Origin of the sequence: Sphingomonas sp., from assembly GCF_035714405.1 — a bacterium.
In the GTDB taxonomy this organism is placed as follows: domain Bacteria; phylum Pseudomonadota; class Alphaproteobacteria; order Sphingomonadales; family Sphingomonadaceae; genus Sphingomonas.
This window is the reverse complement of the sequence record NZ_DASTMA010000021.1, coordinates 1-56276: the sequence shown is the minus strand read 5'-3', so window position 1 is coordinate 56276 and position 56276 is coordinate 1. Positions and strand designations below refer to the sequence as shown.

Genomic DNA, 56276 nt, shown 5'->3' with positions numbered 1-56276 from the left:
CTGGGCTCGTGGACCTTGGGCTCGTGGTTGTCGTGGTCGACCGATTCGAGCTCGGAGGTGTATTCCACCGCGAAGCCGTTGGGCGTGGTGAAGTAACTGAAGGTGTTGTTGCCTGCCGTGTGCCGGCCCGGCCCCCATTTGATGTCCGTGCCCATCTTCCGCAGCCGCGCGATGCCGCGCATCATGTCGTCGAGCGTCAGCATGTCATAGGCGACGTGGTTGAGGCATGGCGGTCCGGGCAGGAAGGCGATCCGGTGATGCCATTCGTTGCAGCGCAGGAAGCTCATCCCGTCGCCCAGCCAGTCCGACAGGCGGAAGCCCAGCACGTCGATGAAGAAGCTCGTCATCGCCTTGTGGTCAGGCGAGTGCATGACGATGTGGCTGATCTTCTGCGGCACACCGTCCCAGCGCAGCATCGGTCGCGACGTGCCGCGCTCGACATCGCTCGACACTTCGAACGGCAGGCCGTCGGCGGAGAAGAAGCGAAAGCCGTAGCCGCCGCCGAAGCCGGTCAGCGCCTGCGGCGGATGGACGATCCGGCAGCCGGCGGCGACGACCTTGTCGTGCAAAGTGTCGACATCGGCGCGGCTGTCGGTCGCCAGCGCCATGACGTCGATCCGCTTCTCGTCGGACCGCCGTAGCCGGACGACGTAACGCTCGTCGTTACCCTCGGCGGCGAAATAGGCCATGCCGTCCTGCGCGGCGACCTCCTTCAATCCCCATACGTCGCGGTAGAAGTCGCGCTCGGCGTCCAGGTCGGGACAGCCATAGCCGACATAGCGGATTTCGGTGACGCGGCTCATCATTGCCTCCTTGTTCAAATCGGCGCCGCGGTGACGGCGAACATGTCATGTGCGGCCTTGCCTTGCTCGACGCGTGGGCCCTGGCCGATTTGGCCCCGGCACAGCGCCAGGCTCTCGCGGACGATGTAGAGGCACCGATCGTAGCGACGGTCGCGAAAGGCCCGGAAACCGGCTTCCGGGGTCTCCGCGCGGGCGAGTTCCTCGGCGAGCACGATCGAATCCTCGATCGCCATCCCGGCGCCCTGGCCCAGGTGCGGGGTGGTGGCGTGGACGGCGTCGCCGAGCATCACGACCCGGCCCTTGTGCCAGGGTCCGTCGAGCAGCAGCCATTCCAGCGGCTTGTACACCACGGCGTCGTCGTCGGTGATCTGCTCGGCCAGCGCCGCGATCGCCGGCGGCATGCCGGCAAGCTTCGCGCGCATCGTGGCCGCGAGCCCATGGCGCGGATAGCGCGGATTGCCGGGCTCCGGCGTCGTCACGTACATGTACATGAGATCGGCCGACAACGGGATCAGCCCAACGCCGATCGGCCCTTCATAGACATGCATGCCGGCGAGGTCGGCCGGGCGGGCGAAGTTGTAGCGCCACACCGCCTGGCCGGTGAACGCGGGCTCGGGCGCCTCGGGGAAGACCATCCGCCGCGTCTGCGAGTAGAGGCCGTCGGCACCGACGACGATGTCGTAACGGCTCCTGCTGCCGTCGGAGAAGGCGACGTCGACGCCTTCGCCATCATCGTCCAGCGCGGTGGCGGTGGTCCCGAGCCTGACGGTGGCGCCGGCACCGATCGTGCGGTCGCCGAGCACCTTGTGCAACGCGCGCCGCCCGATTCCGACATTGGCCGGATAGCCTTCCACGAGCCCGGGTGCCTTGAGGGTGGCGACCGGCTCTCCGCTCGGCAGGAAGACGAAGATCTCGTCGAAGCCGAAGCCCGCGTCGAGATAGTCGTCGAGGAGGTCCAGCGCCTTCATCGCGCGGACGACATTGGACTGTTGGATGATGCCGACACCATAGACGGACCAGTCGGGATCGCGCTCGATAACGTCGACGACGGCGCCGCGGCCGCGCAGCGCGATCGCCGCGGTCAGACCGCCGATGCCGCCGCCGATCACCAGGATGCGGCAACCTTCAATCATTGATCGCCCCGTCCGCCATCGCTTCCTCTCGTCCGACCTATCAGCGGCCCTCGTTCTCCTGCGTTAGCGCAGCCCGACAATCTGTAAACGTGAATGAATTTATCACGTTCGATCATTTTGATTTATGGATCACGGTCTGTCGATGAAGCCGCTCGCGCAGCCAGGCGAGGCCGGGATCAGCGGCACGGGCAGGGTGGCATTGCATCATCTCGCGCATGACCGGGAAGTCGAACGGGATCTCGCGGATCGCAAGCGGATGGAGCGCCGCCATCACCAGCGCGAGCCGCTCGTGCATCAGCGCCAGCCGTTCCGTCTGCACCAACAGCCAGGGGACGACCGCGAAGGAAGACGCCCTCGCCGCGACGCGGAGCTGACGACCCTGCAAGCCGAGCTCGCGGTCGCCGAACGCCGGTGTGCGCTGATAGCCGATCGCGACCTGGACATGGTCCGCGCCCATGAACGCCGCTTCGTCCAGCGACCCCGCCAGCAGGGGATTGTCCTTCCAGCCGACGACGACATGCCGCTCGTCGAGCAGATGCTCGGCCGGCAGCTCGCGCGCGGTATAGCCTTCCGGCGCGATCAGCAGGTCGATCCCGCCCTGCTCCAGATGATGCGCGCTCTGGTCGTCGGTCAGCAGCAGCTCCAGCCGCACCGACGGCGCCTCGTGCGCCAGCTCGCGCGACAAGGGGGCAAGCACGGCAGTGGAGATATAGTCCGACGAGCAGAGCCGGAAGTTGCGCTGCGACGTCGCCGGATCGAAACGGGTCGAGGTGGCGATCAGGCCCTCCACCGCGCGCAGGCTTTCGTGCACCTGCGGCAACAGGCTTTCGGCAAAGGCGGTGGGCAGCATCCGCTTGCCGTGCGCGACCAGGATTTCGTCGCCGAAATACCGACGCAGCCGCTTCAGGGCGGAGCTGATCGCGGGCTGGCTGAGGTTGAGCTGCTCGGCGGTGCGCGACACGCTGCGCGTCGCCATCAGCGTTTCCAGGACGCCGAGCAGATTGAGGTCGAGGCCCTTGAACCGCATTGGCAGCAGGCTACCGGATCGGGTGGTGCAGGCCAATGGCGCTGAGGGCATGGTCGGTCACCGCCGCGCCGCCTATCATTCTGCGAAACCACGTTAGAGATGAGGATTCGCCATGGAAATCGACCGCAGGACGCTTCTCGCCGCCGCACCGCTGGCCGCGCTCGCCCACGGCGCCGAAGCGGCGACGCCGCTGCGCCGGATCGCGACGGAGGAAAGCTTCTCGATCCCGGAGATCGCTTCGGCGACGCAGCGCTTTCTGCAGACCGATCGCGGGCAGAAGGAGCCGGGCTTTGCCGCGCTGGTGGCGGGCTTCGGGCGGGAGCAGGGAATGCGTTGGGGCGGCCAGGCGCTCGACCTCGGCGCCGGTCGCATCGCGGCCATGGCCGCGGCGCGCATCGACACCCAGCTGTTGTTGCTGAGCGCGCCGGGGGTGCAGCTGTTCGAGGCAGGGCAGGCGCGCGAGCTGGCGGCGCTCGCCAATGAGCGCGCGGCGGCGCTGTGCCGCACCGATCCACGCCGCTTCGCCGCACTCGCCACGATCGCGCCGCAGGATCCGGCGGGCGCCGCGCGCGAGCTGGAGCGCGCGGTCCGTACGCTGGGGATGAAGGGCGCGCTGATCAATTCGCATACCCGGGGCGAATATCTGGACGAGCCCAAGTTCCGGCCGATCCTGGAAGCGGCCGAGGCGCTCGACGTGCCGATCTATATCCACCCGCGCGATCCCGCGCCGGGGATGCTCGAACCCTATATTCCGCAGGCGCTGCTCGGCCCGATCTGGGGCTTCGCGGCGGAAACCGGGCTGCACGCGCTGCGGCTGATCATGGGCGGGATCTTCGACCGTCACCCGCGTCTGCGCATCGTGCTGGGGCATCTGGGCGAAGGCCTGCCCTTCTTCATCGACCGGATCGACATCCGCTACGCCGTCGACGGCTCGCCCATGCGGGTCAAGCTGAAGGAGCGGCCCAGCACCTATCTGAAGCGCAACTTCGTGCTGACCACCAGCGGCATGAACTATGGCCCGTCCGTACGCCAGGCGATCGAGGTGATGGGCGCGCGCAACATCCTGTTCGCGGCCGACTGGCCCTATGAGGACGCCGTGGCGGCGGTCGCCGCGTTCGACGCCATCCGGCTTACCGCCGCCGAGCGCCGGATGCTGTACCAGACCAATGCCGAGCGGGTATTCCGGCTGACGGCTTAAATGGCAAGCACCCTCAATACGGCTCCCGCAACGCCTCGACCGCCTGGGCGCGCAACCGGGCGCTCGCGGCCGGGTCGGCATGCGCCTGTTGCAGGCGCAGCAGCTCGACGCTGGCGTTGACCACCATCGCCGCGCGATCGAAGCGGCGCTGCGTATAGGCGGCGAGCGCGACCGCCAGGTCCGGCGTGCGCGCGACTTCCTCGCCCAGCACCACGCCGTCCTCGATCGCCAGGCTGCCGCCGGACGCCAGGTGCGCGGTCGTCGCATGCGCGGCGTCGCCGATCAGGACGACGCGGCCCCGGTACCAGGGCGGCGGCAACAGATGCCAGTCATAGGGGCGCATCAGCACCTCCTCCTGCGCATCGAGGCGGCCCACCAGCGCCTGCATCAGCGGCGCGGCGTAGCGCGACAATTCGGCGCGGAGCAGCGCGCGCGTCTCGTCCGCGCCGACGAACCGCCGTGCCATGTCGACGCCGGTGGACAGATAGAGCAGGTTGCCCGGCAGCCGCGTCGTCATGACCATGCGGTTGTCAGCGGGCAGGACATAGGGTCCCGCCGGCCCCTCGGGCGCGTCGGGCAGCACCCAGCGGAAGCTCATATGGCCCGTGTAGGCGGGTGTCGGCGCGTCAGGGAAAAGCGACGCGCGCAGCTGCGAGCCGATGCCGTCGGCGCCGACCACCAGATCATAGGTCCCCATCGTGCCGTCGTCGAAGGTGACGGCCACCGCGTCACCGGTGTCGTCGAAGCCGGTCACCGCCCGACCGACGCGGATGACCGCGCCCGCGCCGCGCGCCGCCTGTTCCAGGATCGTCGTGAAGGCGGGGCGCAACAGGCTGATGGAGGCGGGCAGCCGCACGTCGTCGCGCGGCGGCGGCTCGGGGATCGGCAGCGGCGCGCCGGTGCGGCCGTCATGGACGCGGCTGAAGATCGACGCGGTGCCCTCGATCACATAGCCGATCGCGGCGCAGGCTTCGAGTACGCCGAGCGTCTCCAGCGCCTCGACCGCGCGATTGGTGATCGCGATCACCGCGCCCTCGACGCGGCCGCTCGCCTCGACGACGGTCACGTCATGCCCGGCGCGCGCGAGCATGGTCGCGGCACTCAGCCCGGCCATGCCGCCGCCGACGATCAGGACGCGCATCGGCTCAGGCGGTCTTGAACGCGCCAAAGGTGGGGACGCGCCCGCCCGTCTCCTCCGCCACGACGCGATTGCGCTGGCGGCCGAGGAAGGTGATGCTGCTGTCGATGACGTCGCCCGGCTCCAGGAACTGCCCGAACAGCGCGCCGTTGCCCGGCGGCGAGCCGGTGATCAGTTGATCGCCCGGCAGCAGCCGCACACGTTCCGACGCATAGGACAGCAGCTGTTCCACCGAGAAGATCATGTCGCTGATCGGCCAGTCCTGCTTGGTCTCGCCGTTGACCGCGAGATGGATGCGGACCTCGTCCAGCTTCACGAACTGCTTGGGGACGATGAACGGACCCGCCGGCTTGAAGCTCGGCTGGTGCTTGGAAATCCAGTCGAAGCCCCAGCGCACGTCGATGCGGCGGAACTCGTCCACCGTGCCGATGTCGTTGACCATGACATAGCCGGCGACCAGGTCGTTCGCGTCCTCCGGCCGGACATAGCGGTCGCCGCGCGCGACGATCGCGCCGAACTCCAGCTCCCAGTCGAGTTGCGCCCCGATCAAGGGCTTCACCAGATCGGCGTCGGCGCCGACCAGCGAAGAATGCAGGCCGGTCCAGAAGTACGGGATGCCGTTCAGCGCGCGATCCTTCACCTCCTCCAGGTTGCGCGCGAAGAACGCCTCGTCGCTCTCGCCCGGATGCCGATTGTGCTGGTTGAACTTGTTGTGGGTCATCATCTCGGCGACGTGCTGCCGATAGTTTGCGCCCGCGCAGAGAAGGTTGGGATGGGCGAGCGGCGGCAACGCCTCCAGCTCCGCGAACCGGTACGGCGCAGTCCCGCCGCGCGCCGCGACGTCCGCCATCGCGTCGAGGGCGCGGTCCCAGTCGTCCAGAATGGCATGAGTGTCGCGGTACCGGTCCGACAGGTCGAACACCGCGCCGTCCGGCATGACAAGCCCGGGAAACGACGCGCCGCCACGGCTGCGATAGGTGCCGAAGCCGAAGCTGCCCGTCGCCAGGCCGGTCTCGGGCGCGAATTCGGTCATCATGGTCTCCATCAGGCGAAATAGCGGTCGGGCGGGTCCGAGCTCCACATGTCCATCTGCACGTCCTTCAGATTGTGGATGCGGGTATCGCGCGACGCGTTGAGCAGGTCGGTGTCGGAGAAGGTCTCGAACCGCCAGCCGTCGGGATCGCGCCAGACGTCGAAGATGTGGCTGCCGTGCGGATGCCGGCCGACGCCCCACACCGCCTCGTGCTCGCGCGATTTGAGCCAGCGGTGCGCCATGAACTGCGCCTCGTAATCCTGCACCTCGAAGGAGATATGGTGGCAGTCGGGCTGCTCACGCTGCATCAGCGCCACCGTGTGATGATCGACCCACTCGTCGCCATGGTCGAGGCGGAAGAAGCCGACCACCTTGTGCTCCGGATCGTGGGGCACGTGATAGATGTCGCTGCCGACCAGCCCGAGCACGCGCCCGTACCATTCCGCGCTTTCGGCGAAGCTGCGGACGAACAGGCCGGTATGGCCGAGCCGATAGAGCATCGGCGGGCCGAAGCCGCGCTGGTGCTGCTGATCGCCGTGGCGGACGCGCAGCGCGGGCGAATTGTGACGGAGGTCTGGAACGCCCTCGGCCGGCTCCACCGTGGCGATGCCGTGGACCAGCGCGACCTCGAAGCCGTTGGGATCGGTCAGCACCACCTCCTCGCCGCCGCCCGGCGTGTCGAGGCGGCGGCGCGGCGTGGCGCCGTGTTGCGCCACCGCCTCGTCGAGGTCGTCCGCGCTCGCCGTCTCCAGCGCCAGCCCGACGAAGCGCGGCCGCTCCGCCAGTGTCGCGGCATAGCTGAACGCGTCGCCGCCGCCGGTCTTCATCAACAGCCGCGCCTCGTCGCGCAGCACCGTGGTCAGGCCGAAGTCCTTGGCGAAGGCCTCGGTCCGGTCGAAGTCGGTGACCTCGAAGCGGACGTGGTGGATTGCTGCGATCTTCATGACACCCTCTCTTCCGATCCTATGCTCTGCCGCCGGCGACGTGCAGCCCGAGCAAGGCTGCCGCGTTCAGCCCGAGGATCTTGGCGCGGTCGTTTTCGTCGAGCCCCTGGTGGAAACCCACCGGGTCGGGCTCCGCCATGTCGAAGGGATAATCGCTGCCCAGGCACAGCCGGTCGGCGCCGTGGGTGCGCACCAGGCTGTCGAGCTGATCGCGGTCGAACACCAAGGTGTCGAGCCACAGGCGGCGCAGATAGCTGGACGGCGGATGTTCACAGCCCGCGCGGCAATCCTCGCGCGCGCGCCAGCCATGATCCATCCGGCCCCAATAGCCGGGCAGATAGCCGCCGCCATGCGCGACGCAGATGCGCAAACCCGGGTGGCGATCGAGCACACCGCCGAAGATCAGGTGCCCGATCGCCAGCGTCGCCTCCAGCGGATTGCCGATCAGGTTGTTGAAGTAATGATCCCGCAGACGCCGGCCCTCGGTGAAGCCGAGCGGGTGGATGAAGACCAGGGTGCCGAGCTCTTCGGCCGCGGCCCAGAAGGGACGCAAGGTGGGGTCGTCGAGATCGCGGCCGTCGACATTGGCGTTGATCTCCACCCCGCGCAGATCGAGGTCGCGGACGCAGCGGCGCAGCTCGGCGACCGCCATCCCTGCGTTCTGCAGCGGCACGGTGCCCATTCCGACGAAGCGATCCGGCGCCTTGGCGACCTCGGCGGCAATGCCGTCGTTGATGACCCGCGCCGCGGATCGGGCCAGCTCCGCGTCGAGATGGTAATAGAATTGCCCTGGACTGGGCGACAGCGCCTGCACGTCGACGCCGAGCCGGTCCATGTCGGGCAGCCGCGCCTCCGCCGAGGCGAGGACGTCGGCGATGGCGGCGAACTGCCGCGCGTTGACGGCGTCGCTGGCGGGGCTGGAGAAGTCCGCGACCGCGGGCGGTGGCCCGGCATTCTCGCGGCCGACCACCGCGACCGCGGCGGCGACATGGAGATGCGCATGGATGTCGACCACCAGCTCGCGGCCGCGCGCGGCGACCTGGATCGGCCGGCTCGGGCTACATGGCTGAACGGTCATGCCAGCACTTCCCCGGCCAGGATCGGCGCACGCGCCGGTGGCGGCGGAGCATCGTTCGTCCCCGCGATGGCATCGACCCAGTCCTCCACCAACGCTGCCTCGCCACCCGCGTGGGCGGTCCCGAACACATAGCGGTCGGGCCGCAGCAGCACCGCATCGACCCCGCCGGCGTCGAACCAGGCGCCGAGCCCACCGTCTTGGTCGATCAGCCCACCGTCCCCGATCGTCACTATCCGGCCTTCGAGCGCGTCGAACCGCCACCGCGACGATTCCGGCAGCCGCATGACGCCGCGGGTGAGCAGGATCGCACCGGCACCGACCGCGTCGTCGAGCAGCATCGTCGTGCCGCCGGCGGTGCGCACGCGCGGCTGGACGAACCGCTCACCCGCGCGCGCATCGCCGATCCGGACACCGGCGGCCAGCGGCGTCACGAGCTCGGCGGCGGTGCGGCCGGCGCGATCGGCGCCTGCCGCGCGCAAGCCCCGGTCGCGCGCCGCCGCCGCGACGGGATCGCGCTCGCAGATATAGCGGCCGGCGGCGATCGCGGCCGCGATCACCGCGCGGACCTGCGGCTCGCGTTCGGCTTGGTAGCCGTCGAGCAGGGCGGTGCGGGCGCGGCCGTCGACCACCAGCGCCAGCTTCCAGGCGAGATTGGCGACGTCGCGGACGCCGTGGCACATGCCCTGGCCGAAGAAGGGCGGCGTCTGGTGCGCGGCGTCACCCGCCAGGAAGACGCGCCCCGCCTGCCAGCGATCGGCGACCAGCGCGTGGAAGCGATAGGTCGCAGCCCGGACGATGCGGTGCTCGAGGCCCGCCACCCATGGCGCGATCAGCGCGGCGGCGACGGCGGGATCGCGCATCTGCTCCTCGGTTTCGCCGGGTAGCAGCATGAATTCCCAACGACGATGATTGCCACGCCCCGGCACCACCGTCGCGGGACGGCGCGGATCGCAGACCATCACCGACAGCTGCTGCAGATCGGCGCCTAGCGGCAAGCCGGGGATCGGCGGGAAGCGCAGGGGCCCCGCGACTTCGGCGTCGACCACCAGCCAGGGCTCGTCGAAACCCAAGTCGTCGAGCGCGATGCCCAGCGCCTTGCGCGTGGCGCTCGATGCGCCGTCACAGGCGATCGCATAGGCCGCGGACACCTCCCGGTGACCGCCATCGCCTTCGACGGACAGGCGGACGCCGCCGTCATCCTGTTCGAGCGCCGTGACGGTGCCGGCGATCGTTTCGACCCGGGGGAAGCGCGTCAGGCCGTCGCGCAGCAGCGTTTCCAACTCCGGCTGGTAGAAGAAATAGTCGCTGGCCCAGCCATGCGGTCGCGGCGTGGCATCGCCGCCGGCATGGCCGAGGTAGCGGATGACATCGCCGTCCGCGCCGAGATGTACATGCCCCTGCGCCGCGCGCATGACGGCACCCATCGGCTCGGCCAGCCCGGCACCCTGCAGGACACGCATGATTTCATGGTCGAGATGCACGGCGCGCGGGAGCGGGTAAGGTGTCGCCCGCGCCTCGATCACTGCGGTCCTAAGGCCGAGCGCGCCGAGCAGATTGGCCGCCACGCCACCGACCGGCCCGCATCCGATAATCGCGACGTCGAACGACAATGCCCACCCCGTGCATAAGCGATCCTGATCGCCTACACCGGCGATGGGCGTTCCGCAATGCTCACCCCGGCGAGCGGAACCCCTCGATCACCGTGTCCAGCAGCGTGCGCAGGTCGAGCAGTCCGCGCGCGAGCGATGGGTGATCGGCCGCCAGCCAGCGGCGCACCTCCCAGGCATATAGCGCGAACACCGCCCGGCCTGCGACGTCGACCGGAATCGCGCGCAGCTCGCCGGTCTCGATGCCATGCGCGAACTGTTCCTGCACGGCGGCGATGAACAGGTCACGATGGCCGAGGAACTTCTGCGCTTCTGCGCCTTCGCTGAAGAAGTTGAGTTCGCGCAGCACCGCCCGCGACATGTCGCGCTCCCGACCGTAGAGTGCGTAATAGCCGCTGAACAAGGCCATCAGCCGATCGACGACGTTGGTCTCCATGTTCACCGCCCTCAGGCCGGCATCGAGCACGCTTTCCAACTTGGGATTGAAGGTCAGGAACAGCAGATCGCGCTTGTTCGCCGCGTAATCGAAGAGTGTCCCGAAGCCGACACCGGCGCCCGTCGCGATGTCGCGCATGGTGGTGCCGTCGAAACCCTTCTCCACGAACAGCCGATGCGCGGCATCGGTGATGCGCCGCAGCTTGTCCGCCTTGTTCTGCGCGCGGCGGCCGGGCTTCGCCGGCCGCGGCGACGGGATTCGCTCGCTCATCGCCCGTCTATAAGAGGCATGGATCGCGAGGGTCAAAGCCTCGCCGAGGTTGACCATCACCCAGTGTGTAGCTATTTCCGATCGTGACCGGATATTACATGGGCGGGTGATGCTGACGTTTGAAGCTGCGATCGGGGCCGTGCAGGCGGCGGTGGCGCATGGCCATGCCGCCGGGATGATGCCTCTATGTGCCGTCGTGCTCGACGCCGGCGGTCACGAGCTTGCGCTGGGCCGTGCGGACGGCGCAGGCTTTTACCGCGTCCCGATCGCGCGGACCAAGGCGGTGGCGTGTCTGGGAATGGGACTGGATGGGCGCGCCCTCGCCGAGCGCGCGGGCAAGGCGCCAGCCTTTTACGCGGCGCTCGCCAGCGTGACGCCCGGCGGCGTCGTACCGGTCGCCGGCGGCGTGCTGATCCGTGATGCGGGCGGGGTGGTGGTCGGCGCGATCGGCATCAGCGGCGATACCTCGGACAATGACGAAGCGGCGGCGCTGGCGGGACTTGCCGCGGCAGGACTGAATGCCGGACGCGCGACCGTATCCTCGGCAACTCGATAGGAAGAATCGGCCATGGCACTCGACATCGCGGCGGAAGCTACGGCTCGCCCGCACTTCGACTATGACGGCCAGTGGCCTGACACGCCCGTGTTCAAGGGCTATGCCGCGCCGGTCCGGATCGAAGGCGACGTCTATGACCTGGAAGTGGTGGGCACGATCCCGCCCGAGCTCGACGGCGCCTATATCCGCAACAGCGCGGACCACGCGTTCCCGCCACGCTTCGCCGGCGACCTGTTCCTCAACGGTGACGGCATGCTGCACAAGGTGCGTATCAAGGATGGCCGCGCCGACCTGTCGACCCGTTATGTCCAGACCGAGAAGCTGCGGCTGGAGCGCGCCGCGCGCAAGGCGCTGTTCGGCGCCTATCGCAACGCCTTCACCGACGACCCCAGCGTCGCGGGCAAGGACCGCTCGACCGCCAATACCTCGGTGATCTTCCACGCCGGCAAGCTGCTGGCGACCAAGGAAGCCGCGAAACCGATGCTGATCGATCCCGCCACCCTGGCGACGCTCGGCACCTACGACTACGACGGCAAGCTCCAGTCCGAAAGCTTCACCGCCCACGCCAAGATCGATCCCGCGACCGGCGAGATGGTCAGCTACGGCTATTTCACCAAGGGCGTCGCCGACAGGATCATCGAGCTCTACTATATCGACGCCAGCGGCGCGCTGACGCGGACGGAGTCGTTCGAGGCGCCCTATCCGTCGATGGTCCACGACTTCCTGCTGTCGCCCAACTACGCGATCTTCACGATCTGCCCGATGACCTGCGACTGGGACCGTGTGCAGGCGGGCGAGGCCTTTTTCCACTGGGACGACCGGCTGCCCACCATGGTTGGCGTGGTGCCGCGAGCACCGGGGGGGACGGGCAATGTGCGCTGGTTCAAGGCGCCCAAGCCGGTGATGGAGACCCACACCTTCAACGCCTGGGAAGACGGCGCCAAGCTCAACCTGGAGCACTTCATCACCCAGACCGGCTGGCTGTCGCAGTTCCCCGACATCAACGACCCGACCGCCAAGGAGCAGCCGCCCTTCGCGCAGCGCTGGACGATCGACCTGGAGGCCAATGAGGACGACGCGATCGTTCAGACCAGGATGTTCGACCACATCGGCGAGATGCCGATGATCGACCTTCGCTTCATGACGCAGCGGACGCGGCACTTCTGGTTCGGCACGTCCAACACCGCGCTGGGCCCGATGCTGCCGTTCGGCGCCAAGGGGCCGCCCTTCACCTGCATCGGCCATTTCGATGCGGAGACCGGCGCGCTCGACTTCTTCTATGCCGGACCGGACTCCTCGCCGGAGGAGCCGATCTTCGTGCCGCGCTCGCCCGACGCCGCCGAGGGCGACGGCTGGCTGATGACGGTGGTCGGCCGCCGGGCGGAGAACCGCACCGACTTCGTCATCCTGGATGCCCGGAACCTGTCGGCCGGCCCGATCGCGACGATCAAGTTTCCGTGCCGCGTCCATGAAGGCTTCCACGGCATCTGGATCCCCGGCGCGGCGCTCGGCTGAGCGTGGTTGCCTCAGCCGCGGCTCGGGCCTTGTCGAGCTTCGGTCGGCGATTGGCCGAGCATGCGCCGGAGTGTGCCGTCGCGGTCGATCAGCAGATGCTTGGCGACGCCGGCGAGATGCAGGCCGACCAGCCCCGCTATCGTCCAGCCGGTCCAGGCGTGGAGTGTGCCGATGGCGTCGTGCTGCGCCTTGAACAGGCCGGGAACCGGATTGGGGACGGTCGCGACGCCGAACCAACCGAACGGGAACCCGCCGCTCCAGATGTCCAGCGGCCCCGTGACCAGTTGACAGCCGATCAGCACCAAGAGCGCGGCATGGACGACCTGGGCCAGCCGGTTGAGGGCAGGTTGATCGGACAGCTTACGCGGCTGGCGCGCCGCGAAGTGCCAGGCGATACGGATCGCCAGCAGCAGCGCGATCGTGATCCCGATCGACGCGTGCAGCTTGACCAGCGGCAGATAGGCTTCGCGCCCCGGCGCCAGCGCCATCAGCGTGGCCGTGGTCAGCATCAGCAACACCGCCCCTGCGCCGCTCCAGTGCAGCGCGACCGAAATGGCGCCATACCGCTCGTCGCTGTTGCGCCACTGCATGTCGGGCCTTCTCCTCCGCTTCGAACGGAAACGTTTAAAGCCATCGCAAGCGCTTGCAAGCGATCATGATCGGTTATATGCCATGTCAATGATCGACGACCCTGCGACGATTAGCCTGCGCAGCATCGAGCTGGACGTTCCCGACCCGGTCGCGAGCGCCGGTTTCCTGGTGTCTCCGTGGGGCGCCACGGCCGCCGGTGCATCGGGCGACGCCCGCTTTGTGGGGGGAAGCGGGCCTTATCCCTATCTCGTCGGGCTGTACCCGGCGACCGCGCGCGCGGTCCGCAGCATCAGTTTCGTCGCGGGCGCCGACCGGATCGAGGCCATCGCTGGCCGCGCGGCCGATGCCGGTCTGACGGTCGAGCGCACGCCGGTGCGCGACCCTGGGGGCGGCGATGGGACGACGGTGGTGCTGCCGGAGGGCGAACGGTTCCGCTTCATCTCCGGGGCGGAAGGCGTCAGCCCAGGCGGCGGCGATGACGCGCCGGTCAAGCTTACCCACGTCGTCGTGAACGCTGCCGACGCGGAACGCTCGGCGGCGGTGTGCGAGGAGGTGCTGGGGTTCACCGTTTCCGATCGGACCCGCGGCATGGTGTTCGTGCGCTGCAACCGATCGCACCATTCGATCGCCTTTGCCCGCGCCGGCTACTCGTCGCTCAACCACATCGCCTTCGAGATGCGCGATGTCGATGCGGTGATGCGCGGGATCGGGCGGATGCGCGACGCCGATGCGGCGCCCAGCTGGGGGCCGGGGCGTCATGGTCCGGGCGCCAACGTCTTCGCCTATTTCGTGGCGCCGTTCGGGGCGGTGGTCGAATACTCGACCGCGGTGGAGCAGGTGGACGAGCATTACCGCACCGGTGCGCCCGAGGACTGGACCTGGCCACCGAACCGCATCGACCAGTGGGGCCTGTCGGACAAGGACGTGGCGGCGCTCACCGCCGCCGAGCGCCGGTTCCGCTTCGCGCCCGCGATGGCTGACGCGTGAGGCTCGCTTCGTTCCACCATGCGGGTCGGGAGCGTTACGGCGTGGTGCTCGACGACGATCGGGTCGCGCCTTGTGTCGGCGAGTGGCCGGATCTCGCCGCCGCGATCGCCGCCGGGGGGCTGGACCGGCTGCAGCTGGAGGAGTCCCTGCCGCTCGCGGAGGTGACGCTGCGCCCGGTGGTGCCGAACCCGGGCAAGGTGTTTTGCGTCGGGCATAATTACGAGGAGCATCGCCTCGAGACGGGCCGCGAGCGGGTCGGCCATCCTTCCATCTTCACCCGCTTCGCCGATACGCTGGTGGCGCATGGCGCGCCAATCGTCCGGCCGCGTGCGTCGGAGCAGCTCGACTACGAGGGCGAGGTCGCGATCGTGATTGGGCGCGGCGGACGCGCGATCGCCGAAGCCGACGCGATGAGCCACGTGGCGGGCTTCACGATCGCCAACGACGCATCGGTGCGCGACTGGCAGAAGCACACCGCGCAGTTTACCCCAGGCAAGAATTTCCCCGGCACGGGCGCGCTCGGCCCCTGGCTGGTCACCCCCGATGAGGTCGGCTCGCTCGACGCGATGGAACTGACGACGCTGGTCAACGGTCGGATCATGCAGCAGGCGACGCTCGCGCAGCTGATCTTCCCGCTCGCAACGGTGATCGCCTATATCTCCGCCTTCACGCCGCTCTCGCCGGGCGACGTGATCATGACCGGAACGCCTGGCGGGGTCGGGGCGCGCCGCGACCCGCCGCTTTGGCTCGCCGCCGGCGACCGGATCGAGATCAGCGTGTCGAGGCTCGGCACGCTCACCAACACCGTCGTTGACGAAGGTGACCCGGTTGGGGCCTGATGCGACTATAGCCTAGAAAACAAGAACGTTGAGGAGGGGATCAGATGACAAACAGGCACCGCGCGTGGCAGCGACTCTTGGTGGGCACGGCGGCGCTCGCGCTTCCGACGGGCGCGTGGGCGCAGTCCGCGACCGCCGTGACGCCCGAAACCGCAAGGCAGGACGCGACACCGGCCTCCGCGCAGGAGCCGGCCTCGGCCCAGGAAGTCGCCGGCACCGGCCTCGCCGACATCATCGTCACCGCGCAGCGTCAGTCCGAGGACGTGCAGCGCGCCGGTCTGGCGATCGAGGTCGTGTCGGCCGAGGAACTGACCCGGTCCGGCGTAATCACGGTGGCGACGCTCAACACCGCCGTGCCGGCGCTTGCGGTCACCCAGGCGGGCGGCGCCAGCAACAGCTTTTATGTCCGCGGCGTCGGCAACTTCACGGTCAACGCGGCCGCCGATCCGGCGATCGCGTTCAACTATGACAATGTCTATGTCGGCCGCGCGACCTCGACGACGCTGGCTTTCTACGACCTCGAGCGGATCGAGGTGCTGAAGGGTCCCCAGGGCATTCTCTATGGCCGCAACGCGACCGCCGGCGCGATCAACGTCGTGCCCGTCAAGCCGCGCTATGGCGAGGTGTCGGGGTTCGTCGGCGCCGGTTACGGGCGCTTCAACACCTTCGACGGGGAAGCCGCGATCAACCTGCCGATCGGCGCGGCGGCCGCGATCCGGCTGTCGGGCAAGGTGATCGACGGCGACGGCTATAGCGACGACGGCACCAACGATCAGAAGGGTTACGGTCTGCGCGCGCAGCTCATGGCCGACCTGTCCGACAACCTCACCGTGCGCATCGCCGGCGATTATTCACATCAGGGCGGCGTCGGTCCGGGCGCCTCGATCAACGGCGTGATCAACTACACGCCCGGCTCACCCGCGACGGCAACGTCGATCGCCAATTACACCTTTGTCCCCGCGGGCTTCGATCCGTTCAGCGGGTTTCACACGCCCCAGCAACGGGCCTATCAGGCGAAGCTGACCATCCCGGGCGCGTTCATCAATCCGGCGCCGTATCTCTACCCGTTCCTGAACAACGATTACTGGGGCGTACACGCCGAAGTGACATTGCAGACGGGCATCGGCGACTTCGTGTTCATCCCCGCCTATCGCGATTCGAAGCTCGACATCCGCTTCAACGGCCCCGGCTTCTATCAGGGCCGCCAGGACGAACACGACCGGCAGTTCAGCTCCGAGCTGCGCCTTCAGGGCAAGTCGCTCGGCCCCGTCGACTGGCTGATCGGCGGCTTCTATTATGACGAGGATATCAGCGCGAAGTACAATTTCGCGCAGTATCAGGTCACGCCCTACCAGCAGTACACCACCGGCACGACCTCGCTCGCGGGGTTCGGACGGTTGGTGTTCAACGTTAGCGAAGACTTCCGCCTGATCGGCGGTGCCCGCTACACGAGCGATCGGAAGTATTTCAACACGCTGGCGCAGACGGTGGTGCAGATCTGCACCCGTCCGCCGCCCCCGGCGGGACCGGGCTGTTTCGGCGGTCCGAGCCTGCCGGCCGCCCAAACCCTGGTGGAACTGCGCAGCTTGATCACCGTGCCGGCCGCGCCGGGTCCGCAGAACTCGGTCCCGTTCGGCAATTTCGGCAACCGCATCTTCTATACCGAGCTGGCGCTGAACCGGACGGTGACGACCAACCGGCTGACCTATCGCCTCGCCGCCGAGTACGACCTCGGCCCCCGGTCATTGCTTTATGCGAGCTATGAGACCGGCTATCGCGGCGGTGGGTTCAACAACACCATCGGCCGGGAGTCGTTCGAGCCCGAGTTCATCAAGGCCGCGACGGTCGGGGTGAAGAACCGCTTCCTCGACAACCGCGTCCAGCTGAACGTTGAGGCCTTCTACTGGCGTTACACCAACCAGCAGGTCTCGCATTTTGGGCTCGACGCGAACAACAACAGCTCGCTGTTCACAGAGAATATCGGCGCGTCCGACATCAAGGGCGTCGAGGTCGAGGGCCAGGCGCTGGTGACGCCCAACACGCTGCTGCGCGGATCGGTCCAATATCTCGACAATGTGCTCGACAGCTTCACCTTCGACGTGCCGCGGGTGCCGGGGCCGCCCGCGCCGGGCGTCACGCCGACGCTGCCGCAGGTCACCGGCTGTCCCTCGACGGAGACGACCAACGCCGCCGGTCGACCGATCTACCGGGTGTCGTGCGACGGCCGGCCGGGCTACAACGCCCCGCGCTGGTCGGTGAATGCGGGCGTGCAGCAAACCATTCCGCTCGGCTTGAACCAGCTCGTGCTGACCGGCGACATGTTCTACCGCTCCAACCGCGTCATCGGCTTCGATCAGCTGCCGCAGCAGAATTCCGGCGAGACCACCACCTTTGATCTCACCGCGACCTTCGGAACGGTCGATCCGGGCTGGTCGATCAGCGGCTATATCCGCAACCTGACCGACGAGGCGGTGCCGGTTCTCGCGCAGTATAACGGAAGCGTCGGCGGGATCGTGTCGACCAACTATGCGCCGCCTCGGACCTATGGCGTGCGCGCCTCCTATCGGTTCTAGGCAGCCCTCACCGCGCCGGCCGCCGCGGCTTGCACAGGTTGTGCGGGCGCGGCGGTGAGCGGCGCTACTGCCCAGCCGGCCGGCGAACGGGCGCGCGCGTCGCGCGTCGCGCCTTTCGTCGTCGCCGCCTGCATGTTCATGGAAAACCTCGACGCGACCGCGATCGTCACCGCCCTGCCGGCGATGGCGGCGGCGTTCGGCGTCGACGTCGCGACCATGGGGCTCGGCGTCAGCTGTTACCTGGTCGCGGCCGTCATCGCGCTGCCGCTGGCGCCGTGGCTCGCGGACCGGTGGGGGACGCGGCGCGTAATGGCCGGCGGTGTGCTCGGCTTCATCCTTGCCTCGATGCTCTGCGGCTTCAGCGACAGCCTGCCCGCCTTCGTCGCCGCCCGCATGGCACAGGGAGGAGCCGCGGCGCTGATGTCGCCGGTCGGGCGACTGAGCGTGCTGCGCGATACGCCGAAGAGCGGGCTTGTCCACGTCATCGCCATCCTTACGTGGCCGGCATTGATCGCGCCGATCCTAGGCCCGCCGGTGGGCGGCCTGCTGACCGAGGCGGCGTCGTGGCGGTGGATCTTCTTCCTCAACCTGCCGATCGGCGTGCTCGGCCTGTTCGCCGTGTGGCGCCACATTCCCGAGCAGACCGCTCCCCGCCGTCCGTTCGATTGGCTCGGCTTCGCGCTATACGCATGCGCGCTTTCGGCGGCGCTCGCCGGCCTGGAACTGATCGGCTCGGGACATCCGGCGGCAGGCGCGACGGCGCTCGCACTGGGGGTGGGCGTGGGACTGATCGCGCTTCGCCATCTCCGCAGCGCGAAGGCGCCGCTGGTCAACCTGTCGCCGATGGCGATCCGCAGCTTCTCGGTCAGTGCGTTCGGGGCGGGTACGCTCAGCCGCATCGCGATCGGCGCGACGCCGTTCCTGCTGCCGCTGATGTTCCAGCTCCGCTATGGCCTGTCGCCCAGCATCGCCGGGGCGCTGACGCTGGTGTATTTCGTCGGCAACCTCGCCACCAAGCTGTTCACCACCGCGCTGCTGCGACGCTTCGGCTTTCGTACCATCCTGGCGGCGAACGGCGCGTTGGTCGCCGTCACCGTCGCCGCCTGCGCGGCGGCGGCGTTTCAGCTGCCGCTGGTGGTCACCGCCGCTATCCTGTTCGTCGCCGGCGCGACCCGCTCGCTGCAATTCACCGCCCTCAACACGCTCACCTTCGCCGACGTGCCGCCGGCGCTGACCGGAGATGCGGGCACCCTCAGCACCTTGGCGCAGCAGATCGGGACCACGCTGGGCGTTGCCCTGGCGGCGACCCTGCTCGGTGCGGCGAGCACGCTGGGAGAAGGCGATTCCGCCGGGTCGGCCTTCGCGCTCACCTTCGCCTGCCTCGCGGTGATCGCCGCCGCCGCGGTGCCGCTCTACCTCCGCCTGCCGCGCGGCGTCGGCGCCGATACCAGTGGAGCAACGGCAGCCGAACCTGAAGGACGATCGCAATGATCCTGTGGGGCCATCCCTATTCGCGCGCGCACCGCGTGATGTGGATGCTGCGCGAGCTCGACCTGCGCTTCGAACATGTGCCGACCAACTTCATGAGCGGCGAAACGCGCGAGCCTGCGTTCCTGCGGGTCAACCCCAACGGCCGGGTGCCCGTGCTGGACGATGACGGCTTTGTCATCTTCGAGTCCTTGGCGATCAATCTGTATCTGTCGCGGAAGTACGGCGGCGACACCGCCGCGCGCGGGTTGGTCGAGGAAGCGCAAGCGGTACAATGGAGCCTGTGGGAAGCGGCGGAGATCGAGAAGCCGCTGCTGTTCGCCGCCGCCAACCTGTTCCTTTTCCCCGAAGATCAGCGCGATCCGGGCCTTGCCGCTATCGGGCTGAGCAAGCTCGAGCGGCCTTTCGGCGTGCTCGAAGCGCTGCTGACGGAGCGCCCCTATCTGCTCGGCGATCGGTTTACCGTCGCGGACCTGAACGTCGCGGGGCCGATGTCGCTGATCCCGCTCGCAGGCGTACCGATCGATCGCTACCCGCGGCTGTCCGACTGGCTGATGCGATGCCTGGAACGGCCGGCGGCGGACGACTGGAAGCCGATCCGCTTCACCATCCCGCGCCCGCCGACGCCCGAGAAGCTGCTCGCAATGTTCCTGTAGGCGGTCAGGCCGGCGACGCCGCGCGTCGCGTGCCCCGCGTCAGCATCATGGCTGCCGCCACCGCCGCGACGACGTTGAGGACGCCGAAGAACACGAAGGCGGACAACGTCCCGCTCAGCGCCGCGCCCGCTACCGTCATCGACAGCGGACTGAGGAACTGTCCGACGGAGAAGACCCCCTGCCACGCGCCGGTGCCGCGCCCGCGCACTTCGGGCGCCAGGTCGCGCAGGACGAAGGTGAGCAGGCTGGGCAGCAACAGGCCGCAGCCGAATTGCGCGACGAACATGCCGGCGGTCAGCGCGCCCGCGCCCGGAGACATGCCGACCGCGACATAGCCGATCCCGATCAGTCCGAAGGCGGTGAGCAGCAAGCGCGCGATCGGCCAATGGCAGATGAAGCGGAACAGCAGCGCACCCGCGAGCGTGCCCAGGCTCGCCACCCCAATCAGCATGCCGATCTTGGCCGGCTCCGTCAGACCCACGGCTGCGAGCGCGACGCCGCTCTGGATTTGCGCGACGTAGAAGGAGATCGACGCGAACAACGTTACGGCGAGCACCGACAGCATTGGCCGCACCGAGAACGGCGCGACCAGCCGGGTCTCCTCCCCATGGCGCACCGAAGGCTCCCAGGTGAAGACCAACACCAGCAACGCAAAGACCAGCGGCAGCGCATAGATCGCGAACGGCGCCCGCCAGCCAAAGGTGCCGAGGAAGCCGGTCAATCCGACGAACAGGATCGCCGATCCCGCGGTCAGCGCGGCCTGATAGCCAAGCCAGCGGTCGCGCTCGCGGCCGATAAAAAAATCGCCGATCAACGTCGTGCTCAGCGTTAGCGCGAAAGCCTCGGCGAAGCCCACGCCCACCCGGCTGACGAGGATCGCGGGCAGGGTGTCGAGCACCAGCGGGGCCATGCCGATCACCGCATAGATCACCAGCCCCCAGAGCAGCAGCTTGCGCCGCCCGAACCGGTCGCCCAACGCGCCGGCGATCGGCGAGCCGACAATCAGACACAACGACGGCAGCGTCAGGATCATCGGCACCAGCCATTCCTCGCCAGGCACGTCGCGAAAGGCGGCATGGAGCTGTGGCAGACCGGGCGCGAGCGCCGCGCTGGCCATCACCGCCAGGGTGGCGGGCAGCAGCAATACGAAGGCCTGCAACGGCCCGGCGACGCGGCCTGATGGATTGTTGGTCATGGCGTCCTCTCGTGATGCTTGATAAAACGATCATGATCGGAGTCAATCTGGCCCGCTTAGGACGAAGACCGGAGAGGCCGCATGTCGCATTCCGATACGGTAGTCGTGGTCGCGGCGGGCGCTGCCGGACTGTGCGCCGCGATCGCCGCGGCACAGGCCGGCGCGCGGGTTCAAGTCTTCGAAAAGGCCGCCACCACCGGCGGCACCGCCAACCGTGGCATGGGGCCGCTCGGGATCGAGAGCCGCCACACCCGCCAGCGCCAGCTCCGCCCGACCCGCGACGAGGCGTTCAAGGCGTTCATGAATTACACCCACTGGCGCGTCGATGCGGCGCTGGTCCGCGCCTATCTCAACCGCTCCGGGGATACGATCCACTGGCTGGAAACGCTGGGGGTCGAGTTCACCGAACCGGCATCCTATTTCGTCGAGGCTTATCCGACCTGGCATCTGGTCAAGCCGGAGGAGGGGCCGCCAGGGCCGGGCGGCGCGGCGACGATGATGCGCGTACTGACCCGAAAGGCGGAAGCGCTGGGTGTCGCGATCACGCTTGGGACGCCGGTGACGCGGCTCGTCAGGAACGGCGATGCGGTCACCGGCGTGGCGGTGGGTGGACCTGACCGCGAGCGGGAGGTTCCGGCCGGCGCGGTGATCGTCGCCACCGGCGGCTTCGGCGACAATCCTGCGATGATCGCCGAACAGTTCGGCTATCAATGGGGTCGCGACCTCTACAGCTTCCGCATCCCGGGCATTGCGGGGGACGGCCTGCGCATGGCGTGGGAAGCCGGCGCGCAGCCGACCGAGATGGGTCTGGAGCTGATCTATGGCATGCCCGATGGCATCAGCATCCCGCCGCCGCTCCATGAAGCCTGCCGTCAGCCGCATCTGATGGTCAATAAGGGCGGCGAGCGGTTCATGGACGAAGCGGTAATGGGCAACGTCACCTTCACCGCCAACGCGATCGCCCGGCAACAGGACCGCGCCGGCCATCTGGTGTTCGACAGCACCATCCTGGCCGGGATGGAAGACGATCTCGATTTTCGAAACCGCGTCTTCCCGGTCACCAGGATCGAACGCCCCGCCGAGCTGATCGCGGCGCTGCGGGCGCGCGACTATCCCCATTTCTTCGTCGCGGACACGCTGGAGGCGCTTGCGGACCGAGCAGGGATCGACCCAGCCGGGCTGGCAAGGACGGTCGCGGCCTACAACGCGGACTGCGCGCGCGGCTATGACCAGGCGTTCGCCAAGGACCGGCGTTACCTGCGCCCGCTGATGACCGGACCGTTCTACGCCGCCCGCCATTTCCCGAGCGCCTATGGGACGCTGGGCGGGATCAAGATCGACGCGCGCACCCGCGTGATCGACTGCGACTGGCGGGTCATCCCAGGCTTCTATGCGGCGGGCACGGATGCCTGCGCGATCCATGGTGACAGCTATGTCTTCATCCTGCCCGGCAACAGCATGGGGTTCGCGGTCAACACCGGCCGGATCGCGGGCGAGCAGGCCGCGGCCTATGTCGGGCGCACATGATCGCGGGTTTCATCTGGAGGATCTGGTGACAGTGATATTCAAGAATCGCTCTACTCTCGACAGCGCGTGGATCGTGGCATGAGCGTGGGATCGGGTGAGTTCGCGCGCGGCTGGCCGGTGCTGACGGCGGCGTTCCTGGGCGTCGCGATCGGTGTCAGCTCACTGTATTTCTATTCGCTGGGTGTGTTCATCAAGCCGATGGCGGCCGAGTTCGGCTGGACGCGCGGGCAGGCCTCGTTGGGCGCGCTGGTCGGCACCGCGGCGGCGGCGGCGGCGGCCATCCCCATCGGTCGCCTGGTGGACCGGTTCGGCGGCAAGCGCGTCGGGTTGATCTCGCTGGCCCTGCTCGCCTTGGGCTTCTTCGCGCTGGGAACCGCGACGGCTGGGCTGGCCAGCTTTCTGCTGCTGACGTTCATCGTTTCGCTGGTCACCGCCGGATCGAGCCCGATCGCGTTCACGCGGCTGGTGGTGACGGCATTCCTGCGTTTTCGCGGCATCGCGCTTGGGCTGGTGCTGGCCGGCACGGGAACGGGCGCGATCCTGATCCCGGCCCTGTTGACGCCGTATGTGGCCGAGCATGGCTGGCGCAGCGGCTTCATGGCGCTGGCGCTGGTGGTCGCCGCCCTGACCCCGATCGTGGCGCTGCTGTTCACCCGCTGCGCCGATGAGGTGCGTACCGCCCCGGCGGACGAAATGACGTTGGCGGAGCTGGCGCGGACGCCCGCCTTTCGCCTGTTGGCGGCGACCTTTTTCCTGGCGGCGGTCGCGGTGCTCGGCACCGTGGTGCAGTTCGTGCCGATGCTGAGCGACTGGGGGTTCTCGCCCGCCGGCGCCGGCGGCGTCGCATCGCTGATCGGGGTCGCGGCCATCGTCGGCCGTCTGGCGGCGGGGCTGCTGATCGACCGCTATCCCGCCGCGATCGTCACCGTGGCCCTGTTGCTGTGCGCCGCGGCCGGCCTGCTCATGCTCGGCCTGGGCGGGGTGACGTTCGCGGCGCCGGGCGCGATCGTCACCGGCCTGGCGATCGGCGCCGAGGTCGACCTGATCGCGTTCCTGGTCGCGCGGCACTTTCCGCCCCTGGCCTATGGCAAGGCGTATGGCGCGATCTACATGGCGTTCCTGATCGGCGGCGCGGCCGGGCCAGCGCTGTCGGGGTATCTGCGCGATCGGACGGGGGACTATCAGGCATCCCTGGTCATCGCCGCCATACTGCTTGCCTGCGCGGCGGCGGTGGCGTCGCGCCTGCGGAGGGTGCCGGCGTGGTCGGAAGGCGAGGGGGGCGGATCAGAGCGCCGCGGCGAAGCCGCGTCGTGACGTCGGACGGGTTCGGCGGCGCCGATCCGCCGGCCGTGCTTGCGCGTCCCGACGGCAACTTCGTTGCCGGCATGCGCGCTGCGCAGTGGTGCGGCCGAGAAGACTCGAACTTCCACGTCCTTTCGGACACAGCCACCTCAAGGCTGCGCGTCTACCAATTCCGCCACGGCCGCACGTCGCTTGCCCTCCGCGCGAAACGCGGACGGCGGGTAGGAGCGGCGCGTTAGCAAAGCACCCCGGTCGCCGCAACGTCTAACCGGCGCGTCAGGCGCCGGCTTCGCCGGCGAAGCTCAGCTCGAGCCGCTTGGAATTGGCGGGGACGTCGAGCTTGGCGGAGTTGAAGTCGACGCTGGCACCCGGCGACAGCGTGCGCTGCTGCGGGGTGATCGTCCAGCTGTAGACCAGCCGGCCCTGCGCGTCGCGCAACTCGGCGCGAATGTCGGGCACGCGCTGGCGCGACGACGACGGGTTGGTGACCTGGCCGGAAACGGCGAAAAGTTCCGACCCGTTCTGAAGCTCGCGGCGCTCGATCGGGTTGTCCTTGAGCCGGAGCGGGCTCTCGACCGGGCCGAGCCCCAGCTGTCCCATCAGATTGGGTGCGCCAAGCCAGGTGATCGCGGCGACGCCCGCCAGCATCAGCGCGCCCGCGCCGAGCGCCGCCGCCGTCCAGCGTCGCACGGGATTGCGACGCGAGCGCACCAGCGGCGGGGCCGGCTCGGGCCGCGCGGCAGGCTCGCTCCACGGCGGCGGCGGCGCGTCGACGACGCGTTCCTCGATCGGCGGCGGCGCGGCGGCCTCGACCGGCGGGGCCGGCGCCGGTGGCAGCTCGATCGGAGCGGGCGCCTGGAACCAGCAATGCTTGCAGCTGGCGCAGCGCACAGTGCGGCCGTCGACCCCGATCGCGCTGTCGGGCACCAGGTAGCGGGTGCTGCATTCAGGACATTGGAGGATCATCGCGTAAGCATCACCGAACCGCTAACCACGCGAATCTAAGCACGGCGCGCGCCGCGCTGGCAAGCTTGAACCGGGCCCATGCTTGAACCGGGCCCAAGCTTGAACAGGGAAGGGTGCCCGTGCCAAGGTTGCCGCGACATGGCGACGATCGTGCAGTTCGAGAATGTGGGACTGCGCTATGGCAGCGGCGCCGAGACGCTGGCCGACGTGTCCTTCTCGCTCAAGAGCGGCTCCTTTTATTTCCTGACCGGCGCGAGCGGCGCGGGCAAGACCTCGCTGCTCAAGCTGCTCTATCTGGCGCAGCGGCCGAGCCGGGGCATCATCCGGCTGTTCGGCGAGGATGCGGTGCTGTTGCCGCGCGCGCGGCTGCCGGGGTTCCGGCGGCGGATTGGGGTGGTGTTCCAGGACTTCCGGCTGGTGCCGCATTTGTCGGCGGCGGACAATGTCGCGCTGCCGCTGCGCGTCGCGGGTGTGCCCGAGGCGGACGTGCTGCAGCCGGTCAAGGAGATGCTCGCCTGGGTCGGGCTCGCCGAGCGCGCCAACGCCCGTCCCGAGACGCTGTCGGGCGGCGAGCAGCAGCGCGTCGCGATCGCGCGCGCGGTGATCGGCCGGCCGGAGATGCTGGTCGCCGACGAGCCGACCGGCAATGTCGATCCCGACATGGCGGAACGGCTGTTGCTGCTGATGGATTCGCTTAACAAGCTGGGCACGACGGTGGTGGTCGCGACCCACGATTTCCATCTGCTCAGCCGCATCCCCCACGCGGTGATGATGCGGCTCGACAAGGGGCGGCTGCTCGATCCCACCGGCGCGCTGCGTAACCCGCCGTCGCGGTACGACCAGTGACGAGACGGTCCGACGAGCGCCGTGTGCTCGACGAGGCGGGGGGCTTGCGCGCGATGACGGGGGTGATGGCGGTGATGCTGTTCCTGCTCGTGCTCGCGACCGCCGCAGGGCTGGCGACGAAGAACGCGCGCACCGCGCTCGACCGGCAGCTGGCGGGCCGGATGACGGTGCAGGTGGTGGACGGCGAGCCCGCCCGGCGCGACCAGGCGGCCGCGCGCGTCCTCACTGTGCTGCAAGGTCTGCCGGAGGTGGCGCGGGCAACGCCGGTGGACGCCAAGGAGCTGGAGCGGCTGTTGCGGCCCTGGCTGGGCAGCGACGGCGCGGACCGCGAGCTGCCGGTGCCGGCCCTGATCGACGTCGATCTCTCGGACCCCAGCGGAGCGGCGGCGGCGCGGGTGACCGCGGCGGCCCGGGCGACGAGCGCGGCGGCGCGGGTCGACCGGCAGGAGGCGTGGATGAGCCCGGTCGGCGACTTCATGCGCTCGCTGACCTGGCTGGCGGGGGGGCTCGCGCTGCTGATGGCGGGAGCAGCGGCGGCGGTGGTGGCGCTGGCGGCGCGCAGCGGGCTGGAGACGCACCGCGCAACGATCGAGGTCATGCACATGCTCGGCTCGACCGATCTGCAGGTGGCGCGGCTGTTCCAGCGCCGGATCGCGCTGGATGCGGCGCTGGGTGGCGGCGTTGGAACGCTGCTGGCGCTGGCGGTGGCATGGCTGATGGGGATGCAGGTGCGCGCGCTCGGCTCCGAATTGCTCGGTGGCGCGACGCTGACGACGGGCGACTGGGCGATGCTGGCGCTGGTGCCGGTGGCGTTCGTGGTGCTGGCGACACTCGCCGCGCGCTGGGCGGTCCTGAGCACGCTGAGGCGGACGCTGTGATCCGCCGCCTCCTGGCGGTGCTGGTGATCGCTTATGCGCTCGGCTTCGTGCTGTTCACGCTGACGCTGCCGCAGCCGCTGGAGGGCACGACCACCGACTCGGTGGTGGTGCCGACCGGCGGACCGGGGCGGATCGACCGCGGGTTGGAGTTGCTGCGGCGCAAGCAGGCCAAGCGGATGCTGGTGACCGGCGTCGGCGAGGGGGTGCGCAAGGTCGACCTCGCGCGCGAATACGCGACCGACCTGCGGCTGTTCGCCTGCTGCGTCGATCTCGGCCCCGATGCGGTGGATACCCGGTCGAACGCGGACGAGACGGCGGCGTGGCTCAGACGCAACAATTATCGCACCGTGCGGCTGGTGACGTCCGACTGGCATCTCGCGCGCGCCAAGATGGAACTGCTCGCGGCGACGGGCCCGCGGCTGGTGGTGCTGGGCGACGGGGTGCCGAGCGCGCCACGTTTCACGACGTTGTTCAACGAATACAACAAGCTGCTGCTGCGCCGCGTGGCGATCTCGGCGGGGCTATGAACTGGCTGCGCACGCTGCTGTTCCGGATCGTCTTCTATGGCGGCTCGGTGCCGATCATCCTGGCTGTGCCGGTGACGGCGCTGTTCGGGCGGCAGGCGATGATCGCGCATGCCACCCTGTGGTCGCGCTACCACCGCTGGTGCGCACGTCTGCTGCTCGGCATCACGGTGCGCATCGAGGGGCCGCGACCCACCGGCGCGGTGCTGTACGCGGCCAAGCACCAGTCCTTCTTCGAAGCGATCGACCTGCAGCAAGAGCTGGGCGGGCCGGCGATCATCCTCAAACGCGAGCTGACCCGCATCCCGCTCTGGGGCTGGGCGACAGGGGTCTACGGCGCGATCGCCGTCGACCGCGAGGCGTCGGCCGCGATGCTGCGGCGGATGCTGAAGGAGGGCGCCGCGTTGACAGCCGAAGGTCGGTCGATCCTGTTGTTCCCGGAAGGCACGCGGGTTCCGTCGGGGGAGCGGCCGCTGCTCAGGTCGGGGTTTGCTGGGCTGTACAAGACGCTGAAGCTGCCGGTGGTGCCGGTCGCGGTCGACAGCGGCCGGCTGTGGCCCAAGCGCGGGAGCAAGCGGCCGGGGGTCATCACCTATCGCTTCGGCGAACCGATCCCGCCCGGCCTGCCGCGCGAAGAGGCAGAGCGGCGGGTGTGGACGGCAATCAACGCGCTGGAACGCTAGGCCGGTTCGGACTGGATCAGGATCGCCCGCGGAGCGGCGTCGGAGGTCGCGATGAGCTCCTGCTGGTGATCGGCCGCCGATTCGTGTCGACGGCGACCGCGAAACGCATAAACGAGACCTCCGCCAAGCGCCGCCACCGCTCCCGCCTTGAGCGCGAAGCCACGCTTGTTGTGCCGCCATTCCGCGCGCGCGCCCATCTCCGCCGGCACGTTGGGCACCTTGCCTTGCGCGAGGTCCGCCACGACACCCTCGACGACGTTGATCCGGTCGGCGCCCATCAGCATCAGCCAGTGCAGCCAGTCGCTCTCGCTGCGCTTGAAGGCGACGCGCCGGATCATCCCCGATACCCCGCGCGGCGGCGTCGAGGTGCCCGTCACCGCGGGCCGCCGCGCATGCTCGATCGACTGCAGCACCTCGACGTCGGGCTCCTGCAATGCCGGGCGCTCCCAGCTCAACCCGCGCGTCTGGTCCTCGACATGGCGCATCGGATAGGTCGGGTCGTTCGCCGGGTCGGCGTCCACTCCCCAGCCGGGGATGGTGGCGGTATCGATCTTGGTCATCGCAAAATCCTCAAGCGCCGTGGGGCAGCAGCACCGGCTTGATGCAGCCGTCGAGCCTCGCCGAAAACATGTGATAGGCGTCGGCGATATCCTCCAGCGGCACGCGGTGGGTGATCATCGCCTTGGGGTTGATGTGGCCGGCCTTGATATGGTCGATCAGCCGCGGAAGGAGGCGCTTCACCGACGCCTGGTTGGCGCGGATCGTGATCCCCTTGTTGACGACGTTGCCGACCGGCACGATGTTGCCGGTCGGGCCATAGACCCCGACCACCGAGACGATGCCGCCCTTCTTCACCGAATTGATCGCCCAGTGCAGCGCGATCGCGTTGCCCGCCTCCCATTTCAGATAGACGCCGAACAGCCGCTGCAGCTTGTTGCCGGCCGCGTCGCCGCCGACCGCGTCGATGCAGACGTCGGCGCCCAGGCCGTCGGTCTGCTTCTTGATGAACACCGCCATGTCGTCGATCTCGCGGAAGTTGTAGACTTCCGCCGGGCCGAAGCTGCGCGCGAACTCCAGCCGATAGTCGATATAGTCGATCACGATCACGCGGCCGGCGCCGAACAGCCAGGCGGAGCGCGCCGCCATCAGCCCGACCGGGCCGGCGCCGAACACCACCACCGTGTCGCCGCGCCGGATGCCGCCCATCTCGGCAGCCTGATAGCCGGTCGGAACCACATCGGTCAGCAGCACCGCGTCATCGGGGTCGAGCCAGTCGGGGATCACCGTCGGCCCGACATCGGCATAGGGCACGCGCACATATTGCGCCTGGCCGCCGTCATAGCCGCCGGCGGTATGCGAATAGCCATAGATGCCGCCGACCGCCGTCGCCTGCGCGTTCGATTCATGGCAGTTGCCGAACAGCCCCTGCTGACAGAAATGGCATTTGCCGCAGGCGATGTTGAAGGGGACCAGCACATGGTCGCCCTTCTTCAGGTTGCGGACCTCGGGCCCGACCTCCTCGACGATGCCGCAGAATTCATGGCCGAAGGTCATGCCGATCCGCGTGTCGGGCACCATGCCGTGGTACAGATGCAGGTCCGACCCGCAGATGCACGAGCGCGTCACCTTGACGACCGCGTCCTCCGGATGCTCGATCACCGGCATCGGCTTTTCGTCGGCGCGGACGCGGTACGGTCCACGGTAGTTCATCGCCAGCATGACTGCTCCCTGCGCGGCGCCGACGTGCGGAACGCCCCTCATTTACGGGGTGAGGAAGGCGCGGCGCCGAAGTGTGGTTCCCCACCTTGCTCCAGATCAACGTAATTATGGGCGCGCGCGTCAGTCGTGAGCGCGCCCGAAATCCGCTGCGGCGTCGTCCTGCCCCTGGTCGACGATCGAGCGGCGCACGGCGCGGGTGCGGGTGAAATGGTCGAACAGCTGGTCGCCGTCGCCGATCCGGATTGCGCGCTGCAGCGCGGTCAGGTCTTCGGAAAAGCGTTGCAGCATTTCCAGCACCGCCTCGCGATTGGTCAGGAACACGTCGCGCCACATGGTCGGGTCGCTGGCGGCGATGCGGGTGAAGTCGCGAAAACCGCCGGCCGAGTATTTGATCACCTCGCTCTCGGTCACCTGCTCCAGGTCGCTGGCGGTGCCGACGATGGTATAGGCGATCAGGTGCGGCAGGTGGCTGGTGACGGCGAGCACCCGGTCGTGATGATCGGGCGTCATTGTCTCGACGTCGGCACCCAGCCGGCGCCAGAAGGCGGCGACGCGCCCGGTCGCGACGGCGGGCGTATCGGGCAGGGGCGTGAGGATGCACCAGCGGCGGTGAAAGAGCGTGGCGAAGCCGGCCTCCGGGCCGCTCTGCTCGGTGCCGGCGACGGGATGGGCGGGGACCAGCGCCGCGTCCGGCAGCGCCTCGCGCAAGGCGCGCGCGACCTCCGCCTTGCAGCTGCCGACATCGCTGACGATCGCGTCGGCGGGCAGGTCGGCGGCGAACTCGGCCGCCACTGCGCCGATCGCGCCGACCGGGACGCACAGGATGACGAGATCGGCGTCGATCACCGCCGCGCCGGGTGTGTCGCTGATGTCGTCGCACAGGTCTATGCGCCGCGCGGTGGCGCGGACCTCGTCATCGGCGTCGTGACCGGTGACACGAACGGTCGGCATCGCCGCGCGCACCGCGCGGGCAACCGAGGAGCCGATCAGCCCCAAACCGATGATGGTGACCCGCGCGAAGGGGAGCACGACGGCTACGCCGTCGCCCCGGGCCTGACCCGGGGTCCCGCTGCCTGCGCGGGAAGGAAGAAGAAGCCGAACCCCGGCTCGAGGCCGGGGCGACGGAGGGGGATGGTCACGCCGCTTCCACCAAAGCCCTCAGCGCCGCCGCGACCCCTTGGGTCTCCTCCGCCGTACCGATGGTGATTCGCAGGGCCTGCGGTAGTCCCTGACCGGGCAGCCAGCGGACGATGTAGCCGGCGTCCATCAGCCCCTTGTACGCAGCTTCCGCGGTCAGCGTCCCCTCGAACACGGCCAGCACGAAATTGGCCTGGCTCGGGATCGCGCGCAGGCCGGCATTGCCCAGCTTGCCGATCTCGCCGCTGAACCAGCGCCGCCACTGCGCATTGTGCGCGCGGGCATGCGCCACGAACGCGGTATCGCCGAGCGCGGCGACGGCGGCGTGCTGGCCGGCGATGGTCATGCTGAACGGCAGGCGGATGCGGTGCATCGCCTCGATCAGCGGCGCCGCCCCATAGCCCCAGCCGATGCGCTCGGCGGCGAGCCCATACATCTTGGAAAAGGTTCTGGTGACGAGGACGTTGGTTGCGGAGCGTGCGAGTTCCATGCCGCCATCGTCCTGGTCGCCCTCGATGTATTCGGCATAGGCGTGGTCGAGCACGAGCAGGATATCGGTACGCAGGCCGGCGTGAAGGCGAGCGATCTCTTCGCGCGACGCATAGGTGCCGGTGGGGTTGTTGGGATTGGCGACGAAAACGACGCGGGTGCGCTCCGTCACACAGGCCAGGATCGCGTCGACGTCAGTCGCATAGTCGAGATCGGGCGCGATGACCGGTGTCGCGCCGGTGCGCCGCGCCGCGATCTCGTACACCGCGAAGCCATAATGGACGAAGATCACCTCGTCGCCCGGACCGCTGAACGCACCCGCGGCGAGGTGCAGCACCTCGTCCGAGCCGTTGCCGTAGATGATCCGCGAAGGGTCGAGCCCATGCTTCGCAGCGAGCGCTTCGCGCACGATGGCGCCCGAGGCATCCGGGTAGCGTTCGAGGCTCGAGGCGGCCTTGATAAAGGCCGCGCGGGCGGCGGCTGGCGTGCCGAGCGGATTCTCGTTGGAGGACAGCTTCACCACCTTGCGGCCGTCGTCGGTGGTCGAGCGGCCGGGGATGTAAGGCGCGATGCCCATGATCCAGGGCTTGGGTGCGGGCGCGGAGGCGGGGGTGGACATGGGCGGGCGTGTAGCGGGGCTGGTTCGCCGCGTCACGCCGAACGGAAAGCCTGTCCTACAAAGCCGCTTTGTGTTTTGGGGGCGGGATGTATCGCCGCGCGCTGCCTCCTGGTCTCTCCGCCCGCGTCCGCTCTGTGGCCAAAAAGCACCCGCGAATAAGTGCGTATGCCGACAAGTTCGATAAGTTCGACGTGGGCCACGGATGACGGTCGAGGACGCGCGCTTCGGCCTCAAACGCTGCGTTACCCTGCCGGGGCCGCTCCCGCTCGACGGTGGGGGCACGCTGACGCCGGTCGAGGTCGCCTACGAGACCTATGGGACGCTGAACGCAGACGGGTCGAACGCGGTGCTGATCTGCCACGCGCTGACGATGGACCAGCACGTCGCCTCGCCGAGCCCACGCACCGGCAAGCCGGGTTGGTGGACGAGCATGGTAGGACCGGGGCGGCCGATCGACACCGACCGCTTCTGCGTCGTCTGCGTCAACGTGTTGGGCAGCTGCATGGGATCCTCGGGGCCCGCATCGGTGGATCCCGCCACCGGCGCGCCGCTCGGCATGGCGTTTCCGGTCATCACCATCCGCGACATGGTGCGCGCGCAGGCGTTGTTGCTCGATCATCTCGGCATCGCCAACCTCGCGGCGGTGATCGGCGGCTCGATGGGGGGCATGCAGGCGCTGTCCTGGGCGGCGACCTTTCCCGAACGGGTGCGGGCCTGCGTGGTGATCGCCTCGACCGCGCGTCACACCGCGCAGAACATCGCGTTTCACGAAGTCGGGCGGCAGGCGATCATGGCCGACCCACGCTGGAACGGGGGCGACTATTATCGCGGCGAGCCGCCCGCGGCGGGGCTGGCGGTGGCGCGCATGGCGGCGCACATCACCTATCTGTCCGAAGCCGGACTGACCGAGAAGTTCGGGCGGCGTTTGCAGGCGCGCGACGCCAAGACCTTCGGCTTCGACGCGGATTTCCAGGTCGAGAGCTATCTGCGCCACCAGGGGCTGAGCTTCGTCGACCGCTTCGACGCCAATTCCTACCTCTACATCACCCGGGCGATGGACTATTTCGACCTGGCTGAGGAGCATGGCGGCCGGCTGGCGGAGGCGTTCCGCGCGTCGCGAGCGCGGTTCTGCATCGTCAGCTTCGACACCGACTGGCTGTACCCGACACCCGAGTCGCGCGCCATCGTCCATGCCCTGAACGCGGCCGGCGCGCCGACCAGCTTCGTCGAGTTGTCGAGCCCCTATGGCCACGACGCCTTCCTGTTGCACTCCCCCGAGCTTGAACGCGTGGTGGGGGGCTTCCTGAGAGCGGGCGCATGATCGAGATTACGGACGATCCGTCGCGGTTGCAGTTCGACCGAATCCACGCGTGGCTTGCGTCGAGCTATTGGTCACCGGGCATCGCGCGCGCGACGGTCCAACGCGCGGCGGCGGGGTCGCACTGCCTGGGCGCGTACGATCCGGACGGGTCGCAGGTCGGCTATGCGCGGATGATTACCGACGCAGCGACCTTCGCCTGGCTTGCGGACGTGTGGGTAGACGAAACGCGGCGCGGGCATGGGTTGGGGCGACGGATGGTGCGCTGGTTCCTCGATCGTCCTGACTACGCCGGCTTGCGACGGATCGCGCTGGTCACGGCTGATGCGCACGGCGTTTATGCGGCACTGGGCTTTCACCCGCTGCTGCGGCCGGAGCGCTATATGGAGCGGCTGGCACCGGGGTTTGCGGCTGAGCTCCGCGTCGCGCCATGAGCCTGCGGCCCGATCTCGCGCTGATCGCCGCACATGTCGCACCCGGGAGCCGTGTGCTCGATGTCGGCTGCGGCGACGGGGCATTGATGGCGGCGTTGCGCGACGAGAAGGGTGTCGACGCGCGGGGGCTGGAGATCGACGCGGGCAACGTCGCGGCAGCGGTGGGACGGGGGCTGTCGGTGGTGCAGGGCGATGCCGATGTGGACCTCGCGGAGTATCCTGACGGCAGCTTCGACTATGCGATCCTCAGCCAGACGCTGCAGACCGCGCGCGCGCCGGACCAGGTGTTGGGCGAACTGCTGCGGATCGGGCGACAGGTGTTCGTCAGTTTCCCAAATTTTGCGCATTGGCGGGTACGCGCGTCGCTGCTGTGGGGCGGCCGGATGCCGGTGACGCGGCTGCTGCCGGAGCGTTGGTACGACACGCCGAACATCCACCATCTGACGATCGACGATTTCAGGGCTTTCGTGCGCGATCAGGGGCTTACCGTCGAGCGAAGCTGGTTCTTGTCTGGTGACCGACGACGGGGCTCAGGTGCGGCTAACCTGCTCGCCGAACACGCGATTTTTCTGCTGCGTCGTTAACATAAGTGGAACCACGCGGACGCATCGGCGTTGGCAGCGTATGATCGAGGTTAAACTATGAGCAGGACGGCACTGATCGTCGAGGACGAGATCTTCGTCGCGCTCGACCTGGAACGGATCCTGACCGACGCCGGCTACCATGTCGTCGGCATCGCCGCCGACCGGCGCGAAGCGCTGGAGGTGGCGGGTCAGTGCGCCTTTGCGTTCGTCGACGTCAACCTGCGCGACGGACTGACCGGCCCGTTGATCGCACAGCGGCTGGCGGCGGAGCATGGTGTGCGCGTCGTGTTCGTGACCGCCAATCCTTCGCAGATCGGCGAGGGCTCGCCGGCGCTCGGTTTCGTGCGCAAACCATTCAACGAGGCGGCAATCCTAAAGGCGGCTGCGATCGCGTCGAACGACGACACGCCGGTCCGGAACGGCGCGATGGCCGCGATCTAACGCCGCGCGAAAGCATCGGCGGGCACGGTGATGGTGAGTCGGAGACCTGCCGGATTCCAGTCCCGCTCGACGGTGCCGCCGAGCTGGCGCACCGCGCTGAGCTCCACCAACTGCGACCCGAAACCCGTGCTGGTGGGCGGCGTCACCGGCGGCCCGCCGGTCTCCGTCCACCCCAGGATGACGCGCTCGTCGGTCAGCCGCACATCGAGGACGACGCGCCCGGTGTCGCTCGACAGCGCGCCGTATTTGGCGGCGTTGGTAGCCAGCTCGTGAAACAGCAGCGCAAGCGGCGTGGCGGAGCGGTCGTCCACCGTCACCTCGTCCCCGGTGACGGTCACCCCGCCGCCGCCGTCGCGGGCATAGGGCGCGAACAGCTCGCCGAGCAGGCCGAGCAGGCTGTCCTGGCGCACCTTGGGCGCGGAGTTGCGGCTGTGCGGACGGACGAAGTCGTGGGCGCGGCCGAGTGCCGCGATGCGGTCGCGCAGATCGGCGGCGGCGGGGCGCAGCTCCGGCTTGCCGCGCGCCGCGAAGCCGATCAGCCCGGCGATAACGGAGAAGATGTTCTTGATCCGGTGGCTGAGCTCCTGCGCGATCACCTCACGCTCGTCGCCCGCGATCTTTTGTTCATGAACGTCGGTGCAGGTGCCGAACCAGCGCGTGATCCGGCCCGCCTCGTCGCGGATCGGCAGCGCCCGCCCGAGCACCCAGCGATATTCGCCGTCGCGGTGCCGCAGCCGATATTCGATCTGATACGGCTCGCCGGTGGCGAGCGACCGCGCCCACAGCGCCGAGGCGCGCTCCTGGTCCTCAGGGTGGAACACGCCGCGCCAGCTCTCGCCATCGGTGGAGCCCTCCGGCATGCCCGTGAACTCGTACCAGCGGGCGTTGTAATAGTCGTGATAGCCGTCGGGCAGCGTCGACCAGACCATCTGCGGCATGGTGTCGGCCAAGGTATGGAAGCGTGACTCCGACTCCCCCAGCGCGCGCCGCGCGTCGGTCTCCGCATGCCGCCAAGCGGCCGCGTCGCGGGTGTCGCGCAGCCGGGCGATGACGTTCTCCGCCAGGGTCTCCAACCCTTGAAGCTGGAGCGGCGATAGTCCGTCGGGGTGAGGTACCATGTCGATCACGCACAGCGAGCCGAGCGCCACGCCCTCGTCGGTGATCAGCGGCACACCTGCATAGAAGCGGACGTGCGGTGCCCCTGTCACCAGCGGATTGCCGGCAAAGCGCGGGTCGGCGGTCATGTCGGGCACCACCAGCGGTTCGGTGCCGAGAATGGTGTGCTCGCAGAACGAGATCGCGCGCGGCGTCCCGTCCATGTCGACGCCGGTGCGCGACAGGAAGCGCTGCTCCGTCTCCTCCAGCACCGTCACCAGCGCGACGGGCGTCCCGCACAGCGCAGCGGCGAAGTCGGTGATCCGGGTCAGTGCCGGCGAATAGCGCAGCCGCTCCAGATCATAGGCGGCCAGCACCGCCGCGCGCGTCGCGCCATCGACCGGTCCGCCGGGCTCCATGGTGTCGGGAACGATCTTGGCTACTCAGAAGGGAACGTCGTCGTCGAGATCGTCCGCGAAACCGCCACGGTTTGGCGCGCCGCCGCTACCCCCCCCGCCGAAGCCGCCGCCTGCGCCACGGCCGCCGCCGCCACGCGCGCCACCGCCAAAGTCCTCAGCCCCTCCGAAATCGTCACGGCCGCCGCCACCGCTGCCGCCCTGGCCGGGTGCGCCGTCGAGCATGGTCAGGACGCTGTTGAACCCCTGCAGCACGATCTCGGTCGAATAGCGGTCGGCGCCCGATTGATCCTGCCACTTACGCGTGGTCAGCGCGCCCTCGATATAGACCTTGGAGCCCTTGCGCAGATACTTCTCGGCGACGGTCGCGAGGCCCTCGTTGAAGACCTTGACCGTATGCCACTCGGTCTTCTCCTTGCGCTCGCCCGAGTTGCGGTCCTTCCACGATTCGGACGTGGCGATGCGCATCTCGACGACCTTGCCGCCGTTCTGGAAGGAGCGGCTTTCGGGATCCTTGCCCAGGTTGCCGACGAGAATGACCTTGTTGACGCTGCCTGCCATGGTTGCCCCGAGTTAGAGGCCGGCGAGTACCGCCAGCCAATAGGTGACGCCCGCCATTATGTAGGCGGCCGCAAAGAGATAGCCTAGCATGAAGAGCGGCCATTTCCAGCCGTTCGTCTCGCGCCGCGTCACCGCGATGGTAGAAATACATTGCGGGGCGAACACGAACCACATCAGGAAGGCGAGCGCGGTCGGCAGGCTCCAGCGTGCCTGAAGCTTCTGGGTGATCGTCTGCTGCCCCGCCGCCCCTTCCGCATCGTCCACGGCATAGACGGTGCCGATCGCCGCAACTGCGACCTCGCGCGCCGCCATTGCCGGAATTAGCGCTAGCGCGATGTCGCGGTTGAAGCCGATCGGCCGGACCAGCACCTCGATGCCGTTCGCCATGCGCCCGGCGATCGAATAGTCGACCGGCGACACCGGCGAGCCCGCGGGCGGTTTGGGAAAGGAGAGCAGCGCCCACAGCACGATCGTCGTGACCGCGATGATCGTGCCGGCGCGCTTCAGGAAGGTCCACGCGCGCTGCCACAGGCCGATGGCGAGATCGCGGAGCCGCGGCCACTGATAACGCGGCATTTCAAGCAGGAAGCCCGACGAGGAACCCTTGGCGACGGTGCGGCGCAGCACCAGCGCCGCCACGAACGCGCCGAGGACGCCGAGCACATAGAGCGAGAACAGCACCAGCCCCTGCAGGCCGATAAAGCCGGCGACCGTGCGGTTCGGAATGAAGGCGCCAATGATGATGGTATAGACCGGCAGCCGCGCCGAACAGGTCATCAGCGGCGCGATCAGGATGGTGGTGAGCCGGTCCTTCTCGTCCTCGATCGTGCGCGTCGCCATGATGCCTGGCACTGCGCAGGCGAAGCTCGACAACAGCGGGATGAACGCGCGCCCCGACAGGCCGACACGCGCCATCAGCCGGTCCATCAGGAACGCGGCGCGCACCATGTAGCCGGTCGCCTCCAGCACCAGGATGAAGGCGAAGAGGATCAGGATCTGGGGCAGGAAGACGATCACCGCGCCGACCCCGGCGATGACGCCGTCGGTGAGGAGCGACTGGAGAAAGCCGCCGGTGGTGACGCCGCGTACGCCGGCATCGGCGGTGGCGAGGACGCCTTCCAGGAATTCGATCGGCGCCTCCGACCAGGCGAACACCGCCTGGAACATGACGAACAGCAGCGCCAGCAGGATCAGCGGGCCGGCGACCGGGTGCAGCGCGACGGCGTCGAGCGTCTGCGTGGCGCGGCGCGCGGGCGTCTCGCCCACCGTCGCGGCGCCGGCGATGCGGCGCGCCTCGCGCTGCAGCTCGGTGATGTCGCGCACTGGTGTCGCGGCGCGGCCTGGAGCCGACAGCGTGGTGGTGAGCCGTTCGCGCAGGTCGTCAATGCCGCGACGGCGCACCGCGACGGTGGGAACGACCGGGACGCCGAGTTCCGCCTCCAGCTTCGCCGGATCGAGGCGCAGGCCATCCCGCTCGGCGAGGTCGATCATGTTGAGCGCGATCACCATCGGCCGGCCGAGCGCCAGCAACTGCAGCGCGAAGCGGAGGTGATTGTCGAGGTTGCCGGCGTCGACCACCATCAGGATCGCGTCCGGCGTGCGCTCGCCCTCCTGCCGGCCGAGCACGACATCGCGGGTGACGCGCTCGTCGGGCGATCCGGGGTCGAGACTGTAGGTGCCCGGCAGGTCGACCAGCTCGACCGGGCGACCATCGGCGAGCGCCCAGCGTCCGGAGTGGCGCTCGACGGTAACGCCGGGATAATTGCCGACCTTTTGCCGCGCGCCGGTGAGCGCGTTGAACAGCGCGCTCTTGCCGGCATTGGGGTTGCCGACCAGCGCGATCAGCGGCGGCGCGGTCCGCTCGGCGGGCGCGGGTGGCTCGGCGGCGAGAAGCTCAGCCATGCGGCACGAGCGGCTGGGAGGTCAGGCCGCGACCGGCGCGACGTGGATGTGGGCGGCGACCGCGCGGCGCAACGCCACAGTCATGCGTCCGATCCGGCAGGCGAGCGGACCGCCGCCGAGCGTGGCACGATGGAGCACCTCCACCTCAACGCCTTCGTCGAACCCGAGTTCGCGGAGGCGGCGCGCTTCAGGAACCGCAAGCTGCGACCAGTCGATCAGGTGCACCGCCGCCGTCTCGCGACGCGGCAACGTCTCGAGGCTGAGCGAACGGGTGATGCGGCCGGCCATCTCCATCTGCGAGTGATTATCAGTAACAGGAAGGAATGGAAAGGGCCAAGCCGCATGCAGGTAGCATTGCTACTTGCAAGACGGCGCTGGCCGGCCTCCGCCGCGGCAAAGCCGCGTCGGACGGGTCGGCTATGCCGCCCGCCGGCCGGGCTTGTCGGTCTCACACGATGCTTCGCTACGCGCGTGCCGTCAGCGCCTAAAACAGCCCGGGCGTCTCGCGTTGTGCTGCACTCGGCTGCGCCGGGGCAAGCAGTTCGCGGCGCGCGGAGGCGCCGACCGACTGGGCGCCGACCTCGTCGCCGCCCGCGATGCGGGTGCAGCTGACGCCGGCGATGAAGTTGAGCGCGGCGCGGACTGAGGCTTCCTGCGGATCGCCAAGCGGACGGCTGATGTCATCGGCGGCCTGGCAGCTCGACTCCATCAAGGGGGCGAGGCCATCATAATAGTCGCCCTGGCGCGCCGCGTTCTGCGTCTGGAACGCGACCACGCGCAGCCGGTCGTCGCAGGCTGCCGTGTCGAGCCCGATCTGGCCAACGGGTTTTCCAAAGGTATTGGTGCCAATCAGCGCCGCGTTGGCGCGCAGATAGGGAAGCTGCGCGCTGATCACGAGCTCGCTCGCGGACGCGCTGGCGCGGGTGCCGATAAAGGCGATCTTGGTCGGCGCGATCGATTCGGGCACGGTGCGGAAGAAGCGCGTCGAGTTCTCGCTCGACTTCTCCGGGCGGAACACGGTGTAGTCCACCACGTCCGATGTCGACCGCGCACGGCCGAGCAGGTCGCTCATCAGATCCGCGATCCGTACCAACCCGCCGCCATTGTAGCGGAAGTCGATGATGACGTTGGTGATGCCCGCCGAGCGGAACTGCGCAAAGGCTTGGCGTAGCGCCGGATCGGCAGAGTCGATCGAGAAGGTGCGCAGATTTACATAGCCGACCTGCCGTCCGGCATCGTTGATGATCTTCGCGCCGTATCGGGACGACACAGGCGTGAGGGAGAAATCTGCCTTGGTCACGGTAACGGTCCGGGTACCCGCGGCATCCTGGACCCGCAGCACCCGGGCAGTGCCAGGCGTGTTCGGCCCGAGCGCGTTGCTGACGCCGGCACTCCCGTCGGCAGCGATGATCGAAGAGACAGTGCGCAGATTGCCCTCGCTGGTGCCGATCGCCACGATCTCCGTGCCGCGATCGATCCCCTGCGCGAGCGCCGGTGCCCCCTCGAAGGCTTCGGTGATGAACAGTCGGTTGCTGGGATCGAAGGCCAGCCGCACACCGAACCCGGCCGTCGCGCCGGAGTTAGTGAACGCATTTTCTTCAGCGATCGAGGTTATGAAGGTGAAGAAGCGGTCGCGACGCTGGTTACGCGCGGTGGCGGTAAGGGCGTCCAGATAAGCCTGAACGGTCGTGTAAGGCGCCGGATCGAGGCTCGCCGGCAGGGTCTCCGGGAACAGGTACCATTCGCGCAGTTGGGCGAACACGCGGTCCTGCCGCTCCCGCAAGGTGCAGCCGACAGACGCGGTCGGCGTCGGAGAGGACGTGGCAGTTGGCGTCGGTGTGCTGCTGATGGGCGTACCGGAGCTGCCGTCGCCGCCACCGCAACCCGTCAGCATCGCGGCGATCGCGAGTGACGAAACCCAACGCTTACCCATCACAATCCACTCCGCTTCAAACACTTAGGTGCAATGTGCGCGCAACCGGCGGCGAAAACAAGGCGGACCGTCGCATCCGCGCAACCGGACGGTGCCGACACTCGTTGAGCCCGCGCACCTGAACCTGAAGGAAATCACGATGGGCCTGTTCTCCAAGGATATCGCGACGCTCAACGACCTGTACGTCCACACGCTGCAGGACGTCTATTATGCCGAGAACCAGATCACCAAGGCGTTGCCGACGATGATCGCCAAGGCGACCAATGCCCAGCTGAAGCAGGGCTTCGAGCTGCACCTGACCGAGACCGAAGGGCAGATCGAGCGGCTGAAGCGGGTGTTCTCGCTCGAAGGGCTGGAGCCCAAGGGCGTCACCTGCCCCGCGATCGACGGCATCATCAAGGAGGCCAACCACACCGCCGCCGAGATCAGCGACAAGCAGGTGCTGGACGCGGCGCTGACCGCCAATGCGCAGGCGGTCGAGCATTACGAGATCACCCGTTACGGCACGCTGATCGCCTGGGCGAAGCAGCTGGGCAAGACCGAGCAGGCCTCGATCTTGGCCGAGACGCTGGCCGAGGAAAAGGCGACCGACGAGAAGCTGACCGTGCTCGCCGAGGGCAAGCTCAACGAGAAGGCGGAGTTCGCCGCCGCCTGACGACGTCAGCGGCCCAGCAGCGTCAGCGTTGCCGGGTCGCGCTCGCCGCCAAAGAAGCGGTCGAGCCCTGCGCGGAAAGGTTCGGGGTCGTCGGCGACGGCCTCGAACAGCGTCATCGACGAACGAAGTTTTATCGCGTCGATGTCGCCGAGGATCGCCTCGGCGGTGCCCGGCGCATCGATGGCCGCACGGGTCGCCTCGATCAGGCGCATGCCGAGCAGCGGGTGGGCGAGATAGGCGCGGGCCTCTTCGGCCGAAGCGATGGCATAGGTCTGCGCGGTGGCGCTGCGGCCGAGGCCGGCGAGCTGGGGAAAGACCCACCACATCCAGTGCGAGCTCTTGCGGCCGCGGCGGAGTTCGCCGAGTGCGGCGTCGTAGCTGGGGCCCTGCGCGGTAACGAAGCGGTCAAGATCACTCACCGACGGCCAACCGGCTGGCCAGGGTTCAGTTCCGTTGGCCGGCAACCCGGCCGATCTCACTGGCGAGCGCCGCTTCGCCGGTCGCGATCAGGGCCGAGACCGTGATCGCGAACGCGGCGAGCGCGATGGTGAAACCCCGGCGCATCACGCGACGGGAACGACCGGGAGGGCGGCGACCAGACAGACGCCGCTGACGAGGATGGCAGCGACGAGCGAGATGGCCGAGCGCTGAAACGAACCGAAGGTGGTGAACATGATCTGTCTTCCCTGATACTCGCCGGTTGATCCAAGCGATATCAGGACCTTTGCAGGGGGCGTGCCAAGTCGGCTAAGTGCTTGATCCTGAACAAAGCATGGACCGCAACAAGAGTCCGAGTAGTAGATCGCGCCAATTACCTGGCGGGAAATCCCACAGATCGGCGGACCTAGACCTTCTTGAGCTTGCGCACCGCCTCCAGGGTCGCCGCAACATGGCCGGCTGGATCGAGATTGCTGTGAACCAGCACAATCTTCCCGGCGCGGTCGATGACATAGCTGGTGCGGTTGGTGACGTCGCGGCCCTGCACCTGGCGGCCGAGCGCCACGTCGTATTTCTGGACGACAGCGGGCCCGGCGCTGGCGACGGCAAACTTGCCGGCGCACTTCTCGGTGGAAAAGCGCTGCAGCGTCGGCACGTCGTCGGCGGACATGCCGATCACGGTCGCGCCGGCTGCCCGGAAGTCGGCCTGCGCTTCGGAGAAGGCGTTGGCCTGCGCGTTGCAGCCGCCGGTGAAGGCGGCGGGAAAGAAGAACAGGACGACCGGACCACGGCGGAGCTGTTCGGCGAGGTGGACCTTGACGATCTTACCCGCCATCGCGCCACGCGTGGAGAAATCGGGTGCCTTGGCGCCGACCGGAAGCGTGGCCAGCGCCGGCGCGGAAGCGAGGACAAGGGCAGCAGCGAAGGTGGGGGCGAGCAGGCGCATGATGGTCTCCGGCGACGATGAGGACTTATCGCGCGATCGATAGCTTACTCCGTTCGTCCTGAGGAGCCACTGAGCTTGTCGAAGTGGCATCTCGAAGGACAATGTGGTTCGAGACGCGTCTTCGCCTTCGCTCAGTCGCTCCTCACCACGAACGGGTTAAGGGGCAGCTCGCACCTCAAAGGATGCCCGATGCCCGTTTCCACCGTCGACCGCGCCCTCGCCGAACGCCTTGCCGATGTCGCCGGCGAGGCGATCCGCCCCTTGTTCCGGGCGGCCTACACACAGGAGCTGAAGGCCGACCGCTCGCCGGTGACGCAGGCGGATCGGGCGGCGGAGGCGGCGATGCGGCGGCTGCTCGACGCGGAGGCGCCGGGGGACGGCGTGGTTGGCGAGGAATATGGCGAGAAGCACGGGGTCACCGGGCGGCGCTGGGTGCTCGACCCGATCGACGGGACGCGCTCCTTCACCGCCGGGCGCGCGATCTTCGGTACGCTGATCGCGCTGGTCGAGGATGGTTGGCCGGTGCTGGGCGTGATTGACCAGCCGATCCAGTGCGAGCGCTGGCTAGGCGTGGCGGGGCGGCCCACCTTGTTCAACGGCGTGGCCGTGCGGACGCGGGGCTGCGCTGCGCTCGAGGGGCTGCTGCTGGCGACAACGAGCCCGCATCTCTTTGGCGAGGAAGAGGCGGCTGGGTTCCTGCGGCTGGTCGCGGCGGTGTCGGGCGGGCACGGTACGCAGGGGCCGGTCTATGGCGGCGACTGCTACAATTATGGGCTGGTCGCGAGCGGGCACCTGGACCTGGTATGCGAGGCGGGGCTGCAGCTGCACGACTTTGCGGCGCTGGTACCGGTGGTCGAGGGCGCGGGCGGTCGAATGTGCGATTGGCAGGGTGATCCGCTGAGTGCCGCAAGTGCGGGGCAGGTGCTGGCCATCGGCGACCCGGCGCGCGTGGATGACGTGCTGGAGGCGTTGCACGGCTGATCTCCCCTACCGCTTGTCGGAGGGGGCGCAGGTCAGAAAATCCCCAGGAACTTCTTCTTCTGCGTCTGCTTCTCGTCGTCCGAGCGTTTGCCGTCCTCCGCCTTCGCGGGGCGGCCGCGGTCGACGTCGTCGCGCTTCTCGCCCTTGGTGGTGCGCTGTGCCTGTGCCGTCGCGCCGGCCAGCACCGGGCCGCAAGCCGCCGACTTGGCGTCGCCCACATCGACGAAGGCGAGGATGCCCGCGACCGGCGTCGCGACGATCGCCAACCCCAACCCGACTCCCGCGCGGCCGATCAGCTCCGGGCTGATGACGTCCAGCTTGGGCTGGACGAAACGGCCGCCGATGGTGACCGGCGACTGCCCGGAGATGAGCGAGAATTTCTTACCATCGGCGCGGATCGCGAGGTCGATCGCCTCCGTCCGGAACGAGAATCCGCCGCGACCCAGCACCACGTTCTTCTGGGTGTCGATCAGGATCGGGTCCGCAGCACCGACACCGTTGCGGACGGTGAAGGCGATCAGCCCGCAATTGATCTGCACCGGCTCCTTGAGCTTCTTTTCGAACATCTTCTGCACGAAGGTGCCGATATCGAGCTCCGATAGCTGCACGTTGCGCGTCCAGAAGCTGCCCTGCGGCATGGTGAAGGCAATGCGGCCGTTGGAAGTCGCCAGCGAATCGTGGATCGAGTCGCCGCGTCCGGCGAGCTGGATGCGGCCGCGCACGGTGCCCGTCGTACCCGCTTCGGCGACACCATAACCAGCGAGCAGCCGGCCCATCGGCGTCGGCGCCAGGCGGATGTCGTAGCGGTTGGCGCTCGGCCGTTGGCGCGTATCGAAGATCCAGTCGGACGCGACATTGCCGCGCGCCATGGCGAAGGTGAGCGGTGACAGCGCCAACCGGCCTCGTTCGAGGTCGAGCGTCAGGTCGATGTTCGACACCGGGACGCGGCGCGATTTCACGTCACGGATCGTCCACTTCAGGTCGGCGTCGAAACGCTGCATGGTCGCGACTGGCAGCTCAGCGTCGGGCATCACCATCGCCGGGCCCGCCCCGGTGGCGGCAGCGGCAGCGACCGCGCCCCGGCTCTCGACGATATCGGGATTGTAGCCGATGAAGGGTGCCGCATCGACGATGTCGAGACTGCGCGTGGTCAGCACCGAGTCGAGATGCAACCGCTCGCGATTGGTGACGGTCAGCCGCCCGGCGAGATCGCTGTTGCCGAACCGGCCGGCGATGCGGGTGAACCGGTACTCGCGCCCCGATTTCACCAGCTGCCCGCGCAGCCGGAAGTCGCGGGTATTGGGAATGACGACGCCGATGATCTCCATCAGCTCCGCCATGTTTCGCCCGCGCGCGGCGGTTCTGAGCGGCACGTCCTCCAGTTCGGCGAGGCTGGGCAACGTGCCCGCGACATCGATAACATTGTTGTTCGCCCAGGCGCGCAGGGTCAGCTTGTTCTCGCCGCCGCTCGCGGTCGCGTCCGGCGACAGCAGCTGCGCCTCCACCCGGAACGGAGTGGCCCGGAACCGCCCGCCGCCGCTCAGGCCGATCGCGCGGCCGATCCGCTTCTCCAACGCGGTCACGTCCTCGACCTTGAGGTCGGCGAGCAGCTGCATGCGCGGATCGCGAAACCGGACGGTGGTGCCGCGAACTGCGGCGCGATCGATACGGGGCAGCGCGAAGGGCTTCCCCTTCTTCTCGCTGAACGTCCAGCTATTGGCGACGTGCGCTGCGTCCCATTCCATGTCGAGCGCGCCGCCGTCGAGTTCCATCCAGCGGATGCGGCGCTTGCCGAAGATGAGCGACAGGGGCGCGACGCGGGCGTCGATGCGGCGTGCTTCGAACAGGTTAGGCTTTGACGCCCAGGCGGGGTTGGACACGCTCAGCCCTTCGGCCAGGAACTTGATGTTCCAGGGCGCGAAGTAGAGCTGGAAATCGCCGCGCACACGGACATCGCGCTTGAGCATCTTGCCCACCACCGACTGGAAGGTGGTTTTCAGGAACCGGCCCTTAGTGACGTACAGCACCAGCCAGATCGCGAACAACACCGCCACCACGCCCAAGGCGACGTTGCGGGCGACGCGCCACCACCACCGCCGCCGGTCGGCAGCGGACGCGACGGGCGTCCCGGGCTCCCCGGTACGCTGGGGCGCGGTCAACTCCATGATCGGCACAATCCTCAAGAGGTCGTTGCGGTTCCGATTCGTCTTCCGGGCAGCTGCCGGCTTGGTTGCAATTGCCGGCCGATCCGGTTAGGGGCCGCCGCTTCGCAAGCGAGGCGTCCACAACGGCCCGGCCATCGGGGCTGCCGCGGTCGTTCCAGTCTCGCTTCAACTGAAAGGACCAAAATGCCCAAGCTCAAGACGAAGAGCGGCGTCAAGAAACGCTTCAAGCTCACCGCCACCGGCCTGTTGAAGCACGGCGTCGCCGGCAAGCGCCACCGCCTGTTGCATCACAACGGCAAGTACATCCGCCAGAATCGCGGCACCAAGGTGCTGTCGAAGGCCGACACCGCTGCGGTGAAGGCCTGGGCACCGTACGGTCTGGGTTGAGGAGCTAGCACATGGCACGCGTCAAACGGGGTGTAACCACCCGCGCCAAGCACAAGAACATCCTCGAACAGGCCAAGGGCTATCGGGGTCGTCGCAAGAATACCATCCGCGTCGCGCGGCAGGCGGTCGAAAAGGCCGGCCAGTATGCCTATCGCGATCGCAAGGTGAAGAAGCGCACCTTCCGCGGCCTGTGGATCCAGCGCATCAACGCCGGCGTCCGGGCCGAGGGGCTGACCTATTCGCAGTTCATGCACGGGCTCAAGCTGGCGGGCGTCGAGCTCGACCGGAAGGTCCTGGCCGACATCGCGATGCACGAGGGCGCGGCGTTTACCGCAATCATCGCGCAGGCGAAGGCGGCGCTGCCGGCGCAGGCCGCGGCCTAAGCGTTTCAGCAGACGGTATGAAGGGGCCGGGCGAGCGATCGCCCGGCCCTTTTCGTTTGCGGGCCTTCCGCCGTCGCGCCATGTTGGTGCCGACAGGGGAGGATGCGATGCGAAAGGCGGTGGCTGGCTGGGTTGGACTGGCGATGGCGGCGGCCGCTCCGGCGCAAGAGGCGTCCACGCCCGCCCTGCCGGGGGCGGCGACCGCGCAGGGCGACGTGTCGGTCACCATCTATGGCAACGACGTGGCGCTGATCCAGGACATCCGCCAGCTCGATCTCGCCAACGGCCGTGTGCGCCAGGACTTTCCCGACGTCAGCGCCGCGATCCGGCCGGAGACGGTGACGCTGAGCGTCGCGGACGCCCAGATCGTCGAGCAGAATTTCGACTATGACCTGCTGACGCCGTCGAGCCTGATGGAAAAGGCGGTGGGCGAGACGATCACGATCGTGCGCACCAATCCCGGCAACGGCGCGGAGGTGCGCGAGCGCGCCAAGGTGCTGGCGGTCAACGGCGGCGTGGTGCTGCAGATCGGCGACCGGATCGAGGTGCTGCGCGATGACGGCCTGCCGGTGCGCGCGATCTTCGACCGGGTGCCCGAAAGCCTGCGGGCCCGCCCGACCCTATCGGTCACGCTCGCCTCGACGCGGGGCGGGCGGCGTCCGGCGACGCTGTCCTACCTATCCCGCAAGCTCGGCTGGGCTGCCGATTACGTCGCGCTGTTCGATCAGGCGAAGGGCGTCATCGACGTCCAGGGCTGGGTGACGCTGCGCAACGAGACGGGCACCAGCTTCACCAACGCGCGCACGCTGCTGGTCGCGGGCGAGGTCGCCAGCGGCGACGAGGACCAGAACGGCTACAACTATCGCCCGCGCCCCCGACGTCCCGGCCCCATCCGCGCGGCGGGTACCGAGACCGCCGGGCGCGAGCAGCTGGGCGACTTCTACCTGTATCCGCTGGCCGGCCGCACCACCATCGCCGACAAGCAGACCAAGCAGGTCAGTTTCCTCGACGTGCGCGGCGCGGGTGCTGCTGCGGGGTACGAGTATCAGAACGACTGGCTGGGAACGAAGAACGAGCCGGAGAGTGCGGCCAGCGTTCTGCGCTTCTCGAACGCCCGCAACGGTGGCCTGGGCGATGCGCTGCCGGCGGGGACGGTGCGCGTCTATCAGCGCGACGCGCGCGGCCAGGCGCAGTTCACGGGCGAAAGCCGGATCGGGCACACGCCGCAGGGCTCCACCATCGCGTTGCGCACCGGCGACGCGTTCGACGTCAAGGTCAAGCCGACGGTGGTCGAGCGCCGCTCGGTCGGCACGTTCGAGTGGCGTACGCGAATGAGCTATACACTGACCAACGCGCGCGCGCGGCCGGTCGTGGTCGACCTGGTGCAGGCGGGGCTCGACTGGAGCATCAGCAGCACTGGCATCGTCGAGGAAAGCCAGAAGAGCGAACGCCGCGACAGCAACAGCGCGTTGTGGCGCGTGAGCGTGCCCGCCAACGGCACTACCACCGTCACCGCCACGTTCGACACGCGTTACTGATGCGCCGTGCGGCGGTGCTGGCGCTGCTCACGGCAACGCCGGCGACGGCGCAGGACTTCGGCGCGACGGTCCGCTCGCCCGCACCGAGCGCGGTGGCGGTGACGGTCTACCGCAACCCCGACAAGTACCGGCAGGTGCCGTTCGACTTGCGCTGGCTCGGCGGCTTCGCGCTGATTACCGAAACGCGCACCGTGCGGCTGCCCGCCGGACCGGCGACGGTGCGCTTCGAAGGCGTCGCGGGCGGTATCGTGCCGGTTAGCGCGATCGTGACCGGGCTGCCCGGCGGCGTGGCCGAGAAGAACCGCGACGCGCGGCTGCTGTCGCCCGCCGCGCTGATCGACGGCTATCTGGGCCGCCGCGTGACGCTGACCCGCACCGATCGTGCGAGCGGGCGGGTACGGGTGCAGGACGCCGTGGTGGTGGCGGGCCCGGCGGGTGGCGTGGTGGTGCGCACCCCCGATGGGGTGGAGGCGCTCGGCTGTTCGGGGCTGGCGGAGAAGCCCCGGTACCCGGCCGTGCCGGCGGGCCTCACCGCCGGACCGGTGCTGAGCGTCGAGACGGCGAGCCGCGCGGCGACGACCGCAACGGTGACGCTGTCGTACCTGACCAGCGAGTTCGACTGGTCGGCAAGTTATGTCGCGCGGCTGACACCCGACGGACGCCACCTCGACCTGTTCGCCTGGCTGACGCTCGCCAACGGCAATGCCGAGCGCTTTCCGGATGCGCAGGTGCAGGCGGTGGCCGGGCGGCTCAACCGCGATGCGCGACGGTATCTGGTCGCCGCGGCGCCGCTGCGGCTTGATTGCTACCCGCTCGGTACGACGACATCCAATCTGCGAGTCGAGCAAGCGAACGAGGATATCGTCGTGACCGGCTTTCGCGTATCCAACATGTCCGCGCCTCCGCCGCCTCCGCCGCCCCCGCCGGCCATGGCAGAGGCGCCGCCGCCACCCGAGGACCTGGGCGACCTTAAGCTCTATCGCGTGCCCGAGCGGGTGACGGTCAACGCCAACGGCCAGAAGCAGGTGGCGCTGCTCGCGCGCCGGCAGGTGCCGTTCGCCCGCGTCTATCGACTGACGCTGCCGCCGGCGCAGCCGGTCGCGCGCGGGGCGACGAACGTCGCGCTGCGGCTGGACAATCGGGTCGCCGCAGGGCTCGGCCTGGCGCTGCCTGCGGGGAGCACGACGCTGTACGCGTCCGAACGCCAGGGCGGGCTGCTGCTGGGGACCGGCCGGATCGAGGACAAGGCCGTGGGCGAGCGGGTGCGGATCGGCGCGGGCACCAGCGCGCAGGTGCTGGTCGAGCAGACCGTGCCGACACGCGGGCAGGGCCGGATCGAGGCGAGCAACGCCAATCCCTTCCCCGCCACGGTCGAGGTCGCGCTTGCCGCGCCGGTCGGCAATGTCGAACCGACGCCGGGGCTGGTGGACGTAGAGGGTCGACCGACCTGGGTCGCGACGCTGCCCGCGAATGGCCGCGCGACGCTGACCTACCGCTTGCGCCAGCCCGGCGGGGGTTGATTGCCGCCGCCCCGCGCCGCAATGGCTCGGACCTGATGACTGAACTCGCAGACCTGCAATCCCACCTCCTCGCCGCGATCGAGGCCTCGGCCGGACTCGACGCGCTGGAGGAATGCCGCGTCCATGCGTTGGGCAAGCAGGGGCGGGTGACGCAGCTGCTGAAGACGCTGGGCGCGATGACGCCGGAGCAGCGTCAGGCGGAAGGTCCGCGCATCCACGGCTTGCGCGAGGCGGTGACGGCGGCGATCGCCACACGCAAGGCGATGCTGGAGCAGGTCGCGCTCGACGCCCGGCTGGCGGACGAGCGGCTGGACATGACGCTGCCGGTGGACCTGCCGCCGACGGGCACGGTGCATCCGGTCAGCCAGGTGATGGACGAGCTGGCGGAGATCTTCGCCGACCTCGGCTTCGCGGTCGCGACCGGGCCGGAGATCGAGGACGACTGGCACAATTTCACCGCGCTCAACATTCCCGCGAGCCATCCCGCCCGTGCCATGCATGACACTTTCTACGTCAGCAGGAGCGATGTCGAGGATGGAGCTCCTGCCGCCGCGAGCGCGGCCGGCGGGGAGCACGGCTCCTCGTCCGACGGCGGCTTTGCCGACGGCGCCACCGCCCTGAAGGTGCTGCGTACCCATACCTCACCCGTGCAGATCCGCACGATGGTGGACGTCGCGCGCCGCACCCACGCCGGCGGCGAGCCGATCCGCATCATCGCGCCCGGCCGCGTCTATCGCTCCGACTGGGACGCGACGCACACACCGATGTTCCACCAGATCGAGGGGCTGGTGATCGATCGCGGCATCACGCTCGGGCACCTGAAATGGACGCTGGAGACGTTCCTGAAGGCGTTCTTCGAGCGCGACGACATCGTGCTGCGGCTGCGGCCAAGCTACTTCCCGTTCACCGAGCCCTCCGCCGAGGTCGATGTCGGCTGGACGATGGAGAAGGGGCGACGGGTGCTCGGGGGCTCCGAAGGTTGGATGGAGCTGCTCGGCTCCGGCATGGTGCATCCGCGCGTGATCGCCAATTGCGGGCTCGATCCGGCGGAGTGGCAGGGCTTCGCGTTCGGCGTCGGTGTCGATCGGCTGGCGATGCTGAAATACGGCATGGATGACCTCAGGCCCTTCTTCGAGGGCGATGCGCGCTGGCTGAAGCATTACGGCTTCTCCGCGCTCGACGTGCCGACCCTGAGCGGGGGAGTGGGGGCATGAAGTTCACCCTCTCCTGGCTCAAGGAGCATCTGGATACAGACGCTTCGCTCGAGGCCATCGCCGAGATGCTGACCCGCAATGGATTGGAGGTGGAGGGCATCCACGATCCCGGCGCGGCGTTGGCACCGTTCAAGGTCGCGCGCGTGCTGTCGGCGGAGCGGCACCCGCAGGCGGACAAGCTGCAGGTGCTGCAGGTCGACGCGGGGAGCGGGCCGCTGCAGGTCGTATGCGGCGCGCCCAACGCGCGCGCCGGCCTGATCGGCGTGTTCGGCGAACCGGGTACGCATGTCCCGGGCCCGGACATCACGCTCAAGGTCGCGGCAATCCGCGGCGTCGAGTCGCACGGCATGATGTGTTCCGCGCGCGAGCTGCAGCTGGGCGAGGACCATAATGGCATCATCGAACTGCCCGATGATGCGCCGGTCGGCACCAGCTATGCCGATTATGCCGGGCTGACCGACCCGGTGATAGAGGTGGCGGTGACGCCGAACCGGCAGGACTGCATGGGCGTGCGTGGCATCGCGCGCGACCTGGCGGCGGCGGGGCTGGGCACGCTCAGGCCGCTTGACGAGGTCTATCGCGGTTCGACCGCGCCGATCGACGGCGACGGCCCTGCGCCCGACGTGCGCACCGACGATCCGGAAGGCTGCCCGGCCTTCTACGCGCAAGGCGTGTTCGGCGTGCGCAACGGTGACGCGCCGGGTTGGATGCGGCGCTATCTCACCGCGATCGGGCAGAAGCCGATCTCCGCGCTGGTGGATATCACCAATTTCGTCATGCTCGACCTCGGGCGCCCGCTGCACGTCTATGACCGTGCCAGACTGTCCGGCGGGCTGGTGGCGCGAAAGGCTCGCGCAGGCGAGCAGGTGGTGGCGCTGAACGGTCGCACATACACGCTCGGCGAGGGCATGACGGTGATCGCCGACGATGCGGCGGTCCACGATATCGGCGGCATCATGGGCGGCGAGCATTCGGGGGTGTCGGCGGACACCACCGATGTCGTGATCGAGTGCGCGTACTTCACGCCCGAGCACATCGCCCGCACCGGTCAGGCGCTGCAGCTGACGAGCGACGCTCGGGCGCGATTCGAGCGCGGAGTCGATCCGGCGTTCCTCGATACGGGGCTGGCGATCGCGACGCGGCTGGTGCTGGAGCATTGCGGCGGCACGTCCTCGGCGGTGACGCGCAGCGGCGCCCCGCCGACGGAGCCCAAGGTGGTCGGCTACGACCCCAATCTTGCCGGAACGCTGGGTGGCCTTGCGGTAGCGCCGGAGCGCCAGCGCGCGATCCTTGAAGGGCTCGGCTTCGCGGTAGGGGCGGACTGGCGCGTGACCGTGCCGACCTGGAGGCGCGACATCGACGGACCGGCCGATCTGGTGGAGGAAGTGATCCGCATCGAAGGGATCGACCGGGTGCCGCCGGTGCCGCTCGCGCGGATACCCGGTGTCGCCAAGGCGACCGCGACGCCGGCGCAGAAGCTGGAGCGACGCGTGCGGCGCGCGGCGGCGGCGCGCGGGCTGGACGAGGCGGTGACCTGGAGCTTCGTCGCCCGGACTGATGCCGATGCGCTGGGCGGCGGCGCCTGGACGGTCGCCAACCCGATCAGCGAGGAGCTGAAGGTGATGCGGCCGTCGCTGCTCTCGGGGCTGCTCCACGCGGCCGCGCGCAATGCCAAGCGCGGGGCGGGGGCCAGCCGTTTGTTCGAGATCGGGCGGCGCTATCTCGCCGACGCGGAGCCGCTGACGCTCGGCCTCGTGCTCGCGGGCGACAAGCGTCCGCGCGGCTGGCGCGAGGGCAAGGCGAGCACCTTCGACGCGTTCGACGCCAAGGGCGAGGCGCTGGCGCTGCTGCGCGAGGCGGGTGCTCCGGTCGACAACCTCCAGGTGATGGGCGATGCAGGCGAGGCGTGGCACCCGGGCCAATCCGGCACGCTCCGGCTCGGCCCCAAGGCGGTGCTGGCGCGGTTCGGAATGTTGCATCCGGCAACGCTGAAGGCGTTCGATCTGGACGGCGCGGTCGCGGCGGCGGAGCTGTACCTCGACGCGATCCCGGCCCGGCGCACGAGCTTCGCGCGACCGGTCCATGCGCCGCCGGCCTTGCAGGCGGTGCGTCGCGACTTCGCCTTCACGGTGCCGGCCGGCCTTGCCGCGGACGCGCTGGTCCGCGCGGTGCGAGGCGCGGACAAGGCCGCGATCGTCGCCGCGCGCGTCTTCGACGTCTTCGCGCGTGACGGCGAACGCTCGATGGCGCTGGAAGTGACGCTGCAACCGGGCGACAAGGCGTTCGTCGAGGCCGAGCTGAAGGGGGTCACCGAGAAGGTAGTGGCGGCTGCGGCGAAGCTGGGCGCTGCCTTGCGGGGGTGAGCCCACTCGGCGCTGTCCTACAGGCCTGCGCTATGGCAGGAGCTGGACCGCTGCCTTTGCTCCGGCCCGCTCGATCGTTTGCTGTGAGCGCGGCCGCGGCGTCGGAATGAATGCCGATGCCGCCAACTTCGACAACTTCGCCGGTGATCGACTGGCCTGACGAGATTGCCCGATGACCACCCCCCGCCGCACCTTCGCGATCATCTCGCACCCCGACGCCGGCAAGACGACTTTGACCGAGAAGCTGCTCTATGTCGGCGGCGCCATTCATCTCGCCGGCGAGGTCAAGGCGCGGGGGCAGAACCGGCGCGCGCGGTCGGACTGGATGAAGATCGAGCAGCAGCGCGGCATTTCCGTCACGTCGTCCGTCATGACGTTCGAGAAGGACGGCGTGATGTTCAACCTGCTCGACACGCCGGGGCACGAGGACTTTTCGGAGGATACTTATCGCACGCTGACCGCCGTCGATTCTGCGGTGATGGTGATCGACGCCGCGCGCGGGATCGAGGCGCAGACGCGCAAGCTGTTCGAGGTGTGCCGGCTCCGTTCCGTGCCGATCATCACCTTCGTCAACAAGGTCGACCGCGAGGGCCGCTCGCCGTTCGAGCTGATGGACGAGATCGCCGACATCCTGCAGCTCGACGTCGCGCCGATGAACTGGCCGATCGGCATGGGCGGCGAGTTCGAAGGCGTGATGGACTTAGGCTCCGGGCGGATAAGCCGGCCGGAGGGCGACAGCCGCACCTTCCAGGGCGCGTCCGACGAGGTGGCGCTGTCGGAGCGGTTCGCCGACGAGGTGGAGCTGGCACAGGGCGGCTATTCCACCTTCGACGCCGACAAATACCGCGACGGCGACCTGACGCCGGTCTATTTCGGCTCCGCGCTCAAGGATTTCGGGCCGGCCGAGCTGATCGCCGCGCTCGCCGATTTCGCGCCGCCGCCGCGCCCGCAGCCGGCCGAGCCCGCACCGGTGTCGCCCGACCGGCAAGAGGTCACCGGCTTCGTCTTTAAGGTGCAGGCCAATATGGACCCCCAGCACCGCGACCGCATCGCCTTCATGCGGCTTTGCTCGGGTACCTTCAGGCGCGGCATGAAGCTGACGCCGTCCGGCTCTGGCAAGCCGATCGCGGTGCACTCGCCGATCCTGTTCTTCGCGCAGGATCGTGAGATCGCCGACCTCGCCTATCCCGGCGACATCATCGGCATCCCCAACCACGGCACGCTGCGCGTCGGCGACACGCTGAGCGAGCGCGCGGAGGTGCGCTTCACCGGCCTGCCCAACTTTGCGCCGGAAATCCTGCGGCGTGTGCAGCTGAAGGATCCGACCAAGACCAAGCAGCTGCGCAAGGCGCTCGACGACATGGCGGAGGAAGGCGTGACCCAGGTCTTCTATCCCGAGATCGGCTCGAACTGGATCATCGGCGTGGTCGGGCAGCTCCAGCTCGAGGTACTGCTGAGCCGGCTTGATGCCGAGTACAAGGTAGCCGCCGCGCTCGAACCCGCACCGTTCGACACCGCGCGCTGGGTGTCGGCGGAGGATGCGGCCGACCTGAAGGCGTACACCGACATCAACCGAGCGGCGATGGCCAAGGATCGCGACGGCAATCCGGTGTTCCTGGCGAAGAGCGCGTGGGAAGTCGGGTACATCGCGGATCGCTACACGAAGGTGAAGTTCGCGGCGACGCGAGAGCGCTAGGCCCTTCTCTTCCGTCATTTCGGCGCGGGCCGGAACCCAGAGCCACGGGCGCCGCGCTGTTTGGCTCTGGGTCCCGGGTCAAGCCCGGGATGACGGAAGAGGTCAGTCCACCCAGTCGTGGCGCAGCGGCTTGGCGGCCAACGCCATCAGCAGTCCGGCGAGCAGGTACAGCACCAATCCGCTGAGCATCGCATAGCGCAGCGCTTCGTCCCCGAACCGCGCGGTCATCGCGTCGGAGAGTAGCCCGAGCACCAAGGTTCCCGCGCCAAGCCCGATGAGATTGTTGATCAGCAGGAAGCACGCCGACGCGGTCGCGCGCATGTGCGCGGGTACCAGATGCTGGACCGCGGTGATCACCGGCGCCAGCCAGACATAAACCAGCGCCTGCGGCACGACGAGGAACAGGAACGCCGCGGTGGTGCTCTGCGCGAGGATGCCCGCCGCGAAAAGCGGCACCGCGAGCGCGTAGCAGATCGCGGGCAGCTTGGCGTAGGCGCCGCGATCACGCGCGCCCAGGCGATCGCCAACGAAGCCGCCGAGCAGCACCCCTGCGACCCCGCCGATGAGCAGCAGCCCACCGTAGAATTGACCGATACCGACCAGCTCCAGCCCGAAGCTGCGCTTGAGCAGCGACGGCAACCAGAAAGCGAGCCCGTAACCGAGCATCGAGCTGCACGCGGCGCCGAAGCTCAACAGCCAGAAACTGCGCTTCGCGGCGAGGATCCGGAAGACGTCACGCAGCGGTGCGGCATCGGCAGCCTGCACCGGGCGCGCGGGTTCGCGGACCACGAGACGGAAGACCGGCGCGATCGCGACCCCGGCGACGCCGACGACGATGAACGCGGTGCGCCAGTCGATCGTCGCGGCGATATAGCCGCCGAGCATTACCCCCGCCGCCGACCCGAGTGGGATGCCGAGCGAATAGATCGCCAGCGCGCGGGCGCGGCTACCCGCGGGAAAATAGTCGGCGATGAGCGCGTAGGAAGGCGCGACCCCGCCTGCCTCGCCGACCCCGACGCCCACGCGGAACGCGAACAACTGCGCGAAGCTGGTCGCGTAGCCGCACAGTGCGGTGAAGCCGCTCCATACCGCGAGGCTGACGGTGATCACCCAACTGCGGCTGGTGCGGTCGGCCAGCCAAGCCAGCGGCACCGCCAGCGTCGAATAGAGCAGCGCGAAGGCGAGCCCGCCGAGCGCGCCGAGTTGGGTGTCGGTGAGCCCGAGCTCGGCCTTGATGCTCGGCGCGAGGATGCCGAGGATCTGCCGGTCGACGAAGTTGAAGGTGTAGACCAGCAACAGCATCGCGAGGACGACGTCGCGATAGGCGCGGGACGGGACGGCAGAGGCATTCATTGGCAAGCTTCTTCCCGCAAACATTCTTCGTCCGTCACCCCGGACTTGTTCCAGGGTCCACCGTGCCGCGCCCCGCCGGCAGCGGGTCCGAGGCACGGTGGATGCCAGGACGAGCCCGGCGTGACGGGGTAGATCAGAACTTCGCGCCGAAGGTCACGAACACCTGGCGCGGGTTGCCGTAATAGGCGGTCAGCAC

The 56276-nt window shown here is 68.7% G+C and carries 52 protein-coding genes and 1 tRNA gene (1 of these 53 running past the window's edge); 27 read left to right on the top strand and 26 right to left on the bottom strand.

Annotated features, from left to right (window positions below):
* The 3 genes from VFQ64_RS12760 to VFQ64_RS12750 form a co-directional block, all read right to left on the bottom strand.
* Positions 1–803: the 5' portion of a VOC family protein gene (locus VFQ64_RS12760; RefSeq protein ID WP_325103715.1), read on the bottom strand. It extends 100 nt beyond the left edge of the window; 803 of the gene's 903 nt are visible here — the first part of the coding sequence; its start codon is at positions 801–803; its stop codon lies off the left edge, out of view.
* A gap of 14 nt (positions 804–817) precedes the next feature.
* Complete coding sequence (locus VFQ64_RS12755) at positions 818–1933, bottom strand: FAD-dependent oxidoreductase (protein WP_325103729.1); 1116 nt, start codon at positions 1931–1933, stop codon at positions 818–820.
* Positions 1934–2048: 115 nt separating this feature from the next.
* A complete protein-coding gene (locus VFQ64_RS12750) occupies positions 2049–2963 on the bottom strand; it encodes a LysR family transcriptional regulator (protein ID WP_325103714.1) in 915 nt (304 codons plus the stop codon).
* A 112-nt stretch (positions 2964–3075) separates the two neighbouring features.
* Between VFQ64_RS12750 and VFQ64_RS12745 the strand changes: the two genes are divergently transcribed.
* A complete protein-coding gene (locus VFQ64_RS12745) occupies positions 3076–4161 on the top strand; it encodes an amidohydrolase family protein (protein ID WP_325103713.1) in 1086 nt (361 codons plus the stop codon).
* A gap of 13 nt (positions 4162–4174) precedes the next feature.
* Here the strand turns inward: VFQ64_RS12745 and VFQ64_RS12740 are convergent, their stop codons facing one another.
* From VFQ64_RS12740 to VFQ64_RS12715, 6 genes are all read right to left on the bottom strand, one after another.
* Entirely contained in the window at positions 4175–5302 is a 1128-nt protein-coding gene (locus tag VFQ64_RS12740) for an FAD-dependent oxidoreductase (RefSeq protein WP_325103712.1), read from the bottom strand.
* 4 nt (positions 5303–5306) lie between these two features.
* Positions 5307–6332 (bottom strand): fumarylacetoacetate hydrolase family protein, encoded by a 1026-nt coding sequence (locus VFQ64_RS12735; protein ID WP_325103711.1) that lies wholly within the window; start codon positions 6330–6332, stop codon positions 5307–5309.
* 11 nt (positions 6333–6343) lie between these two features.
* Positions 6344–7276: a VOC family protein gene (locus VFQ64_RS12730; RefSeq protein WP_325103710.1), complete on the bottom strand. Its 933-nt coding sequence runs from the start codon at positions 7274–7276 to the stop codon at positions 6344–6346.
* 19 nt (positions 7277–7295) lie between these two features.
* On the bottom strand, positions 7296–8354 hold the full coding sequence (locus VFQ64_RS12725) for an amidohydrolase family protein (protein ID WP_325103709.1): 1059 nt from the start codon (positions 8352–8354) through the stop codon (positions 7296–7298).
* Positions 8351–9964, bottom strand: a complete 1614-nt coding sequence (locus tag VFQ64_RS12720) for a bifunctional 3-(3-hydroxy-phenyl)propionate/3-hydroxycinnamic acid hydroxylase (protein WP_325103708.1) — start codon at positions 9962–9964, stop codon at positions 8351–8353. The genes VFQ64_RS12725 and VFQ64_RS12720 overlap by 4 nt, the downstream gene beginning before the upstream one ends.
* A gap of 61 nt (positions 9965–10025) precedes the next feature.
* A complete protein-coding gene (locus VFQ64_RS12715; RefSeq protein WP_325103707.1) occupies positions 10026–10667 on the bottom strand; it encodes a TetR/AcrR family transcriptional regulator in 642 nt (213 codons plus the stop codon).
* Positions 10668–10776: 109 nt separating this feature from the next.
* On the opposite strand from VFQ64_RS12715, the gene VFQ64_RS12710 reads away from it, so the two are divergent.
* Both VFQ64_RS12710 and VFQ64_RS12705 read left to right on the top strand, forming a co-directional pair.
* Entirely contained in the window at positions 10777–11223 is a 447-nt protein-coding gene (locus tag VFQ64_RS12710) for a GlcG/HbpS family heme-binding protein (protein WP_325103706.1), read from the top strand.
* A gap of 12 nt (positions 11224–11235) precedes the next feature.
* Complete coding sequence (locus tag VFQ64_RS12705) at positions 11236–12738, top strand: carotenoid oxygenase family protein (RefSeq protein WP_325103705.1); 1503 nt, start codon at positions 11236–11238, stop codon at positions 12736–12738.
* Positions 12739–12749: 11 nt separating this feature from the next.
* Here VFQ64_RS12705 and VFQ64_RS12700 read toward each other — a convergent pair whose 3' ends face one another.
* Positions 12750–13328 carry a cytochrome b gene (locus VFQ64_RS12700; protein ID WP_325103704.1) on the bottom strand — a complete coding sequence of 193 codons (579 nt, stop codon included), beginning with the start codon at positions 13326–13328 and terminating at the stop codon, positions 12750–12752.
* Between the two features lie 88 nt (positions 13329–13416).
* Here VFQ64_RS12700 and VFQ64_RS12695 point away from each other — a divergent pair, with 88 nt between their 5' ends.
* Genes VFQ64_RS12695 through VFQ64_RS12675 form a run of 5 tightly spaced genes read left to right on the top strand, consistent with a single transcriptional unit; the run spans position 13417 to position 19872 of the window.
* Positions 13417–14316: a VOC family protein gene (locus VFQ64_RS12695; RefSeq protein WP_325103703.1), complete on the top strand. Its 900-nt coding sequence runs from the start codon at positions 13417–13419 to the stop codon at positions 14314–14316.
* The gene (locus VFQ64_RS12690; protein WP_325103702.1) at positions 14313–15155 is read left to right on the top strand and encodes a fumarylacetoacetate hydrolase family protein; all 843 of its coding nucleotides are present in this window, start codon (positions 14313–14315) and stop codon (positions 15153–15155) included. The genes VFQ64_RS12695 and VFQ64_RS12690 overlap by 4 nt, the downstream gene beginning before the upstream one ends.
* 44 nt (positions 15156–15199) lie before the next feature.
* A complete protein-coding gene (locus tag VFQ64_RS12685) occupies positions 15200–17728 on the top strand; it encodes a TonB-dependent receptor (RefSeq protein WP_325103701.1) in 2529 nt (842 codons plus the stop codon).
* 54 nt (positions 17729–17782) lie between these two features.
* Positions 17783–19219 carry an MFS transporter gene (locus tag VFQ64_RS12680; protein WP_325103700.1) on the top strand — a complete coding sequence of 479 codons (1437 nt, stop codon included), beginning with the start codon at positions 17783–17785 and terminating at the stop codon, positions 19217–19219.
* Positions 19216–19872: a glutathione S-transferase family protein gene (locus tag VFQ64_RS12675; protein WP_325103699.1), complete on the top strand. Its 657-nt coding sequence runs from the start codon at positions 19216–19218 to the stop codon at positions 19870–19872. The genes VFQ64_RS12680 and VFQ64_RS12675 overlap by 4 nt, the downstream gene beginning before the upstream one ends.
* A 4-nt stretch (positions 19873–19876) precedes the next feature.
* Here VFQ64_RS12675 and VFQ64_RS12670 read toward each other — a convergent pair whose 3' ends face one another.
* Positions 19877–21067 carry an MFS transporter gene (locus VFQ64_RS12670; protein ID WP_325103698.1) on the bottom strand — a complete coding sequence of 397 codons (1191 nt, stop codon included), beginning with the start codon at positions 21065–21067 and terminating at the stop codon, positions 19877–19879.
* A gap of 81 nt (positions 21068–21148) precedes the next feature.
* On the opposite strand from VFQ64_RS12670, the gene VFQ64_RS12665 reads away from it, so the two are divergent.
* Together VFQ64_RS12665 and VFQ64_RS12660 are read left to right on the top strand one after the other, a co-directional pair.
* On the top strand, positions 21149–22594 hold the full coding sequence (locus VFQ64_RS12665; protein WP_325103697.1) for an FAD-dependent oxidoreductase: 1446 nt from the start codon (positions 21149–21151) through the stop codon (positions 22592–22594).
* Positions 22595–22672: 78 nt separating this feature from the next.
* Positions 22673–23908 carry an MFS transporter gene (locus tag VFQ64_RS12660; protein WP_325103696.1) on the top strand — a complete coding sequence of 412 codons (1236 nt, stop codon included), beginning with the start codon at positions 22673–22675 and terminating at the stop codon, positions 23906–23908.
* An 86-nt stretch (positions 23909–23994) separates the two neighbouring features.
* Here the strand turns inward: VFQ64_RS12660 and VFQ64_RS12655 are convergent.
* Together VFQ64_RS12655 and VFQ64_RS12650 are read right to left on the bottom strand one after the other, a co-directional pair.
* Positions 23995–24081 (bottom strand) — tRNA-Leu (locus tag VFQ64_RS12655).
* A gap of 91 nt (positions 24082–24172) precedes the next feature.
* Complete coding sequence (locus VFQ64_RS12650; protein WP_325103695.1) at positions 24173–24862, bottom strand: MJ0042-type zinc finger domain-containing protein; 690 nt, start codon at positions 24860–24862, stop codon at positions 24173–24175.
* Between the two features lie 138 nt (positions 24863–25000).
* Here VFQ64_RS12650 and ftsE point away from each other — a divergent pair, with 138 nt between their 5' ends.
* Genes ftsE through VFQ64_RS12630 form a run of 4 tightly spaced genes read left to right on the top strand, consistent with a single transcriptional unit; the run spans position 25001 to position 27793 of the window.
* Positions 25001–25708 carry a cell division ATP-binding protein FtsE gene (ftsE, locus tag VFQ64_RS12645; protein WP_325103694.1) on the top strand — a complete coding sequence of 236 codons (708 nt, stop codon included), beginning with the start codon at positions 25001–25003 and terminating at the stop codon, positions 25706–25708.
* Positions 25705–26586, top strand: a complete 882-nt coding sequence (locus VFQ64_RS12640) for a cell division protein FtsX (protein ID WP_325103693.1) — start codon at positions 25705–25707, stop codon at positions 26584–26586. The genes ftsE and VFQ64_RS12640 overlap by 4 nt, the downstream gene beginning before the upstream one ends.
* Positions 26583–27113, top strand: a complete 531-nt coding sequence (locus tag VFQ64_RS12635; protein WP_325103692.1) for a YdcF family protein — start codon at positions 26583–26585, stop codon at positions 27111–27113. The genes VFQ64_RS12640 and VFQ64_RS12635 overlap by 4 nt, the downstream gene beginning before the upstream one ends.
* Positions 27110–27793: a lysophospholipid acyltransferase family protein gene (locus VFQ64_RS12630; protein WP_325103691.1), complete on the top strand. Its 684-nt coding sequence runs from the start codon at positions 27110–27112 to the stop codon at positions 27791–27793. Before VFQ64_RS12635 ends, VFQ64_RS12630 begins: the two co-directional genes overlap by 4 nt.
* Here VFQ64_RS12630 and VFQ64_RS12625 read toward each other — a convergent pair.
* The 4 genes from VFQ64_RS12625 to hisC all read right to left on the bottom strand — a co-directional run bounded on the left by VFQ64_RS12625 (position 27790) and on the right by hisC (position 31757).
* Positions 27790–28353, bottom strand: coding sequence for a hypothetical protein (locus VFQ64_RS12625; RefSeq protein ID WP_325103690.1), 564 nt, complete (start codon positions 28351–28353; stop codon positions 27790–27792). The two genes, VFQ64_RS12630 and VFQ64_RS12625, sit on opposite strands and share 4 nt — an antisense overlap.
* Positions 28354–28363: 10 nt before the next feature.
* The gene (locus tag VFQ64_RS12620; protein WP_325103689.1) at positions 28364–29512 is read right to left on the bottom strand and encodes a zinc-dependent alcohol dehydrogenase; all 1149 of its coding nucleotides are present in this window, start codon (positions 29510–29512) and stop codon (positions 28364–28366) included.
* A 120-nt stretch (positions 29513–29632) separates the two neighbouring features.
* Entirely contained in the window at positions 29633–30541 is a 909-nt protein-coding gene (locus tag VFQ64_RS12615) for a prephenate/arogenate dehydrogenase family protein (protein ID WP_325103688.1), read from the bottom strand.
* A gap of 106 nt (positions 30542–30647) precedes the next feature.
* Positions 30648–31757 carry a histidinol-phosphate transaminase gene (hisC, locus tag VFQ64_RS12610; protein WP_325103687.1) on the bottom strand — a complete coding sequence of 370 codons (1110 nt, stop codon included), beginning with the start codon at positions 31755–31757 and terminating at the stop codon, positions 30648–30650.
* Positions 31758–31959: 202 nt separating this feature from the next.
* Here hisC and metX point away from each other — a divergent pair, with 202 nt between their 5' ends.
* From metX to VFQ64_RS12590, 4 genes are read left to right on the top strand one after another with little or no spacing between them, the layout of a single operon-like run.
* Positions 31960–33078, top strand: a complete 1119-nt coding sequence (metX, locus tag VFQ64_RS12605; RefSeq protein WP_325103686.1) for a homoserine O-acetyltransferase MetX — start codon at positions 31960–31962, stop codon at positions 33076–33078.
* Positions 33075–33509: a GNAT family N-acetyltransferase gene (locus VFQ64_RS12600; RefSeq protein ID WP_325103685.1), complete on the top strand. Its 435-nt coding sequence runs from the start codon at positions 33075–33077 to the stop codon at positions 33507–33509. The genes metX and VFQ64_RS12600 overlap by 4 nt, the downstream gene beginning before the upstream one ends.
* Entirely contained in the window at positions 33506–34093 is a 588-nt protein-coding gene (gene metW, locus VFQ64_RS12595; RefSeq protein WP_325103684.1) for a methionine biosynthesis protein MetW, read from the top strand. The genes VFQ64_RS12600 and metW overlap by 4 nt, the downstream gene beginning before the upstream one ends.
* Before the next feature lie 57 nt (positions 34094–34150).
* Complete coding sequence (locus VFQ64_RS12590) at positions 34151–34534, top strand: response regulator (protein WP_325103683.1); 384 nt, start codon at positions 34151–34153, stop codon at positions 34532–34534.
* On the opposite strand, the gene VFQ64_RS12585 is transcribed toward VFQ64_RS12590, so the two are convergent.
* From VFQ64_RS12585 to VFQ64_RS12565, 5 genes are all read right to left on the bottom strand, one after another.
* The gene (locus VFQ64_RS12585) at positions 34531–36048 is read right to left on the bottom strand and encodes a sensor histidine kinase (protein ID WP_325103682.1); all 1518 of its coding nucleotides are present in this window, start codon (positions 36046–36048) and stop codon (positions 34531–34533) included. The genes VFQ64_RS12590 and VFQ64_RS12585 overlap by 4 nt on opposite strands.
* 24 nt (positions 36049–36072) lie before the next feature.
* On the bottom strand, positions 36073–36606 hold the full coding sequence (gene ssb, locus VFQ64_RS12580; RefSeq protein WP_325103681.1) for a single-stranded DNA-binding protein: 534 nt from the start codon (positions 36604–36606) through the stop codon (positions 36073–36075).
* Positions 36607–36618: 12 nt separating this feature from the next.
* The gene (gene feoB / locus VFQ64_RS12575; protein WP_325103680.1) at positions 36619–38508 is read right to left on the bottom strand and encodes a ferrous iron transporter B; all 1890 of its coding nucleotides are present in this window, start codon (positions 38506–38508) and stop codon (positions 36619–36621) included.
* Positions 38509–38529: 21 nt separating this feature from the next.
* Positions 38530–38802 carry a FeoA family protein gene (locus tag VFQ64_RS12570; RefSeq protein ID WP_325103679.1) on the bottom strand — a complete coding sequence of 91 codons (273 nt, stop codon included), beginning with the start codon at positions 38800–38802 and terminating at the stop codon, positions 38530–38532.
* Positions 38803–38992: 190 nt separating this feature from the next.
* Complete coding sequence (locus VFQ64_RS12565) at positions 38993–40441, bottom strand: S41 family peptidase (protein WP_325103678.1); 1449 nt, start codon at positions 40439–40441, stop codon at positions 38993–38995.
* Positions 40442–40580: 139 nt separating this feature from the next.
* Here VFQ64_RS12565 and VFQ64_RS12560 point away from each other — a divergent pair, with 139 nt between their 5' ends.
* Positions 40581–41096 carry a ferritin-like domain-containing protein gene (locus VFQ64_RS12560; protein ID WP_325103677.1) on the top strand — a complete coding sequence of 172 codons (516 nt, stop codon included), beginning with the start codon at positions 40581–40583 and terminating at the stop codon, positions 41094–41096.
* A 5-nt stretch (positions 41097–41101) separates the two neighbouring features.
* Here the strand turns inward: VFQ64_RS12560 and VFQ64_RS12555 are convergent, their stop codons facing one another.
* Together VFQ64_RS12555 and VFQ64_RS12550 are read right to left on the bottom strand one after the other, a co-directional pair.
* Positions 41102–41515: a DUF1810 domain-containing protein gene (locus VFQ64_RS12555; protein ID WP_325103676.1), complete on the bottom strand. Its 414-nt coding sequence runs from the start codon at positions 41513–41515 to the stop codon at positions 41102–41104.
* Positions 41516–41940: 425 nt separating this feature from the next.
* The gene (locus tag VFQ64_RS12550) at positions 41941–42480 is read right to left on the bottom strand and encodes a peroxiredoxin (protein WP_325103675.1); all 540 of its coding nucleotides are present in this window, start codon (positions 42478–42480) and stop codon (positions 41941–41943) included.
* 189 nt (positions 42481–42669) lie between these two features.
* On the opposite strand from VFQ64_RS12550, the gene VFQ64_RS12545 reads away from it, so the two are divergent.
* The gene (locus tag VFQ64_RS12545; RefSeq protein ID WP_325103674.1) at positions 42670–43461 is read left to right on the top strand and encodes an inositol monophosphatase family protein; all 792 of its coding nucleotides are present in this window, start codon (positions 42670–42672) and stop codon (positions 43459–43461) included.
* A gap of 32 nt (positions 43462–43493) precedes the next feature.
* On the opposite strand, the gene VFQ64_RS12540 is transcribed toward VFQ64_RS12545, so the two are convergent.
* Positions 43494–45626: an AsmA family protein gene (locus VFQ64_RS12540; protein WP_325103673.1), complete on the bottom strand. Its 2133-nt coding sequence runs from the start codon at positions 45624–45626 to the stop codon at positions 43494–43496.
* A 183-nt stretch (positions 45627–45809) separates the two neighbouring features.
* Here VFQ64_RS12540 and rpmI point away from each other — a divergent pair, with 183 nt between their 5' ends.
* The 7 genes from rpmI (at position 45810) to VFQ64_RS12505 (ending at position 54727) form a co-directional block, all read left to right on the top strand.
* A complete protein-coding gene (gene rpmI / locus VFQ64_RS12535) occupies positions 45810–46013 on the top strand; it encodes a 50S ribosomal protein L35 (protein WP_093333883.1) in 204 nt (67 codons plus the stop codon).
* Between the two features lie 11 nt (positions 46014–46024).
* Entirely contained in the window at positions 46025–46396 is a 372-nt protein-coding gene (gene rplT / locus VFQ64_RS12530; protein ID WP_325103672.1) for a 50S ribosomal protein L20, read from the top strand.
* Positions 46397–46503: 107 nt separating this feature from the next.
* On the top strand, positions 46504–47934 hold the full coding sequence (locus tag VFQ64_RS12525; protein WP_325103671.1) for a DUF4139 domain-containing protein: 1431 nt from the start codon (positions 46504–46506) through the stop codon (positions 47932–47934).
* Positions 47934–49454: a hypothetical protein gene (locus VFQ64_RS12520; protein ID WP_325103670.1), complete on the top strand. Its 1521-nt coding sequence runs from the start codon at positions 47934–47936 to the stop codon at positions 49452–49454. The genes VFQ64_RS12525 and VFQ64_RS12520 overlap by 1 nt, the downstream gene beginning before the upstream one ends.
* Before the next feature lie 35 nt (positions 49455–49489).
* A complete protein-coding gene (gene pheS / locus VFQ64_RS12515) occupies positions 49490–50668 on the top strand; it encodes a phenylalanine--tRNA ligase subunit alpha (protein ID WP_325103669.1) in 1179 nt (392 codons plus the stop codon).
* Positions 50665–53031: a phenylalanine--tRNA ligase subunit beta gene (pheT, locus tag VFQ64_RS12510; RefSeq protein WP_325103668.1), complete on the top strand. Its 2367-nt coding sequence runs from the start codon at positions 50665–50667 to the stop codon at positions 53029–53031. Before pheS ends, pheT begins: the two co-directional genes overlap by 4 nt.
* Positions 53032–53203: 172 nt before the next feature.
* Positions 53204–54727: a peptide chain release factor 3 gene (locus VFQ64_RS12505; protein WP_325103667.1), complete on the top strand. Its 1524-nt coding sequence runs from the start codon at positions 53204–53206 to the stop codon at positions 54725–54727.
* A gap of 102 nt (positions 54728–54829) precedes the next feature.
* On the opposite strand, the gene VFQ64_RS12500 is transcribed toward VFQ64_RS12505, so the two are convergent.
* A complete protein-coding gene (locus VFQ64_RS12500; protein ID WP_325103666.1) occupies positions 54830–56080 on the bottom strand; it encodes an MFS transporter in 1251 nt (416 codons plus the stop codon).
* Positions 56081–56276 lie beyond the last annotated feature (196 nt).

Bases quoted from the DNA above. Each gene is read 5' to 3' on its own strand.
- VFQ64_RS12750 (WP_325103714.1), bottom strand. From the start codon at position 2,963: ATGCGGTTCAAGGGCCTCGACCTCAATCTGCTCGGCGTCCTGGAAACG.
- VFQ64_RS12745 (WP_325103713.1), top strand. From the start codon at position 3,076: ATGGAAATCGACCGCAGGACGCTTCTCGCCGCCGCACCGCTGGCCGCG.
- VFQ64_RS12740 (WP_325103712.1), bottom strand. From the start codon at position 5,302: ATGCGCGTCCTGATCGTCGGCGGCGGCATGGCCGGGCTGAGTGCCGCG.
- VFQ64_RS12735 (WP_325103711.1), bottom strand. From the start codon at position 6,332: ATGACCGAATTCGCGCCCGAGACCGGCCTGGCGACGGGCAGCTTCGGC.
- VFQ64_RS12730 (WP_325103710.1), bottom strand. From the start codon at position 7,276: ATGAAGATCGCAGCAATCCACCACGTCCGCTTCGAGGTCACCGACTTC.
- VFQ64_RS12725 (WP_325103709.1), bottom strand. From the start codon at position 8,354: ATGACCGTTCAGCCATGTAGCCCGAGCCGGCCGATCCAGGTCGCCGCG.
- VFQ64_RS12715 (WP_325103707.1), bottom strand. From the start codon at position 10,667: ATGAGCGAGCGAATCCCGTCGCCGCGGCCGGCGAAGCCCGGCCGCCGC.
- VFQ64_RS12710 (WP_325103706.1), top strand. From the start codon at position 10,777: ATGCTGACGTTTGAAGCTGCGATCGGGGCCGTGCAGGCGGCGGTGGCG.
- VFQ64_RS12705 (WP_325103705.1), top strand. From the start codon at position 11,236: ATGGCACTCGACATCGCGGCGGAAGCTACGGCTCGCCCGCACTTCGAC.
- VFQ64_RS12700 (WP_325103704.1), bottom strand. From the start codon at position 13,328: ATGCAGTGGCGCAACAGCGACGAGCGGTATGGCGCCATTTCGGTCGCG.
- VFQ64_RS12695 (WP_325103703.1), top strand. From the start codon at position 13,417: ATGATCGACGACCCTGCGACGATTAGCCTGCGCAGCATCGAGCTGGAC.
- VFQ64_RS12685 (WP_325103701.1), top strand. From the start codon at position 15,200: ATGACAAACAGGCACCGCGCGTGGCAGCGACTCTTGGTGGGCACGGCG.
- VFQ64_RS12675 (WP_325103699.1), top strand. From the start codon at position 19,216: ATGATCCTGTGGGGCCATCCCTATTCGCGCGCGCACCGCGTGATGTGG.
- VFQ64_RS12670 (WP_325103698.1), bottom strand. From the start codon at position 21,067: ATGACCAACAATCCATCAGGCCGCGTCGCCGGGCCGTTGCAGGCCTTC.
- VFQ64_RS12665 (WP_325103697.1), top strand. From the start codon at position 21,149: ATGTCGCATTCCGATACGGTAGTCGTGGTCGCGGCGGGCGCTGCCGGA.
- VFQ64_RS12660 (WP_325103696.1), top strand. From the start codon at position 22,673: ATGAGCGTGGGATCGGGTGAGTTCGCGCGCGGCTGGCCGGTGCTGACG.
- VFQ64_RS12650 (WP_325103695.1), bottom strand. From the start codon at position 24,862: ATGATCCTCCAATGTCCTGAATGCAGCACCCGCTACCTGGTGCCCGAC.
- ftsE (WP_325103694.1), top strand. From the start codon at position 25,001: ATGGCGACGATCGTGCAGTTCGAGAATGTGGGACTGCGCTATGGCAGC.
- VFQ64_RS12630 (WP_325103691.1), top strand. From the start codon at position 27,110: ATGAACTGGCTGCGCACGCTGCTGTTCCGGATCGTCTTCTATGGCGGC.
- VFQ64_RS12625 (WP_325103690.1), bottom strand. From the start codon at position 28,353: ATGACCAAGATCGATACCGCCACCATCCCCGGCTGGGGAGTGGACGCC.
- VFQ64_RS12620 (WP_325103689.1), bottom strand. From the start codon at position 29,512: ATGCTGGCGATGAACTACCGTGGACCGTACCGCGTCCGCGCCGACGAA.
- hisC (WP_325103687.1), bottom strand. From the start codon at position 31,757: ATGTCCACCCCCGCCTCCGCGCCCGCACCCAAGCCCTGGATCATGGGC.
- metX (WP_325103686.1), top strand. From the start codon at position 31,960: ATGACGGTCGAGGACGCGCGCTTCGGCCTCAAACGCTGCGTTACCCTG.
- VFQ64_RS12600 (WP_325103685.1), top strand. From the start codon at position 33,075: ATGATCGAGATTACGGACGATCCGTCGCGGTTGCAGTTCGACCGAATC.
- metW (WP_325103684.1), top strand. From the start codon at position 33,506: ATGAGCCTGCGGCCCGATCTCGCGCTGATCGCCGCACATGTCGCACCC.
- VFQ64_RS12590 (WP_325103683.1), top strand. From the start codon at position 34,151: ATGAGCAGGACGGCACTGATCGTCGAGGACGAGATCTTCGTCGCGCTC.
- VFQ64_RS12585 (WP_325103682.1), bottom strand. From the start codon at position 36,048: ATGGAGCCCGGCGGACCGGTCGATGGCGCGACGCGCGCGGCGGTGCTG.
- ssb (WP_325103681.1), bottom strand. From the start codon at position 36,606: ATGGCAGGCAGCGTCAACAAGGTCATTCTCGTCGGCAACCTGGGCAAG.
- feoB (WP_325103680.1), bottom strand. From the start codon at position 38,508: ATGGCTGAGCTTCTCGCCGCCGAGCCACCCGCGCCCGCCGAGCGGACC.
- VFQ64_RS12570 (WP_325103679.1), bottom strand. From the start codon at position 38,802: ATGGAGATGGCCGGCCGCATCACCCGTTCGCTCAGCCTCGAGACGTTG.
- VFQ64_RS12565 (WP_325103678.1), bottom strand. From the start codon at position 40,441: ATGGGTAAGCGTTGGGTTTCGTCACTCGCGATCGCCGCGATGCTGACG.
- VFQ64_RS12560 (WP_325103677.1), top strand. From the start codon at position 40,581: ATGGGCCTGTTCTCCAAGGATATCGCGACGCTCAACGACCTGTACGTC.
- VFQ64_RS12550 (WP_325103675.1), bottom strand. From the start codon at position 42,480: ATGCGCCTGCTCGCCCCCACCTTCGCTGCTGCCCTTGTCCTCGCTTCC.
- VFQ64_RS12545 (WP_325103674.1), top strand. From the start codon at position 42,670: ATGCCCGTTTCCACCGTCGACCGCGCCCTCGCCGAACGCCTTGCCGAT.
- VFQ64_RS12540 (WP_325103673.1), bottom strand. From the start codon at position 45,626: ATGGAGTTGACCGCGCCCCAGCGTACCGGGGAGCCCGGGACGCCCGTC.
- rpmI (WP_093333883.1), top strand. From the start codon at position 45,810: ATGCCCAAGCTCAAGACGAAGAGCGGCGTCAAGAAACGCTTCAAGCTC.
- rplT (WP_325103672.1), top strand. From the start codon at position 46,025: ATGGCACGCGTCAAACGGGGTGTAACCACCCGCGCCAAGCACAAGAAC.
- VFQ64_RS12525 (WP_325103671.1), top strand. From the start codon at position 46,504: ATGCGAAAGGCGGTGGCTGGCTGGGTTGGACTGGCGATGGCGGCGGCC.
- VFQ64_RS12520 (WP_325103670.1), top strand. From the start codon at position 47,934: ATGCGCCGTGCGGCGGTGCTGGCGCTGCTCACGGCAACGCCGGCGACG.
- pheS (WP_325103669.1), top strand. From the start codon at position 49,490: ATGACTGAACTCGCAGACCTGCAATCCCACCTCCTCGCCGCGATCGAG.
- pheT (WP_325103668.1), top strand. From the start codon at position 50,665: ATGAAGTTCACCCTCTCCTGGCTCAAGGAGCATCTGGATACAGACGCT.
- VFQ64_RS12505 (WP_325103667.1), top strand. From the start codon at position 53,204: ATGACCACCCCCCGCCGCACCTTCGCGATCATCTCGCACCCCGACGCC.
- VFQ64_RS12500 (WP_325103666.1), bottom strand. From the start codon at position 56,080: ATGAATGCCTCTGCCGTCCCGTCCCGCGCCTATCGCGACGTCGTCCTC.